General features: G+C 36.8%; 46 protein-coding genes and 1 riboswitch (2 of these 47 cut by a window edge). Of the genes, 22 read left to right on the forward strand and 24 right to left on the reverse strand.

Going from position 1 to position 57,671, the window contains the following annotated elements; translation table 11 throughout:
• The 4 genes from H6W52_RS04690 to H6W52_RS04705 all read right to left on the reverse strand — a co-directional run.
• Positions 1 to 325: the 5' portion of a hypothetical protein gene (locus H6W52_RS04690; protein ID WP_116095954.1), read on the reverse strand. It extends 254 nt beyond the left edge of the window; the window shows 325 of its 579 coding nt (coding positions 1–325); it begins with the start codon at positions 323 to 325; the stop codon falls past the left edge of the window.
• A complete protein-coding gene (locus H6W52_RS04695; RefSeq protein WP_076395114.1) occupies positions 325 to 1,023 on the reverse strand; it encodes a hypothetical protein in 699 nt (232 codons plus the stop codon). Before H6W52_RS04695 ends, H6W52_RS04690 begins: the two co-directional genes overlap by 1 nt.
• 16 nt (positions 1,024 to 1,039) lie before the next feature.
• A complete protein-coding gene (locus H6W52_RS04700) occupies positions 1,040 to 1,912 on the reverse strand; it encodes a DUF2589 domain-containing protein (protein ID WP_206608136.1) in 873 nt (290 codons plus the stop codon).
• A gap of 485 nt (positions 1,913 to 2,397) precedes the next feature.
• The gene (locus H6W52_RS04705) at positions 2,398 to 3,279 is read right to left on the reverse strand and encodes an SDR family oxidoreductase (protein WP_116095952.1); all 882 of its coding nucleotides are present in this window, start codon (positions 3,277 to 3,279) and stop codon (positions 2,398 to 2,400) included.
• A 230-nt stretch (positions 3,280 to 3,509) separates the two neighbouring features.
• Between H6W52_RS04705 and H6W52_RS04710 the strand changes: the two genes are divergently transcribed.
• Together H6W52_RS04710 and H6W52_RS04715 are read left to right on the forward strand one after the other, a co-directional pair.
• The gene (locus H6W52_RS04710) at positions 3,510 to 5,144 is read left to right on the forward strand and encodes a DUF1800 family protein (protein WP_116095950.1); all 1,635 of its coding nucleotides are present in this window, start codon (positions 3,510 to 3,512) and stop codon (positions 5,142 to 5,144) included.
• 4 nt (positions 5,145 to 5,148) lie between these two features.
• Positions 5,149 to 6,765 (forward strand): DUF1501 domain-containing protein, encoded by a 1,617-nt coding sequence (locus H6W52_RS04715; protein ID WP_116095948.1) that lies wholly within the window; start codon positions 5,149 to 5,151, stop codon positions 6,763 to 6,765.
• A gap of 294 nt (positions 6,766 to 7,059) precedes the next feature.
• Here the strand turns inward: H6W52_RS04715 and H6W52_RS04720 are convergent, their stop codons facing one another.
• Positions 7,060 to 7,470: a DUF1573 domain-containing protein gene (locus H6W52_RS04720; protein ID WP_076395107.1), complete on the reverse strand. Its 411-nt coding sequence runs from the start codon at positions 7,468 to 7,470 to the stop codon at positions 7,060 to 7,062.
• Positions 7,471 to 7,632: 162 nt separating this feature from the next.
• Here H6W52_RS04720 and H6W52_RS04725 point away from each other — a divergent pair, with 162 nt between their 5' ends.
• The gene (locus H6W52_RS04725; protein ID WP_116095946.1) at positions 7,633 to 8,880 is read left to right on the forward strand and encodes a sensor histidine kinase; all 1,248 of its coding nucleotides are present in this window, start codon (positions 7,633 to 7,635) and stop codon (positions 8,878 to 8,880) included.
• Positions 8,881 to 8,895: 15 nt separating this feature from the next.
• On the forward strand, positions 8,896 to 9,576 hold the full coding sequence (locus tag H6W52_RS04730) for a response regulator transcription factor (RefSeq protein ID WP_116095944.1): 681 nt from the start codon (positions 8,896 to 8,898) through the stop codon (positions 9,574 to 9,576).
• 166 nt (positions 9,577 to 9,742) lie between these two features.
• On the opposite strand, the gene H6W52_RS04735 is transcribed toward H6W52_RS04730, so the two are convergent.
• On the reverse strand, positions 9,743 to 11,080 hold the full coding sequence (locus H6W52_RS04735) for a dihydroorotase (protein ID WP_116095942.1): 1,338 nt from the start codon (positions 11,078 to 11,080) through the stop codon (positions 9,743 to 9,745).
• Between the two features lie 161 nt (positions 11,081 to 11,241).
• Here H6W52_RS04735 and H6W52_RS04740 point away from each other — a divergent pair, with 161 nt between their 5' ends.
• The 8 genes from H6W52_RS04740 (at position 11,242) to ribA (ending at position 18,275) form a co-directional block, all read left to right on the forward strand.
• Complete coding sequence (locus H6W52_RS04740) at positions 11,242 to 12,666, forward strand: oligosaccharide flippase family protein (protein WP_116095940.1); 1,425 nt, start codon at positions 11,242 to 11,244, stop codon at positions 12,664 to 12,666.
• 144 nt (positions 12,667 to 12,810) lie between these two features.
• Positions 12,811 to 13,827, forward strand: a complete 1,017-nt coding sequence (locus tag H6W52_RS04745) for a sugar phosphate nucleotidyltransferase (protein WP_076395095.1) — start codon at positions 12,811 to 12,813, stop codon at positions 13,825 to 13,827.
• A gap of 107 nt (positions 13,828 to 13,934) precedes the next feature.
• Positions 13,935 to 14,774 (forward strand): DUF4292 domain-containing protein, encoded by an 840-nt coding sequence (locus H6W52_RS04750; RefSeq protein ID WP_116095938.1) that lies wholly within the window; start codon positions 13,935 to 13,937, stop codon positions 14,772 to 14,774.
• Positions 14,771 to 16,336 (forward strand): peptidoglycan DD-metalloendopeptidase family protein, encoded by a 1,566-nt coding sequence (locus tag H6W52_RS04755; protein WP_087707866.1) that lies wholly within the window; start codon positions 14,771 to 14,773, stop codon positions 16,334 to 16,336. The genes H6W52_RS04750 and H6W52_RS04755 overlap by 4 nt, the downstream gene beginning before the upstream one ends.
• Before the next feature lie 30 nt (positions 16,337 to 16,366).
• The gene (locus H6W52_RS04760; RefSeq protein WP_042721620.1) at positions 16,367 to 16,573 is read left to right on the forward strand and encodes a twin-arginine translocase TatA/TatE family subunit; all 207 of its coding nucleotides are present in this window, start codon (positions 16,367 to 16,369) and stop codon (positions 16,571 to 16,573) included.
• A gap of 17 nt (positions 16,574 to 16,590) precedes the next feature.
• A complete protein-coding gene (locus H6W52_RS04765) occupies positions 16,591 to 17,205 on the forward strand; it encodes a DUF4254 domain-containing protein (RefSeq protein WP_116095936.1) in 615 nt (204 codons plus the stop codon).
• Positions 17,202 to 17,660 carry a hypothetical protein gene (locus H6W52_RS04770; protein WP_116095934.1) on the forward strand — a complete coding sequence of 153 codons (459 nt, stop codon included), beginning with the start codon at positions 17,202 to 17,204 and terminating at the stop codon, positions 17,658 to 17,660. The genes H6W52_RS04765 and H6W52_RS04770 overlap by 4 nt, the downstream gene beginning before the upstream one ends.
• Before the next feature lie 18 nt (positions 17,661 to 17,678).
• Positions 17,679 to 18,275, forward strand: coding sequence for a GTP cyclohydrolase II (gene ribA / locus H6W52_RS04775; protein WP_076395085.1), 597 nt, complete (start codon positions 17,679 to 17,681; stop codon positions 18,273 to 18,275).
• A 68-nt stretch (positions 18,276 to 18,343) separates the two neighbouring features.
• Here the strand turns inward: ribA and H6W52_RS04780 are convergent, their stop codons facing one another.
• A complete protein-coding gene (locus H6W52_RS04780; RefSeq protein ID WP_116095932.1) occupies positions 18,344 to 18,856 on the reverse strand; it encodes a hypothetical protein in 513 nt (170 codons plus the stop codon).
• A 118-nt stretch (positions 18,857 to 18,974) separates the two neighbouring features.
• On the opposite strand from H6W52_RS04780, the gene H6W52_RS04785 reads away from it, so the two are divergent.
• From H6W52_RS04785 to H6W52_RS04805, 5 genes are all read left to right on the forward strand, one after another.
• Positions 18,975 to 20,669 (forward strand): glycoside hydrolase family 3 protein, encoded by a 1,695-nt coding sequence (locus H6W52_RS04785; RefSeq protein WP_116095930.1) that lies wholly within the window; start codon positions 18,975 to 18,977, stop codon positions 20,667 to 20,669.
• A gap of 46 nt (positions 20,670 to 20,715) precedes the next feature.
• Positions 20,716 to 21,864, forward strand: coding sequence for an N-acetyl-alpha-D-glucosaminyl L-malate synthase BshA (gene bshA / locus H6W52_RS04790; protein WP_116095928.1), 1,149 nt, complete (start codon positions 20,716 to 20,718; stop codon positions 21,862 to 21,864).
• A 281-nt stretch (positions 21,865 to 22,145) separates the two neighbouring features.
• Complete coding sequence (locus tag H6W52_RS04795) at positions 22,146 to 23,420, forward strand: DUF2851 family protein (RefSeq protein WP_116095926.1); 1,275 nt, start codon at positions 22,146 to 22,148, stop codon at positions 23,418 to 23,420.
• Positions 23,413 to 23,634, forward strand: a complete 222-nt coding sequence (locus tag H6W52_RS04800) for a PspC family transcriptional regulator (RefSeq protein ID WP_029297636.1) — start codon at positions 23,413 to 23,415, stop codon at positions 23,632 to 23,634. The genes H6W52_RS04795 and H6W52_RS04800 overlap by 8 nt, the downstream gene beginning before the upstream one ends.
• Positions 23,635 to 23,636: 2 nt before the next feature.
• The gene (locus tag H6W52_RS04805; protein WP_116095924.1) at positions 23,637 to 24,149 is read left to right on the forward strand and encodes a GNAT family N-acetyltransferase; all 513 of its coding nucleotides are present in this window, start codon (positions 23,637 to 23,639) and stop codon (positions 24,147 to 24,149) included.
• A 41-nt stretch (positions 24,150 to 24,190) separates the two neighbouring features.
• Here the strand turns inward: H6W52_RS04805 and H6W52_RS04810 are convergent, their stop codons facing one another.
• Together H6W52_RS04810 and H6W52_RS04815 are read right to left on the reverse strand one after the other, a co-directional pair.
• Positions 24,191 to 24,970 (reverse strand): carboxypeptidase-like regulatory domain-containing protein, encoded by a 780-nt coding sequence (locus H6W52_RS04810; RefSeq protein WP_116095922.1) that lies wholly within the window; start codon positions 24,968 to 24,970, stop codon positions 24,191 to 24,193.
• Between the two features lie 4 nt (positions 24,971 to 24,974).
• Positions 24,975 to 25,727, reverse strand: coding sequence for a carboxypeptidase-like regulatory domain-containing protein (locus H6W52_RS04815; protein ID WP_116095920.1), 753 nt, complete (start codon positions 25,725 to 25,727; stop codon positions 24,975 to 24,977).
• A gap of 180 nt (positions 25,728 to 25,907) precedes the next feature.
• Between H6W52_RS04815 and H6W52_RS04820 the strand changes: the two genes are divergently transcribed.
• Positions 25,908 to 29,048 carry a UvrD-helicase domain-containing protein gene (locus H6W52_RS04820; RefSeq protein ID WP_185216486.1) on the forward strand — a complete coding sequence of 1,047 codons (3,141 nt, stop codon included), beginning with the start codon at positions 25,908 to 25,910 and terminating at the stop codon, positions 29,046 to 29,048.
• Between the two features lie 332 nt (positions 29,049 to 29,380).
• The gene (locus tag H6W52_RS04825; protein ID WP_116095916.1) at positions 29,381 to 32,377 is read left to right on the forward strand and encodes a S8 family serine peptidase; all 2,997 of its coding nucleotides are present in this window, start codon (positions 29,381 to 29,383) and stop codon (positions 32,375 to 32,377) included.
• Positions 32,378 to 32,451: 74 nt separating this feature from the next.
• On the opposite strand, the gene H6W52_RS04830 is transcribed toward H6W52_RS04825, so the two are convergent.
• From H6W52_RS04830 to folE, 8 genes are all read right to left on the reverse strand, one after another.
• On the reverse strand, positions 32,452 to 32,961 hold the full coding sequence (locus H6W52_RS04830) for a ferritin (protein WP_116095914.1): 510 nt from the start codon (positions 32,959 to 32,961) through the stop codon (positions 32,452 to 32,454).
• A gap of 128 nt (positions 32,962 to 33,089) precedes the next feature.
• The gene (locus tag H6W52_RS04835; protein WP_087707892.1) at positions 33,090 to 33,533 is read right to left on the reverse strand and encodes a hypothetical protein; all 444 of its coding nucleotides are present in this window, start codon (positions 33,531 to 33,533) and stop codon (positions 33,090 to 33,092) included.
• Between the two features lie 178 nt (positions 33,534 to 33,711).
• Positions 33,712 to 34,722: a hypothetical protein gene (locus tag H6W52_RS04840; protein ID WP_116095912.1), complete on the reverse strand. Its 1,011-nt coding sequence runs from the start codon at positions 34,720 to 34,722 to the stop codon at positions 33,712 to 33,714.
• 136 nt (positions 34,723 to 34,858) lie between these two features.
• The gene (locus tag H6W52_RS04845) at positions 34,859 to 37,510 is read right to left on the reverse strand and encodes a 4-alpha-glucanotransferase (RefSeq protein WP_116095910.1); all 2,652 of its coding nucleotides are present in this window, start codon (positions 37,508 to 37,510) and stop codon (positions 34,859 to 34,861) included.
• A gap of 125 nt (positions 37,511 to 37,635) precedes the next feature.
• Entirely contained in the window at positions 37,636 to 38,802 is a 1,167-nt protein-coding gene (locus H6W52_RS04850; RefSeq protein WP_116095908.1) for a T9SS type A sorting domain-containing protein, read from the reverse strand.
• 253 nt (positions 38,803 to 39,055) lie between these two features.
• Positions 39,056 to 40,522, reverse strand: a complete 1,467-nt coding sequence (cysS, locus tag H6W52_RS04855) for a cysteine--tRNA ligase (protein ID WP_116095906.1) — start codon at positions 40,520 to 40,522, stop codon at positions 39,056 to 39,058.
• A gap of 127 nt (positions 40,523 to 40,649) precedes the next feature.
• A complete protein-coding gene (locus H6W52_RS04860) occupies positions 40,650 to 41,081 on the reverse strand; it encodes a DinB family protein (protein ID WP_116095904.1) in 432 nt (143 codons plus the stop codon).
• Positions 41,082 to 41,094: 13 nt separating this feature from the next.
• Positions 41,095 to 41,760, reverse strand: coding sequence for a GTP cyclohydrolase I FolE (gene folE, locus H6W52_RS04865; protein WP_076395046.1), 666 nt, complete (start codon positions 41,758 to 41,760; stop codon positions 41,095 to 41,097).
• Between the two features lie 97 nt (positions 41,761 to 41,857).
• On the opposite strand from folE, the gene H6W52_RS04870 reads away from it, so the two are divergent.
• Entirely contained in the window at positions 41,858 to 43,012 is a 1,155-nt protein-coding gene (locus H6W52_RS04870; protein WP_116095902.1) for a hypothetical protein, read from the forward strand.
• Positions 43,013 to 43,101: 89 nt separating this feature from the next.
• Here the strand turns inward: H6W52_RS04870 and metF are convergent, their stop codons facing one another.
• The 7 genes from metF to H6W52_RS04905 form a co-directional block, all read right to left on the reverse strand.
• Positions 43,102 to 44,061 (reverse strand): methylenetetrahydrofolate reductase [NAD(P)H], encoded by a 960-nt coding sequence (gene metF / locus H6W52_RS04875; RefSeq protein ID WP_059137971.1) that lies wholly within the window; start codon positions 44,059 to 44,061, stop codon positions 43,102 to 43,104.
• 149 nt (positions 44,062 to 44,210) lie between these two features.
• Complete coding sequence (gene metH, locus H6W52_RS04880) at positions 44,211 to 46,877, reverse strand: methionine synthase (RefSeq protein ID WP_116095900.1); 2,667 nt, start codon at positions 46,875 to 46,877, stop codon at positions 44,211 to 44,213.
• Between the two features lie 4 nt (positions 46,878 to 46,881).
• Positions 46,882 to 47,973, reverse strand: coding sequence for a fatty acid desaturase family protein (locus H6W52_RS04885; RefSeq protein ID WP_116095898.1), 1,092 nt, complete (start codon positions 47,971 to 47,973; stop codon positions 46,882 to 46,884).
• 83 nt (positions 47,974 to 48,056) lie between these two features.
• On the reverse strand, positions 48,057 to 49,067 hold the full coding sequence (locus H6W52_RS04890; RefSeq protein WP_116095896.1) for a homocysteine S-methyltransferase family protein: 1,011 nt from the start codon (positions 49,065 to 49,067) through the stop codon (positions 48,057 to 48,059).
• A 64-nt stretch (positions 49,068 to 49,131) separates the two neighbouring features.
• The gene (locus H6W52_RS04895) at positions 49,132 to 50,298 is read right to left on the reverse strand and encodes an O-succinylhomoserine sulfhydrylase (protein ID WP_116095894.1); all 1,167 of its coding nucleotides are present in this window, start codon (positions 50,296 to 50,298) and stop codon (positions 49,132 to 49,134) included.
• 236 nt (positions 50,299 to 50,534) lie between these two features.
• A complete protein-coding gene (locus H6W52_RS04900; RefSeq protein ID WP_116095892.1) occupies positions 50,535 to 52,079 on the reverse strand; it encodes an ACT domain-containing protein in 1,545 nt (514 codons plus the stop codon).
• Entirely contained in the window at positions 52,072 to 53,019 is a 948-nt protein-coding gene (locus H6W52_RS04905; protein ID WP_116095890.1) for an alpha/beta fold hydrolase, read from the reverse strand. Before H6W52_RS04905 ends, H6W52_RS04900 begins: the two co-directional genes overlap by 8 nt.
• Before the next feature lie 57 nt (positions 53,020 to 53,076).
• A riboswitch (SAM riboswitch) is annotated at positions 53,077 to 53,184 on the reverse strand.
• A 187-nt stretch (positions 53,185 to 53,371) separates the two neighbouring features.
• Between H6W52_RS04905 and H6W52_RS04910 the strand changes: the two genes are divergently transcribed.
• Both H6W52_RS04910 and H6W52_RS04915 read left to right on the forward strand, forming a co-directional pair.
• Positions 53,372 to 55,987 (forward strand): MGH1-like glycoside hydrolase domain-containing protein, encoded by a 2,616-nt coding sequence (locus tag H6W52_RS04910; RefSeq protein ID WP_116095888.1) that lies wholly within the window; start codon positions 53,372 to 53,374, stop codon positions 55,985 to 55,987.
• 244 nt (positions 55,988 to 56,231) lie between these two features.
• Positions 56,232 to 57,671: the 5' portion of a T9SS type A sorting domain-containing protein gene (locus H6W52_RS04915; RefSeq protein WP_116095886.1), read on the forward strand. Its footprint extends 237 nt past the window's final position; 1,440 of the gene's 1,677 nt are visible here — the first part of the coding sequence; the start codon lies at positions 56,232 to 56,234; its stop codon lies off the right edge, out of view.

Here is a 57,671-nt window from a genome sequence, read left to right on the forward strand (position 1 = left end):
ACATTTCCATTAAAAACTTGTGTACACTTTCCATTGCGCTGAACGAAAATCCCCAAGTCAGCTCACGTTTTCCCGAAGCTATTTTTTCCATCTGAACAGGATTAAACCCTCTTTTTACAGTGGAAATCATGTTCATAACTTTTAAAACTTCGGATTCGTACGTGGTATTTCCTTTGGTTTTCAGGTAATCTAAAAATTCGTAGAGAAATTCCTCAAACTGCGCATCAAAATCGAAAGACTTCGACAGATAAAGCTCCTGAACTTTATTAAAATGCTCAAGCAATCCCTGAATTTTCTGTATCGTGTGATGAACGAGTTCCTGCATTACTCAAAAATTATCTGTTCGACTTCTTTACCGTCTTTGTCTTTAAAAGAGACGATTCTGATTCCTTCGTCTTCCATTTCCACATGAAGATTGACGAAAAGCTTGTCTTTATCTTCCGCAGAGTTGGTATTGGGATCGATGTAGATGTTATTGATTTTAGAATTCACAAGGCTGAATCTGTTCAGCAAAGCATTGCTAAAAATTTCTTTCAGCTCATTCACTTCCTCTTCGCCGTTTCCCTCCTGCACGCGAAAAATTCCGGAATTTAAACTTTTAACATTCTGTCTGAGATCAACTTTAAGCAATTCCACAGAAGGTTTTTTACCAAATTTCTGGTCTCCGGTTTCAAGTGCTTTAAAAAGACTGGTAAATTCTTTGGTCTGAAGCTGTTTTTTGCTGATCTCCGTCATGTTGAGGTTTTTCTCTTTATTGACAAGGCGGATTTTTTTGTTAACATCTTCCACAAGCTGATCTTCGCTGTACTTGAAATTGTACTTCGAATCTGCATCAATATCCGTGATTTTGATGGGAATATCCATTTTTACACTCGGAAGCGAATATCTTGGAACTTTAAAAAACTTTAAATACTCGTGTTTAGCATATTCTTTTGCGATCATTACCGCATTTTCGTCTGCTTTTTTACGAGCCTGAATTATCTCGTTGTTGAGATAATCCAGGTAATCTGATAATTTAATCATTTCTCGTAAAGGGTTTTTATTGTGCAAGTAATCCTAAAACTTTTTCCAATCCTGCAGGCATTTCGTCGTTGGTTGCTCTTACTTTTACGCCCAGAGAATATTCTTTTTCCACTTTAATTCCTGTTGCAGAAGTTCTTTTGTAAGAAACATCCACTTTAAACTTCACCGGTCCGAAACCTCCTGAAGCTCCCGCAGTGATCCCGAATTCATCGCTTACATCTTTGGTGTAAGTAGAATTTAATTTTACATTGAAATCCACTTCGCAGGTTTCAATTCTGAAGCTCGGAACATTTAGTAATGCAATGAAAGGAACTGAAATTTCAACATCGTTCATTGTTTCTTTAGGATTGGTGGAACTTTCGGGTTCTGCCGGATCAAAATCTGGGTTTGGTCCCATTTTTTTGTACTTGAATTCCGCCATACGAAGCTTGCTGTCACTTCCATCCTGTTCGAATCCTACTTCTTTGATGAAATTTACTGTGCTGATTGATGCATTCGACTGTGCTTTTACACACGCATCCAAAGGACCTCCGATGATGGTTGCAAAATCGATGCTTCCCAATTCTGCTGCAAAATCTGCACTTTCGGCTCCTGAAGTTTTGAAAACCTGATCATCTGCCGCCATTCTTCCTGCCATCATTCTCATGATTTCTGAAGAAACGGCTGCGAAAGATTTTTCCCACTTCTCATCGTAATTTTTCTTGAAGTCTTCAATAATGCTTACCAATTCTTTGTTGGAAAGGGAAGAAAGCTCGGAAGTTTCAATACCTGAAACTTTTTCGTAAACTGCGGGACTTAAAGATTTTTCCAGTCCTGTTAACAAATCAATTAATTCACTTTTTGTTTTCTTGGTGTGGTTCGCTTCCAACACCGACTTTAATGTTTCCATGTTTGGTTGTTTAGGTTATTAAAAATTGATACTGCAAATTTATAGTCGTGCGTGATGAGATATCTCAGTAATTCACCTAAATTTCAACCGTAAAATCACCCAAATAAAAAAAGTAGATTCCCCATTGAGAATCTACTTTTTGCTTTATTTAAAGGATTTTTTTCTTTTTAAATTAGAAAACAATTTAAATTTTTCTGATTATCCGCAATATGTTATAATTAAATGTTGCTCACTGTAATCATTATTATTTTTTTACCACAACGTACACTAAGGTTATCCACAAAGCTCACAACTATTGTGTTCCTTATGAAATCTTTAGTGCTCTTCGTGGTTAAAATCCAAGCATGATAAATAAAGTATATCCAAATAAATTTTTATACACATTGTCATTCTGACGAAGGAGAAATCTAAATATTCTTTTTTAGAGATTCTTCACTCCACTTCGTTCCGATCAGAATGACAGTGAAAACATTAAAATCTAAAAATTAATTTGATTTTTTAGCTTTAATCATGGCTTCGAGAGCATCCCACATTTCCTGCGAAATATCTTCCAACATATTAAATTCACCTGCTCCCTGCAACCATTCTCCACCGTCGATGGTTACGACTTCACCATTCATATAAGCTGAATAATCTGAAACTAAGTAAGCCGCAAGGTTTGCCAGTTCCTGATGTTCTCCTACTCTTCTTAAAGGAACTTTTTTTCTCATATCAAATTTTTCCTGCAGATTTCCCGGAAGCAATCTGTCCCATGCTCCTTTTGTAGGAAATGGTCCCGGAGCAATGGCATTGAAACGGATTCCGTATTTTGCCCATTCCACCGCCAAAGATCTCGTCATTGCCAAAACGCCTGCTTTTGCACAAGCCGAAGGAACGACATACGCAGAACCTGTCCATGCATAAGTCGTTACGATATTTAACACCGTTCCCGAAGTTTTGGAATCGATCCAGTGTTTTCCCACGGAAAGGGTACAGTTTTTTGTTCCTTTTAGTACAATATCCAGAACAGCATCAAAAGCAGAATGGGTGAGTCTTTCTGTAGGAGAAATGAAGTTTCCGGCAGCATTGTTAAGCAGGATATCAATTTTTCCGAATTCTTTTAGCGTTGCTTCTTTCATGGCTTCTACCTCATCCCAGTTTCTTACGTCACATGCTACGCAAAGAACTTTTCCGCCTGTTTCTTCTTCCAGTTCTTTTGCAGTTCCCTGTAGTTTTTCGAGGTTTCTGGACGTGATGACTACTTTTGCGCCTAATTCAAGAAAATATTTGGTCATTGCCTTACCGAGACCGCTTCCTCCTCCTGTTACAATAGCTACTTTATCTTTTAAAGCTCCTTCACGAAGCATCGGCTGTGTATAAAGATTCATAATTTAGTTTTAATAGATTACGTTACGTAGTAAATTTACTATAAATATTTGTTTTGGCAGAGTAAAAAGCTATGCAGGATATAGAATAATCAGACAGAATACTGAAGTCTCCCAAACAAAACGAAAAATGAAACTTTTTCAATATATATTAAATTTAATCTTTATAATTGGTTTAAAAAATTACATTTAGTTCATTAAAATTGTACATTTGTTCAAAATAAAGCATAATTATGCCAAGTCTTACTCCTAAAACCACAGTTCTGGGATTTTCGAATGCTTATCATCTTCTCAGACGCACCACTTACAACATTACAAAGGCTAAAGTTCTGGATTTTGCGACCAAAACTCCGCAACAGGCACTTGCAGAATTATTTACGTTCAGTAATCCTGTTCCGCCTTCTCCGCTGAATAATGTGGGTGAAACAATTGTCCCGACGGCAGCAAATCCTACGATTACCGATACCCAAAGTACGGCAAACAGCGTGAGAAACGATCTTTACTGGTGGCTTTACAGTGCTTTGAAGGATCCTTCTGCACAGCACAAAATTGCTTATTTTCTTCATGTTCTTTTTGTAACGGATGATAATGCTTCTTTCTGGACAAATTATGACTATAAAGAGCTTCTCAGGTTTCATGCGAATGGAAGTCTTAAAGAACTGGCTTTCAGAATAACACAGAATCCGAGAATGCTTATTTTCCTGAATAATAATGTGAATCTGAGCACAAGTCCCAATCAAAATTATGCAAGGGAATTTCTGGAATTGTTTACGATTTTAAAAGGACCGCAGATTGCTACGGGAAATTATACCAATTACACGGAAACAGATGTACAACAGGCGGCAAGAGTTTTAACAGGATTCTCCCTGACTTCATCGGTACATCTGGATAAAACAGCAAGACTTAATTCTCTGGATCCGGCAACGAATATTCCGACAGGTCAGGTAAAAGTAAACACACACGATACAGGAACCAAAACGTTTTCGTCAGCTTTCGGAAATCAGGCAATTTCGGGAGGAAATACAGACGCAACGATTAAAGCCGAACTTCAGAATTTCATTAACATGGTTTTTAATCAGGATGAAACGGCAAAAGCGTATTGCAGAAGAATGTACCGTTATTTTGTGGGAAGATTAATTACCACAGAGATAGAAAATGATATTATTGTTCCTTTAGCAGCATCTCTGAAAGCAGACAATTACAATATTATTCCTGCTCTCACCACGCTTCTTAAAAGTAAACATTTTTATGATGAGGAAGACAATATTACGGGAGATCAGACGATTGGAAACATTGTAAGAAATCCGGTTGAGCTTTATCTCCATATGTTTTCTCTGCTGAATCTTCAGATTCCGCTTTACAATACGAATCCTTCGGCAATACACAGTCTGATGAACGTAGTGAATAATTATTCTTCGAATATGGGAATGCCTGTTTTTAATCCGCAGTCGGTAAACGGATATGCAGGATATTACAGCAGCCCAAATTACGATAAAAACTGGATCACAACATCATCTCTGAGAATACGGTATAACAATACGATTGATTATCTCATTAACGGTCTTACCTACAACGGCTTCACATTTAAACTGAATAATGCCTCTTTTGTAAAAGACAGCGGATATTTTTCTAATCCCGCCAATGCAGATACTCTGGTAACAGAATTTCTTCAGATGATGTTTGTGGAAGTTCCGGACGGAACCCGTTATGATTATTTCAAAGGTATTTTTCTGAATAATTTAAGTACCATCAACTGGCAGAATGAATGGAATAACTACCTCAGTACAGGAAATGCCAATAATGTAAAGATTCCGATCGACAGACTGGTAAAAGCCATCATTAAATCTCCAGAATTCCAAATAATTTAAGATCATGAACAGAAAAGATTTTTTAAAATTAATATCTCTTGCGGGAGTCGGAGCTCCGTTTTATCTTAACGGAATGCCTTCGAGGTTTATGAATCAGTTTTTGGATTTTCAACTGAATTGTGATACGGTTAACGATCGCTCTTTGGTTATTCTGAGACTTGCAGGAGCCAATGACGGATTGAATACGGTGATCCCGATCAGCCAATACAGTACCTATGCAGCATTGCGTCCCAATATAAAAATTGAAAGTTCAGGAACAGGAAGTTATATTCCGTTAGACAGTACGGTATCTTCGGGTAAACTTGTAGGTCTTAATCCTTCTATGACAGGTTTTAAAAATCTGTATGATTCCGGAAAACTGCTTTTAATGAACGGAGTTGGCTATCCGAACCCGAATTATTCGCATTTCCGATCAGAAAATTTAATGTTTGCAGGGAAAGACGGAACTACAAACTCAGATCTTCTCGACGGTATTTTCGGAAGATATCTTGGCGGGTTATATCCGGGACTTGCAGGAAATCCTACTACACTGAATCCTGATCCGCTTGCTATACAGATGGGAAATCTCAATCCGTGTCTGTTTTATGAGCATACAACAGAGAAAAATATCGAATACAACATGACCGGATTTCAGTCGAGTGTTTTCAGCAATTTAAATTTAATGAATTCTGAATATAATGATCTTCTAAATTATATAAAAGGAGTTGCCACGAGTATGGATGCGTACTATGACCGTGTGATGCAGGTTTTCAACGCCGGAAACAATTCAACCACAACTTATCCTAATTCGTCTTTGGGAAAACAACTGAAAACAGTGGCAAGAATGATTAAAGGAGGCAGCAAGACCAAGATTTTTCAGGTGAATCTAAGCGGATTTGACACTCACGTGAGCCAGGTACAGACGGGAAGTACGCATTTGGGAACCCATGCGAATCTATTGGCTGATATTTCCAATTCTGTTGCCGCTTTTCAGGCAGATATTCAGCAGTTGGGTATTGCAGATAAAATAATGACGGTTACTTTCAGTGAATTTGGAAGACAGGTTCGCGAAAACGGAAGTGTGGGAACCGATCATGGAGATCTTGCTCCGTTTTTCGTAGTTGGAAACGCCGCAGCCGCAGGAATTTTGGGAGATCATCCTGTGTTTACCAACCAGACAAGTTATTACTACAACCAAAATCAAAGAAGATATGATTACCGACAGATTTTTGCTTCGCTTCTTCAGGATTGGCTTGGCGCGAGTACGAGTCTTATGATTACTTCGGAACTGGATTATTACGTTACGGGAAATCAGAAAGTGGATGTGATTAAAAATTCTCAAAAAGCGAATGCAGTATGCTCAACTTTGGGAACATCGAATGTGGTTTCCGACAAAGGAATTAAGATTTATCCAATTCCGGCAAGCCAGTTTGTGTATGTAGAATTTGAAAGCAGAATATCCGGAAATATAAAGTATCAGTTAATGGATATGAGCGGAAGAGTGATTTACAGTTCGTCAGAAAAACCAATTTCCAACCGTATTGAAATTAATGTTTCGGGAATTCCTGAAGGAAATTATTTGTTGAAAATTAATACAGATTCTGAAGAAATGAGCAGAAAAATTATTGTTTCGCACCGTTAGAAGTTGAGCCTGTTCAAACTTTTTATTTAACCGCAAAAGGTACAAAAGATGACTAAACTTTTATTTAAAGCTGATCATTATAAATGAAAAAGTTCACAATAGTTTTTAAAAATCTTTGATTTTTATTCTTTTGAGCGCTTTGAATATTATTGAAATTAGCTTTAACGCTTTAACATTGTCTTTTGTGCCTTTTGTGGTTAATTCTGAAATTAGTTTAAACAGATTTTAAATCAAAAACAGCCCGACAGAAATTGTCGGGCTGTTTTATATTGAACAAGATTAAATTTATTCAGATTAAGAAGCAACAACTGTACCTTTAAAAGAAAGGGTCTTTGGAGTTTTGCTGTCGCTTGTGGTAACGTTCACTGTTTTCATGAAAGGACCCGCTGCAGCAGCGTTGTAGCTAGCTTCTACAAATCCTTTTTTACCCGGAAGAATAGGCGTTTTTGTATAATCCGCAGTTGTACATCCGCAAGAAGGCGCTACATTTTCGATAATGATAGGCTTCTTTGAAGTATTTGTAAATTCGAATCTGATGGTTTTTGGTTTTCCCTGAGGAATATTTCCAACATCAATAGATTCTGATTTCCATGTAACGTCTGCAAGAATTCTTACAACCGGATTATTGTCAGTCGGAAGTGTATTTGCAAAAAACGGAGAAAATGCCAAAACTGCTAATAATGCTGAAATTTTTAAATTTTTCATGAGTATAAATTTTAATAATTAAAAAAAACCGATTTATTTTTGTTTTCACAAATGTAAGATGAATATTTATATTAATCCTGTTAACCGGTCTCAAACATTTGTTAATAAGTTGTTAATGATCAGAAATTAATAGATATTTTTGGATATTATTGTTCCTGTAAAATGGAAATAAAGAAACTCAATATTATTATAACGCTTGGTTTTGTTGCTATTATCGGAATTCTGATAGCACAGCTTTTGTGGACACGACAAGCTTATAATCTTGAAGACAAGAAATTCAACCAGACGGTAAATATTGCTTTACTGGAAGTGGTTGAAAAACTTTCCGGCGGAAAAACCTCCTTTACCGAAAGTCCTGTTCAGAACATTTCCAATGATTATTATGTGGTAAACATTAACAATGAATTTCACCCTGAAGTTCTGGAACATTACCTGAAAACTGAATTTACACGTTTCCAGATCAATACCGATTATGTCTACGCATTATACAACTGCCACAGCGATCAGATGATCTACGGAAAATTCGTATCCAAACATCAGGAAAGCCCGAATGAAAAAGTGATTAAATTTCCGAAGCATAAAAATCTGGTGTATTATTTTTCCATCCGTTTTCCGGATAAAACCACGTATCTCATCAGTTCGTTACGTTTCTGGTATCTTCTTACTTTTGCCCTGATTATCATTCTTCTGGTGTATGTTTATTCCATTTATACCATTATTCAGCAGAAAAAATTCTCGGAGCTGCAAAGGGATTTCATCAATAATATGACACATGAATTCAAAACGCCTCTTTCGTCGATATTGCTGGCTTCAGAAGCTTTAACCAAGCAGGAACAGATCAAGGAAAACCCTAAATTACAAACGTATACTTCCATCATCACGGATCAGAGCCACAAACTGAATAGTCATATTGAAAAAATACTGAATATTGCCAAAAATGATGCTTCAGGATTGTCTCTGAAACCGCAAAGAATTATTTTAAAGCCTTTCATTCAGGAAATTGCAGAAACCGTGAAACAGAAGAATGAATACATTTCGATTGAATTATCTATTGATGATAATATTTCCGTTATAGCCGACGAATTTCATTTCAGCAATATCATTTACAATATTCTGGACAATTCCATAAAATACTGTGAAACCCAACCACACATTATTATTTCTTCTTTAAATAACACAAAAGGTTTATATTTAAAGTTCAAAGACAACGGAATCGGGATTCCTGCGAAAAACCTTCCTCATATTTTTGATAAATTTTACAGGGTAAACACTTCAAAAAGCGATGCGGTAAACGGTTTCGGACTGGGACTTTTTTATGTAAAAAAGGTTGTACAACAGCATAACTGGAAGATTTCTGTTGAAAACAACAGCCATCAAGGAATTACCACCACTCTGTTTCTGCCTTTGTAAAGAATATTTGTAATCATGGAAAAATCTAAAATTCTCTACGCCGAAGACGACAAAACCATTGCGTTCCTCATTCAGGACAGTCTGGAAAATCATTATGATATTTCCTGCTATTCTGACGGAAAATCGGCTTTGGACGCTTTTAACAGAGGAAGTTTCGACATCTGTCTTCTGGATATCATGATGCCGGAAATGAACGGTTTTGAGGTTGCACAAAATATCAGAGAAAAAGATGCTGAAATTCCTATTATTTTTATTTCTGCCAAAGCATTGAAGGAAGACCGCATCAAAGGACTGAAAATCGGAGCGGATGATTATCTGGTAAAACCTTTCAGCATTGAAGAGCTTATCCTTAAAATTGAAGTCTTCCTGAGAAGATCTAAGAAAAAAGAATCTGCACCAACAAAATACAAGGTCGGAAACTATGATTTCGATCCGAACAATTACACCTTACACAATTCGGAAAGCACAGTAACACTTACTCAAAGAGAATCTGAACTGTTGTTATTTTTTATCCGTAATAAAAATACTGTTCTCAAAAGACAGGACATTCTTAAAGCAGTCTGGGGCGATGATGATTATTTTATGGGAAGAAGCCTTGATGTTTTTATTTCAAGACTGCGAAAAGTTTTTTCCGATGAAGAAAATATTTCCATTGAGAATCTTCATGGAATTGGTTTTCGCTTTTCTGAGAAATGATTTTTTTGTCTCCACTCTTAATCAGCCTGAATTTGATCTAAATATTCATAATAAAAAATTGACTTTATCCGAACTTTGGGATAAGTTTCGGCTAAAGCCAATTCAAGTTATTAATAATGAAAAAGCGGGCTAAAGCCCGCTCCTATTGATATCGGTTATGTCGATCTTATTCCTGAACTTCAAAAAGCAAACGCTCCCCGAATTTCTGTTCATTGATTTTTCCGTTTTCGTAAACCAGATTTCCGTTGACAAAAGTATGGGTGACTTTAGAATGGAAATTCATTCCTTCCAACGGACTCCAAGCGCATTTGTAGAGGATATTTTCTTTTTCGACTGTCCAGTTTTCGTTTAAATCTACCAAAACAAGATCTGCTTTATAGCCTTCTCTTATGAAACCTCTTTTTTCAATTCTGAATAAAATGGCAGGATTATGAGCCATTTTCTCAACAATTCTCTCTAAAGAAATTTTTCCGTTCTTATAATTTTCAAGCATCACCACCAAAGAATGCTGAACCAAAGGCGCTCCTGAAGGACATTTTGTATACAGATTCTGTTTTTCTTCCCAAGTGTGAGGTGCATGATCCGTTGCAATCACATCAATTCTGTCGTCCAGTAATGCTTCCCAAAGTCCGTCTTTGTCTTTTTGGGTTTTTACGGCAGGATTCCATTTGATCAATCCGCCTCTGGTTTCATAATCTTCATTGGTAAATGTTAAATGATGAACACAAACTTCTGCGGTAATTTTTTTATCTTTTAAAGGAATATCGTTCCTGAAAAGCTCCGTTTCTATTGCCGTTGACAAATGAAAAACGTGAAGCCTTGCTCCTGTTTTTTTTGCTAATTCAATGGCTTTGGATGAAGATTTATAACAGGCTTCTTCACTTCTTATCAAATGATGAAATTCTACAGGAATATCTTCCCCATATTCATCCAGATATTTTTGCGTATTTGCTTTGATCGTTGCTTCATCTTCGCAGTGAACCGCAATGAGCATTTTTGTATTGCTGAAGATTTTTTCTAAAGTTTCAGGATTATCAACCAGCATATTTCCGGTGGAGGAACCTAGAAACAATTTAATTCCAGGAACATTTCTGGGATTCGTTTTTAAAACTTCCTCCAGATTATCGTTGGTTCCGCCCATCATGAAACCGTAATTAGCGTAAGATTTCTGAGAGGCAATTTCATATTTATCAGCCAACAACTCCTGTGTTACCGCATTCGGAACAGTATTGGGCTGTTCGATAAAACTGGTTGTTCCTCCTGCAATGGCTGCTCTGGATTCTGTCTCAATATCTCCTTTGTGCGTTAAACCCGGTTCACGGAAATGAACCTGATCGTCGATAACACCCGGTAAAAGATATTTTCCACCGCCATCAATAATCCGGTCTGCTTCTTCGGAAATCTGGGAATCTATTTTGGAAATTAAATCATTTTCAATTAAAATATCACCTTCAACGATCTTTCCTTCGTTGACGATTTTTACATTTTTGATTAAGGTTTTCATTTTTACTTTTTTTACAAATTAGAGATGGAGCCATGCTTCCAACTTTGTCAAAGTTTAAAACTTTGACAAAGTTCTTCAAAATTAAGGTTTATGAATGAATTTTAATGCGGCTGATAAAAAATCAATTTCTAAATATTTACATTTGCATAAAATTTCACACGTTGTATAAGAAATTATTAGGACAGACAATTATCTATGGAATTGGAGCTATAGCGCCAAGAATTATTTTATTCATCCTAAATCCACTTTTGATTTATAAAATTCCCAACGAAGGTTTTGCAATTTTCACACAGCTTTATGCATGGATTTCTTTTGTGAATATCATCCTTTCTTTTGGCTTTGAAACTGCTTATTTTCGATTTTCTGCTGAAGAGGATAATGAGAAGAAAACATTTAATACCTCATTTTGGTTTTTATTTTCAACCTCCAGTCTTTTTTTGGCTTTATGTTATTTATTCAATCAGCCGATTGCAGATTATGCTGGTTATCATAATAATCCGGAATACATAAAATGGTTTGCAATGATTGCTTTTTTTGACAATCTTCTGGTAATTCCTTTTGCATGGCTTCGTTTTCATAATAAACCGATAAAATACTCTGCAGTAAGAATTGTACAATCTGTGTTTCAGGCAATTTTTACAGCAGCACTATTCTTCTGGATCCCCGAAAATGTATCTAAAAGCTTTGGATTGGATCAAAACGTAGATTTCCCTTTCTTCAGTAACTTAGCAGGAAGTGCCTTAGGATTTTTATTACTGTTTCCTATTATATTAAAGGTAAGATTTCAGTTTGTGACTTCTTTATTTAGCAGAATGATTAAATATTCATTTCCGTTGATGCTGGCTGGTCTTGCTTTCATGGTGAATGAAAATTTTGATAAATCTATTCAAAGAGGTCTTATTTCCGATGAAGAAGCAGGAGCTTATGGAGGATGCTACAAATTAGCTGTACTAATGACATTATTTGTAACCGCTTACAGAATGGGAATCGAGCCTTTCTTTTTTAAACAAATGGATAAAGGAGACGCTAAAAAAACCTATGCTAAAGTAGCCGAATATTTTGCATTTTTTGCCTGTGTGGTTGCTTTAGGAATTATTGCCAACATTTCCTGGCTGAAAAGTGTATTTATCCCCAATCAGTCTTATTGGATTGCAATAGATATCATCCCGATTATTGTTGTAGCAAACCTTTGCTTTGGAATTTATTATAATTTTTCGACATGGTATAAAGTAACGGACAAAACCAGTGTAGGAACCTTTATTTCATGGTTCGGAGCCGGAATAAATATTGCCCTGAATCTTTTGGCATTAAAGTATTATCACAGTATGTTGGGCTCTGCTTGGGCAACTTTCGGGGCTTATGCTATTATGATGATCGTCTCTTATTTACTTGGTCAAAAATATTATCCTATCCCTTACAGAATGAAAAAAATGTCATTCTTTCTGATATTATTGGGAGCTTTCAGCTTCATTATTGTTAAATATTTCAATTATGATATTTTATTCAGTAATGCTTTATTTATAACTTTTACCGGCATTCTAATCTATTCCGAAAAAGACATGCTTCTTTCTAAAATAAAAAGATAAATCTGGCTCTTAATTTGCTTATACCGGATTCTGCGTTGCACCAGACAAAACTTTAAAACTCTTAGCGATACTATTCCACTCAAAGGTTTTATTGCTATATTTATAAAAAATTAGAACTAACAAAAAAACATATTTATATAATTTATGAAAATTATTGTTCCTATGGCTGGACGCGGTTCCAGATTACGTCCACATACACTGACTGTACCAAAACCTCTTATTCCGATCGCGGGAAAACCGATCGTACAAAGATTGGTGGAAGATATTGCTAAAGTTGCGGGGGAAACTATTGAAGAAGTAGCTTTTATCATTGGAGATTTTGGTCCTGAGATTGAAAAATCTCTTATTCAGATTGCCGAAAAACTGGGAGCAAAAGGAAGTATTTACTATCAGAATGATCCGCTTGGAACGGCTCATGCCATTAAATGTGCAGAACAATCCATGACAGGAGATGTAGTAATTGCTTTTGCAGATACATTATTCCGTGCAGATTTTGTTTTAGATAAAAACTCAGATGGGGTAATCTGGGTAAAAAGTGTAGAAGATCCTTCTGCTTTCGGAGTGGTAAAACTGGATAACTACGGTTTCATTACAGATTTTGTGGAAAAACCTCAGACTTTCGTTTCGGATCTTGCGATTATCGGTATTTATTATTTCAACAGTGCCGAAAAACTGATGGATGAAATTAATTATATCATGGACAATGATATTAAAAACGGAGGTGAATACCAATTGACCACTGCACTGGAAAACCTGAGAACAAAAGGCGCAAAATTCACGCTTGGAAAAGTAAACGACTGGATGGATTGCGGAAACAAAAACGCAACCGTAGAAACCAACAGCAAAATTCTGGAATACGAAAGAGATGCAATGTCTCATTTTCCCGCTTCTGCGCAGATCGAAAATTCTTTGATTATTCAGCCTTGTTTTATCGGGGAAAACGTGAAAATTTCAAACTCAAAAGTGGGTCCCGGAGTTTCTTTAGGGAACAATACCATCATCGTTAATTCAAATATAGAAAACTCTCTCATTCAGGAAAATACAAGAATCAACCATGGAAACCTATCCAATTCAATGATTGGTAATTCTGCACAGTATTTTGGCGTTGCAAGGGAAATTTCTCTGGGAGATTATTCCGTTCTGGATTTTTTGTCTAAATAATTTTTTGAAAGTATTAAATATTACCATAAATAAATTATCTTCAGGCCACACAAAAGATTTTGTGTGGTTTGGCGTTAATATTGCAACAATTTATCAAATTTTCCGGCATGAAAAAGTGGATTCCATTACTTATTTTAACTGTATTTCTTTTTAACTGTAAATCCAGAAAAACAGCCATGCAACAAACTCAGAATGTTGACAGTCTCGTTGTGAATGATATGAAGGATCCTGACAAAAAAGAAAATCATGTTGGAGACAGAATGGATTTTTATCAGAAAATTTATCTTCATCCACAGTTTGAATATCTTAAAATCACCAGTAAAATAACCGCAGACAACATTAAAGTAAGTCCGCTTGATGCCATCATTTATATTGAAACCGATAAAAAAATATGGTCAAGAATAGACTTTCTGTTCTTTAATGCAGCAAGAGCATTAATTACTCCTGAAGGAATTAAAGCGATGGATAAATACAACAAAAACTATATCGATTCGGATTTCGATTATTTGAATAATCTTCTGAACGTTAATTTTATTGATTATAAAAATCTCGAAAAACTTTTGGAAGGAAGAACGTTTTTCACTTTAAGCGATAAAAATGCAAAAATCGTAAAAAATACTGACGGCTATCTTGTAGAATCTATTTCCAACATCAAAATTTCTACCGAAAATATTGAAAGGGAATATAAAATCATGATGCAATATTCGGAGGATTTTGATCTTACAACAGTAAATTTGAGGGATGCTAAATCCAACGATGCCATGCAGATCGTATATAGTGATTGGGAGCTTCAACCAAATAATGTAAAGTTGCCAAAAAATGTTAAAATAATTATAAAAGGAAGTAAAAACAGCCAGATTTTAATAGAAAATACGAAATTTGATTTTTCGAGGATGGAAACACCTTATTCTGTTCCATCTAGTTATAAGAAAATTGAGATTCAATGATTAAAAAATTTAGCTTTTTAATAGGTATTTTACTGTTCGGATTCCACCAAGGGCAGAATCAGAAAAAAGAGCAGCTGCAAAAGCAAAATGCTGAACTTAAAAAACAAATTGCACAAATAAATACAGACCTTGCAAAGACAAGAACAGAATCTAAACTTTCTGTTGCTTATCTTGATAATGTTAATAAAAAACTGGCTTTAAGAGAAAAAGTTTATACCAATACCCAAAAGGAAAAAAGATTTATTGAAGACGATATCTATCTGCGTCAGTTAGAAATTAACCGTCAGAATAAAGATCTTAAAGTTTTAAGAGACAATTATGCCAAGGTTTTGGTAAATGCCTACAAAAATAAAGGAGTACAGAACAAGGTAACGTTTATCCTTTCGGCTAAAAATTTAGGAGAAGCGATAAGAAGAGTTCAGTATTTAAAGCAATATTCAGATTATCAGGATAAAAAAGCGGCTGAAATTACCAATGCTGCAGAAAAAATAAAGCAGACGATTGCAAGAAGACAAAACTCTGTAAAAGAAAAAGCCAATTTATTGGTTAGTCAGCAAAAAGATTTAACAACGATAAATGCAGAAAGAGCTCAAAAAGAGCAGCTTGTTGCAGAATTTAAGAAAAATGAATCTAAACTTACTGCTGAACTAAGACAGAAGCAGACTCAGTCTAAAGCTTTGGAAGGACAGATCAGAAGCATTATTGCAGAAGAAATCCGCATAGCCAAAGCAGAAGAGGAAGCAAGAAAAAAAGCAGAAGCAGAAAAAATACGTCTGGCAAAAATAGCGGCTGAAAGAGAAAAAGCAAGAATTGAGGCAGAAGCTAAAGCAAGAGCAGAAGCTTTGGAAAAAGAAAGACTGGCAGCCGAAGTGGAAGCAAGAAAAGCCAGAGAATTAGCCGATAAAAGAGCGGAAGAAGAGAGAAAACGTAATGAGGAAGCAGCCCGTTCCGAAGCAACAGCAAGAGATGAGGCAAGAAAAGTAGCCGCGAAGAAAGCATCAGACGAAGCAGCAGCAAAAGCGAAAGAAGCATCTGATAAACTAACTGCCGCAAGAGCCGCAGAAGCTGCTTTAGCAAAGAAAAAAGAGGATGACAAAAAAGCTGCAGAAAGCAAAGCAATGACCAATTATGGCGTTACTACTGTTGCGGGAAGTAATTTTGCAGACAATAAAGGAAGATTAGGATATCCTGCAGACAGAATCGGGCAGATTACGCACCGTTTCGGGAGACATCCTCATCCTGTATTTAAAAATATTGATGAAGAAAATAACGGGATAAAAATCTCCGTACCTTCCGGAACCAGAGCAAAATCTGTATTTCCGGGAACTGTATCTTCAGTATTGGCAAACAGCGACGGAACAAAAACCGTTATGCTGAGACACGGAAATTATTTTACCATCTATTCCAATCTTTCCGGCGTAAGTGTTTCCAAAGGACAGCAGGTTTCTGCAGGAACACCGGTCGGAGTAGTAGGACAGGATTTTGACGGAACCTATACCCTTGATTTTCAGGTATGGAACGGAAGTACTCCTGTAGATCCATTAGGTTGGGTTTCTTATTAAAAAAAGACTAACTTTGTAAAAATTTTAGAAATGAATACATTAACAATACTGTCATTATCTTGGCAACACATTTTGATCGTAGCGATCATTCTGCTTTTACTTTTCGGAGGTAAAAAAATTCCTGAACTGATGAGAGGTGTAGGTTCGGGTATCAAAGAATTTAAAGATGCTGTAAAAGAAGAGGACAAACCGGGTTCTGAAAATAAGACAACAAACAATAACTCTTCGAGCAACTAAACAATTCTTCACACTCAATGAATTTTACTGAGACTGCATGGAAAGTCTTCAATCAGGCTATTGAAGACTATCACGTGTCTGATGACGTTAACACTCTAATTAATAACCCGTTCGAAAAGGATACTTTGGAACGGATTTTGTATGCTAAAAACTGGATTGACACCGTTCAATGGCATTTGGAAGATATAATTAGAGATGAAAATATAGATCCCACTGAAGCTCTTCAACTGAAAAGAACTATTGATGCTTCCAATCAGAAAAGAACTGATCTGGTAGAATTCATCGACAGCTGGTTTCTGAAAAAGTTTGAAAATATTACTCCTAAACCTGATGCAAAAATTAATACTGAAACAATCGCATGGGCGGTAGACAGGTTATCAATTCTGGCATTAAAGGTTTATCATATGTCGCAGGAAGCCTATAGAGAATCTGCTACAGAAGAGCACAGAGCAGCTTGTAAAGCCAAACTGGATGTTCTTCTTACCCAGCATGAAGATCTTTCCACTTCTATAAATCAGTTGCTTACTGATATCGAGAACGGAGATGTTAAGATGAAAGTGTACAAACAAATGAAAATGTACAATGATGAAAGTCTTAACCCAATCCTTTATCAAAAGGGGCAGCAAAAATGAAACGAATAATTTTTTTTGGAGTACTAATAATTATAATATCTTCCTGCGCAACGGAAAAACCCAATTTTTCTCCGTTGTCCAATAGTTTTTATAGCGAAACCAAAGGATCAGATTCTGATAAAGGAGCCAAAAATAACATCGAAGTTAATGTAGGTGACAATGTAAATGCTTCAGAAATATCCAATCTTATTGCTACTTTTCCACAGTTTAAAAACAATGCTTTAAATACCGAAATCACTACTTTAAAGTACAGCCTGCAAAATTATCTTTACGCTATAGATGCAGGAAATCTTCAAGGAAAAAACAGAGCAATAAAAGACTTTGAAAAATCCTATAAAAAAATTCAAAAGCTAAGACAGAATCTTAAAGGGGACGACAATGAAGTTCTGAACAGATATCTGGTAAGATTAAAAACCAACATTTCTGCGATAGAAGATTCTGTAAAAAGAAATTAAAAAATCAATTAGGAATTAATGATTAAAATTCAGGCGGAATCCAACGTTCCTACGGAATACGGCACGTTCCGAATGATCGCGCTCTCTGAAAACGAAAACGACTGGATGCCTCACATGGCAATCGTTGCAGAAAATACAGATTTTTCCAAACCTGTAAACGTGCGTTTTCACTCAGAATGTATTACCGGGGAAGTTTTCCATTCCAAAAAATGTGAATGCGGACAGCAATTAGATGCTGCGATGAAATACATCCATGAAAATGGAGGAATTATCATTTACCTTCGTCAGGAAGGAAGAAACATCGGGATCATCAATAAATTAAAGGCATACTCTTTACAGGAAAAAGGTTTTGATACCGTAGAAGCCAATTTAAAACTTGGACTTCCGGCGGATGACAGAAACTTTGGTGTTGCTATTGAAATACTGAATTTATTGGGAGTAAAAGATATTAATCTTCTTACCAACAATCCTGAAAAAGTAAAATACGTAACCGAAAGCAATATTCATCTTAACTCAAGAGTTCCGTTGCAGATACCGGCAAATGAGATAAGTAAAGGATATTTACAGACAAAGAAAGATTATTTTGGTCATTTACTCGATGACAGCGATAAATAAAAAAGCAAAAGCTCCGAAAGAAATTCCGGAGCTTTTTTGTAATTATAAAAAACTGAAAAGATATATTCTTAATTTGCTTTAACAGTGATTACTTTAGATTCATCTAAGTTATAATATTTAATTACCGCATTGTAATCACTTGTATCTACTGTAGATGAATTTTTAGCAGGACTTGCCGGAACTAAAACAACTCTGAATGTCTGGCTATTCAGGTAAGTACTCATCTCAGAAGATGTCATCGTTTCTTGGTTAAAGTTCGCTTCTGTGTAAATTTCAAGATTCTGAGAACTGAAAAGTGCATTATAATCTAATTCTCTACCTCCTGAAAGATAATAGGTTTTAGGAATTAATTGCCAAGCATTACTTGCAGCCGGGTCTCTTCTGTATACTAAAACCACATCTGTACTTTCTATATTAATAGGAACAGTAAAAGAATATCCGTTTGAACTTGTAAAACTTCCGGAAACATCTCTCATTTTTGGATATGTATCCCCATCACCAACAGTATTATCGTTATTATCGCAGCTAAATATAAATAAGCTTACAAAAGCCATTATTAAGATTGGAAGAAATTTTTTCATTTTATAAAAGTTTAGTTGTTTATTATTTATAATCCGTATTCAAATCATATACCAAAAATTTCAAAAACTTTGTTTTCATCATTTTTTTAATTGTATTTTTGTTCTTATTCAAAAAATTATGAAGAAGCTTATTTACAGTTCACTTTTCATTTTCATATTTTCAAGCTCAAAAATATCTGCTCAATATCAGCCTAAAAACATTTCCAAAGACGATCTGAAAAAGGCAAACCAATGGGTTGACAAAACCTATAAGAACCTTTCTCAGGACGAAAAACTCGGACAGCTTTTCATTGTGGCACTTTACACCAATAGAGGAGAAAGTGAAATTGAAAAAGTAAGAAATATTGTTGCCAATGATAAGATTGGAGGATTAATTCTGATGCAGGATGATGCAGCAAGAGAAATTACACTGGTAAATGAATTTCAGCAGAAATCTAAAGTTCCTTTAATGATCGGGATGGATGCAGAATGGGGATTGTACCAGAGAATCGCTGCGGCGCACAAATTTCCGTGGGCAATGACTTTAGGAGCTATTCAGGATAAGAATTTAATCGAAAAAATGTCGGCTAAAATTGCTGAAGATTGTCACAGAATGGGCATCAACTGGGATTTTGCGCCGGTTGTGGATGTTAACACCAATCCCAACAACCCGATTATCGGAAACAGAAGCTTCGGTTCGGAAGTAAGTAATGTGGTGAATTCTGCATCAGCTTACGCGAACGGACTTCAGAATAACAATATTTTAGCAGCGATTAAGCATTTTCCGGGACATGGAGATACAAGTACAGATTCTCATGCGGATCTTCCTTTAATTGCTCACAATTTAGACCGTCTTAACGCTGTTGAATTAGCACCTTACAAAGCTCTTATCAATCAGGGAATCGGCGGTGTTATGGTGGCTCATTTATATGTTCCTGCATTGGAAACCACCAAAGGAATTCCTGCTTCTGTTTCTAAAAACATCATTACCGGACTGTTGAAAAATAAGCTTGGATATAAAGGGTTAATTATTACCGATGCTCTTAATATGGGCGCTGTTGCGAACAGATACAAACCCGGAGAACTGGACGCAATGGCCTTCAAAGCAGGAAATGATATTATGTTGTTTTCTCAGGGTGTTGCAGAAGGGAAGAAATTAATTCAGAAAGCTATTGAAAGCGGCGAAATTTCACAGTCCAGAGTAGAGGAAAGTGTGAAAAAGATTCTTTTGACCAAATACTTTTTAGGACTTGAAAAATACACTCCTAAGAATCCCGAAAACATCAATTCAGATTTAAATAATGATTCTCATAAAACTTTAGTTCAGAATCTCTATTCAAATGCGATCACTCTCCTGAAGGATGAAAAAAAACTGCTTCCATTAAACGGAAAACAAATCTATTACATCCCGTTGGAAGAAGCTCCTTATCAGACGTTTGCCAATCGATTAGGTTCAAATATTACAATTAAAAACGCTAATGAAATTGCTACTATTCCTGCAAATTCAACAGTGATTGTCGGTTTCCATAAAGATAATTCTACGGCTTACAAACCATATAAAATCTCAGACGCTTCAAAAAAAGTATTATCCGATCTTACGAAAAACCAAAATGTGATTCTAAATGTTTTCGGAAGTGCTTATGCATTGAAGGATATTGATATTTCTAAAGTTTCTACCGTTCTGGTTTCGTATGAAAACAATGAAGACTCCATGAATGCAACAGCCGATGCATTAAATGGAAAAACAAAAATCCAGGGCAGACTTCCTGTTTTGGTAAATGATACTTTGAAGTCAGGAATGGGAATGGATCTCATTCCAGCAATTGTAAAATAAAAGGTGTAAATTCTAAAATTTACAACATCAAAACCAAAAAAAATAAATGAAAATAGGCATACTTTGCTATCCCACCTACGGAGGAAGCGGAATTGTAGCAACAGAACTCGGAATGTCGCTTGCCAACAAAGGCTATGAAGTTCACTTCATCAGCAACGCACTTCCTGCGAGATTAGATATTACCAATCCGAATATTTTCTTTCACAGGGTAAATGTTCAGACTTATCCGCTTTTCCAATATCAGCCGTATGATATTGCGCTGAGCTCGATGATTTACCGTGTGGTGAATCTCTACAAACTGGATCTGCTTCATGCACACTACGCTATTCCTTACGCTTATGCTGCGTTTACAGCCAAACAGATGCTGAAGGAAGATAATAATGATATTCCGTTGGTTACAACGCTTCACGGGACAGACATTACATTGGTCGGGCAGCATCCAAGTTACAAACACGCCGTGGAATTCTCCATCAATCAATCGGATGCGATCACTTCGGTATCGGAAAGTCTGAAAAGAGATACACTCCAGTTCTTTAATATTAAAAAAGAAATTCAGGTGATTACAAATTTTATCGATAATTCTGAATTTGACGAATGCAACGAATGCCAGAGAACACAGTTTGCCAATCCGGACGAAAAAATCCTGATCCACGTATCCAACCTGCGTCCTGTAAAACGTGTGGAAGAAGTATTGCAGATTTTCAAGAATGTTCAGAAAAAGGTAAAATCCAAGCTTATCATCATCGGAGAAGGTCCCGATATGGAGAAAGTAAACCAGTTTCTGGAAGAAAATCCGGATCTGATTTCAAAAATCCGTCTTTTGGGTAAAGTAAATGATCTTTACAGGATCCTTCAGCTTTCGGATGTATTCTTACTGCCTTCTGAACAGGAAAGTTTCGGTCTTGCCGCACTGGAAGCAATGGCAGCCAATACTCCGGTCATCAGCTCGAATGCGGGAGGAATTCCGGAAGTAAACATTCAGGGAGAAACAGGTTTTCTTGCAGAAATCGGAAATGTGGAAGCGATGAGCAATTACACGATTAAACTACTGAGCAACGATGAACTTCTGGCGAAGATGAAAATCAATGCCAAAGAACAGGCGATAAAATTTGACCTTAAAAATATTCTTCCGATCTACGAAGAAATGTACAGAACCACTATTGAGAATTTCAAAAGTGAACTTACCAAAGCATAGTTTTATATTGAAAAAATTTGGAATTGGAATTACAAAACCTCACAGGTTTTTAAAAACCTGTGAGGTTTATGCAATAAAAAACAGTGGCTGCATTCATCAAGATGCAGCCTTTTTTGTGCAGCCAGTTTTTGAAGATTAATATTTTTCATGCAAACAATTATTTTCCATGAAAGAATTTATACGTTTTGAATTACTTGTAAAACAATTTTTATTATTCATATGATTTTCAAACACTTAATATCATTCAAATCATTTTTATTCTATATTTGCAGTAAACACTCATGACCGAAAAACTACTGCAATATCTCTGGAACTATAAAGTGTTCAAGCATTTCGACTTCAAAGATCTTGAAGGCAATCCCGTTGAAATTTCAGACTTCGGGAAATGGAATACAGATTCCGGTCCGGATTTTCTGGCGGCGAAGGTAAAGATCAATGAGATTACTTTTGCAGGGAACATAGAACTTCACGTAAAATCTTCCGACTGGATCTTTCACAACCATTCACACGATCCAAACTATCAGAATATAATTCTTCATGTCGTTTTTCAGAACGATTGCGAGATTGAGGAACTGAAAAACAGAAATATTCCTACCATAGAATTAAAAGATCATATCGATGAAAATATCCTGTGGAAATATGAAAAACTGATCGGCGGAACGCAGTTTATTCCCTGCGAAAATATTTTTAATCCCAATAAAATTCCGCTTCACTTTCACGAAGAAAATGTTCTGAAAAAGCTGGCAGAAAAATCTTTAGAATTTGAGATGAACTTGGCTCAGTTTAAAAATAATTTTGAAGCCGTCTTATTTCATTCTTTAGCCTATTCTTTCGGATTAAAGGTGAATGCATTTATTTTCAGGCAAATTGCGGAAAGCATAGATTTCACCGTCATTAATAAGATCCGGCAAAACGAAACCCAACTGGAAGCTTTATTTTTTGGTGTTTCCGGCTGGCTGGAAAATCCGGAGGATGAAACGATGAAAATCTGGAAGCGGGAATTTGATTTTATCAAGGCAAAATTCAACATTTCCAATCTTAAATTTCATCCTAAATTTCTGAGATTACGACCACCCAATTTTCCTACGCTCCGTTTGTCGCAGTTGGCAAATCTCTATTTCACATATCAGAACTTATTTTCGAAAATCATCCATGTTAAAAATACAGAAGAGCTTTTCGAAATTTTTAAGAATGTAAAAGCTTCCAAATACTGGAACAATCATTATAATTTCGGGAAAATATCATCGGTAAATCAGACCAAAGTTGTATCGCGCGATTTTATCGAATTGATTATTTTGAACACAATTTTACCTCTAAAATATACCTATCATCAATATCATAACGAAGAAATTGCAGACGAAATTCTGCTTTTTTACAAAAACCTTCCCTCCGAAAAAAATTCAGTTATTACGGATTGGAAAAAGCTGGGCTTGAAGTGTAAAACGGCACTGGAATCGCAAAGCCTGATTTATCATTTTAAAAATTCCTGTGAAGAAAAAAATTGCTTAAATTGCGGTATTGGATTTAAAATTTTAAAAGAATCTTCAAATGCTTGACAATATCCGCCATAAAATGGAAAGAGAATGGTTTGGCGTTCTTACAAGAACGGGCGCAAAACTCGGAATTCCTGTTTCTAAACTGAGAGTTTTTTTCATCTACTCTACTTTTGCAACGGCAGGATTTTTCTTTTTAATTTATCTGGGACTGGCATTCACACTTTGGGTAAAGGATATTTTTATCACCAGAAGACCCAATGTTTTTGATTTATAATTATGGAATTTCTGCAGATTACATCAACGGAAGATTACAGAGTTCAGGAGATTTTTGAGGCATACTGCAAAACGTTTCCCGAAGATGAAAGAAGAGACTGGAACAAGCTTTCTCCCCTATTCCAGCATCCTAAAGTAAAGATAATTTCGGTGCTTCACGAAGCTAAAAATATAGGCTACTTAATCATCTGGGAACTCAGCCATTTTGCTTTTGTAGAACATTTTGAAGTGTTTGAAGAATTCAGAAGCCAGAAACTGGGATCTCACATTACCCGTTATCTTTTTGAAAATTATCCAAGAATTGTTCTGGAGATAGAACACGGGCATTTAACAGAAGATACGAAAAGACGCTATTCTTTCTACCAGAAAAACGGTTTCAGCCTGATTGATGAAATGTACGTTCAGCCAAGTTACGGCGAAGGAAAAAACTCTTTGAATTTATGGCTGCTTGCCAATTATCAACCCGAAAATCTAAAGGAAATTAAAGACGAAATCTACGATATTGTTTATCATTAAAATATAAAATCCGAAGAAAGTTCTTCGGATTTTTCACTGTTTTATTTTTTGTTTTTACTCTCCTCAATTCTCTTTACAAAAACGGGAAAAGCCTCGTCCATTCTGGATAATGCGCCTGTCAGGTTTTTTGCCCTAACAAAAGTTCTGGTCTGAGGTTTATTCACAAAAGAAAATTCTATAAACTCTGAAATTCTTTCAGCAGGAATGCCTTCTTTTGTAAAATATTCGTCTTCTACCCTGTTTCTTATCCACGCAATGTCTTCCTGAAGATCATCATATCTGTATTGGCGCTTCATCCTTCTTGCATCGCCGCTTACAAGATCATACAATCCCTGAACATTTAGGCTTCCCAAAAGGATCGGAATTAAAACCTGCTTTACTTCTGCCGGTTTTTCTCGCATTTTTCCTACGGGTTGCGGCAATCCTACCGCATCTTCTACAATTTGTCCTTTATCAGTTTTTGCCACCGCTTTCGAATCTTTATCGAGATCTCCGGTAATTTTAGCCACTTGCACTTCTTCAATGTCTTCCGCAATTCTCGTAAGCTTAATATTCAGTTCTTTGTTTAAACCATACATTGCTTTTATGGAAGATCTTTCAAAACCATTTCTTACAAAACGGATTTCGTCATCGGGAGAAGCAATCTCAATAGAAAACGTTCCGTCGTTTCCTGTATATGTTTTTTTATCCGCAGAAATATTCATTACCGTAACGGAGGGTAAACTGATTCCGTCCTCATCGGTAATTTTTCCGGAAATTTTTTGCTGTGAAAAACCATTCACAAACAGAAAAAGTAGAATCATAACTAATCTGAAATTCATAAGATTATTTATTTTGAGGCTGCGGCGATTTGTAGGCTGAAATTCTGCCCAAAACTGCATTTTTAAACCGATTCATATCTGCTTCTGTACAATAGCCGTATTTCAGGATATTTTTCCTTTCAAAACCTGTTCTTAAAATATAGAGAATGAAATGCTGGATCTGTGGTTTAGGAATTTGAAGTTCTTCAAAGAAGGTGTCTCCCAAAGCATTTTGAAGATAATTCATCAGATCTACATCGTCCCATTTGTTTTTAACTTTTCCGAAACTGTAAATTCCTTTGGTTACAGGCTGTACAAATTCTCCCGGTCTGGCTGCCAAAACTCCCGGAGCCGACTTTTGCGACATATATTTTGCCAGATCGTTCTTCAGTTTTTCAACTTTTCTTGGCGGATTTAGATTTTTAGCATCGATCTTAATATCTCCCGTTATGTTTTTTTTAATTTCAACTTCCGCAATCAGTTCTGCCGCTCTTATCATTGTTACATTTACAGGAGCCGTGATGTTTTCCTGGGTAATTTTACGATTTGTACGCTCATAACCCGATTTTACAAAGCGAAGTTCGTCTCCCGCTCTTCCCGAAATCATGAAATGACCGTCGCGGTTTGTAAGAACCCTTTCATCTGTCCGGATATTGATTACCGTTGCTTCAGGCATCTCATTATTATCCTCGGAAGTTACTTTCCCGAAAATATAATTCTGAGCATTACAGTTGATGAAAAAAAGAGAAGCTAAGACAAAGAATAGTTTTATTTTCACAGGTTATTTTTTATAAAGCAAAACTAAAGTTATTTTTAAACTAAACTACAAGTTTAACCACAGTTAACGTGTTTTAGGATTTCTTTTAGAATTTTATTTTTAAAACTGTTAAATAGCAGCAGAAAATTGTTAAAATTTCACTTAAAAATTAGCTAACTTGCACTTTGAATTCCACTAAAAATGCAAAATTCTTATACGGTAATTAATGCTTCGGCAGGTTCTGGGAAAACCTATGCTTTGGTGCAGAGGCTTTTAATGATCTGTCTCCGGTATCCTAATCAGCAGCAGTCGATCAGGAATATTCTGGCATTGACTTTTACCAACAAGGCTGCCAATGAGATGAAGGAAAGAATTCTGACGTGGCTTGGAAATTTTTCCAATGATAATTTTGCAGAAAATCCGGATTTAAAAAATATTCAAAAGGCATTTGAAGAAGAAGGACTGAAAATAACGATTGATGAGCTGCATCACCGTGCAAAAAAAATGCTCGATTACGTGCTTCATAATTATTCTACTCTAAATATCGGAACAATCGACCGTTTTAATTCGCGACTGGTAAGAAGCTTTTCTTATGAACTGGGACTTGCCAAAAACTTCAATCTGGAAATTGAAGCGGAACCTTTTCTAATCGAAGCGGTTGATAAAATGCTCGATCAGATTGGCGAAAACGAAGTGATCTCCAACTCTTTCATGGATTATGTGGATTACAGTCTCGAAAATAACGAAAGAATCAACCTGAATAAAAGTCTTTATGGTTCGGCAAAAGAATTTGTGAAAGACATTCATTACGAACACCTTAAGAACAATAAGGATTTCGACAGCACGAATTATGAGAACATCAAAGACACGCTTCGAAAAGAAATTGCCCAGAACAAAAAACAGGCAATTGAACTCGCTACACGATCCATCGAATTATTCAGGTCCAGGAATATTGAAATCGAAGATTTTGCACAGGGAAAAAACGGAATCGGAGGATTTTTTACGAAAGTATTAGACTTTTATCATCAGAAAAGACCGGGTTTTCCTTTTCCAACGACTGCGGAAGAATCTGTTGTGAACAATTACCGGAAAGGAGCTTCGGCAAAATCAAAAAACAAGGAAGCTGAAATTCTTGAAATTCTCGATCAGCTTCTTGATTACAGAATGCAGCTTATTCGGCTGTACATAGAAACCCAGAAAAAAGAGAAAATTTTATCCGCGCTTCTGCCTTTAAAGGTAAATAAAGACATTCAGGATGAGCTGAAAAAAATTGAGGAAGAAAACGACCTTGTTTTGCTTTCTAAATTTAATATTTTAATTAACGAAAACCTTCGGAATGAGCCTTCGGCTTTTATTTATGAAAAAGTAGGCTCCCAGTTTCAGCACTATTTTTTTGATGAATTTCAGGATACTTCAGAATTACAGTGGCAAAATTTCCTTCCTTTGAGAGATCATGCGATTTCATCAGAAAATACTTCTTTTACGTTGGTTGGAGACCCAAAACAGAGTATTTACCGCTTTCGTGGAGGGGAAAGTAAACTGATGCTCGATATCATCAACAAAAAAGAATTTTCTCCCAAACAGGCAGATTTGCTGGTTTTAAAAGACAATTGGCGAAGCGCGAAGAATATTGTTCACTTTAATAATGAACTGTATAAATTTCATTCGGAATCTTTATCGGAAGAGCATAAAAATATTTTCGGAACTGATGCCGAACAAAATCCGAAATCGTCGATCGAAGGACGTGTAAAAGTAAATCTGATAGAAAATCTTACGAATGAGGATTTTTACAACGATACGTCTGAAAGCATGAGGAAAGATATTCAGGAGATTCTGGATAATGGCTTTAAATTTTCAGACATTACGATTCTATGCCGTGGAAATTTTGATATTTTCAGCTATTCTCAAAAACTGGGAAATCTAAAGGTAAATTACAAAGGAGAGGAAACGAATATTAAAACGATTTCCGATAAAGGTCTTACCTTAGAATTATCCAACACGCTTAAAGCCGTTGTTGAATTCCTGCGATGGGAAAGCAATCCTAAGAATAAGCCGAATCTGATCATGATGATGTATTACCTGAACAAACTGGGAAGAATTCAGATGGCAGATTTTACCCTGGAAATGAAGGAAATTTTAGGAATTGAAACGCACGAAGAAACGTTACACTTTATTCAGGAAAAATACGCTCTGAAGCTTAAGCAGGACAATTTCCCGAGATTCAATCTGTACAACTTTGTTGAGTATTACATTAATGAATTTTCTGTTGAAAATAAGGAGACTGATTTCCTGCTGAACTTTCTCGAAATGCTTTTCAATTTTACACAAAATGCAGGAGCGAGTACGAAAGAATTTCTGAAATATTGGGATGAAGAGGCTTCTGCATATACGATTCAGGCTTCGGAAAATATTGATGCGATCCAGATTATGACGATCCACAAAGCAAAAGGGTTGGAGTTCCCGATTGTTTTTATCCCAATGATTAATAAAAATCGTGATGCTGAGTTCACCAATTGGTTTGAAACGAGCAATGACAGTGCTTTAAAGTCGGTTAATATTAATCAGTTCAGTAAAAATCTTGAGGTGTATGACGAGGAAATCCAGTATTTCAATCTCCAGAATTCTTATAAAAACTTTGTAGACAGGCTGTGTCTGCAATACGTTGCGACAACGCGACCGGTAGAGCAATTGTATTTTTATATTCAGAAAGCGAATAAAACGTCTAACAATCTTGAATTGCTGGAGTTTTTACAGTCTAAAAATCCGGAAAATCTAGATGAATTTGATCTGTATGAAGTGAATCCCGAGATGCTGAAAAAACATTCAAGGGACAAAACCTCTCATTTTGAAACGAAGGATATTCAGAATTTAAAAAATATCAACGAAAAAAATACATCGATTAAGATTGCCACTCCGTCAAAAAATTATCAGGTACGGGTTGAAAAAGTAAGAATCGGGCTTTTTGTCCATGAATTATTATCCCAAATCAATACGGCAAAAGACATCAGAAAAGTTCTGGAATGTTACGTTCTGGAAGGACAGATAACTATTGAGGAAAGCACAGAAATTGAGAGAAATTTAGAAGAAATTATAGAAAATAACGCCGAATTTTTTGATGAAAAATGGCAGGTTATCAATGAAAAAGATATCATGATTTCCGAAAACGGTGAAAGCAGCGTGTATCGTCCAGACAGAATTTTAAAGAGTCCTGAAGGCTACGTCATTGTAGATTTTAAAACAGGTGAAGAATCTGAGAAAAATGACAGACAGATTGCCCATTATAAAAATATTCTGGAAAAGCTGGGTAGAAAGGTTTTGAAAACGCAGCTTATTTATTTGTAATCTCAAATATTGTATTAAGAAACGTCTACGGCGGCACCAAAGGTGCCGCCGTAGACGTTTTACGATCTATTTTTCTTAAGTATAAATTAACACTTATTCTGTTTTTCATTACACTTAATCAATATGTGATGACAGTTAATTACTATAACTGGCAATTTAAACCCAATTCATTTACCTTTAATAAGATATAATTTAAAACACTGACTATTAGTATTTTAAAAATAAAATTCTATTAATCTTAAATACATGAATTATGCCAGAAATTCTATTCAAACCACCTTAGATTAAAAATCAGATCATTAAAAAAAATTTTAACCATTAAACAAAGTATTATGAAAATTAGAATATTTACATTCATCTTATCGCTCTTCATGATCCTGAGCATAAGCGCACAAACAGCTTCTAAGTATTTTTATTACTACAAAGGGAAAAAATATTTCCTTCAGTTAGACAAATCATCAATTGCCATTTCGTCTGCCAATACAGATGTTGCAAGAAATTTTAAAACAACCACCCCGATTGTTGAAAATTTTACCAAAAATTCTCTTTTGAATGACGGGAAAAAAGTGGCAAGCGATAAAAAAAGCTATTATGTAGAAATTGAATCCGACGCCCATATTTCAGACGAACAATACATTGCCAATATCGCTGAAAAAAACAAAAATCCCAATGTACTGGTTGCATCCCCTTGTTTTATAAGCGGTGAAAAACAAAAAATGGGAATGTCTAATAATTTCTATGTAAAACTGAAATCAAAAAATGACCTCAAACTTCTGAATGAATTAGCACAGAAAAACAATGTGGAAGTATTAGGCTATAACGAATATATGCCTCTTTGGTTTACGATTTCATGTTCTAAAAATTCCACTCTTCCTACGGCAATAGAAATGTCCGCTTTATTTTACGAAACAGGATCTTTTGAAGCTTCAGAACCGGAATTTATGTATCACAATCTGGAAGCTACGGCAGATCCTTCTTATCCCAATCAGTGGTCACTGAAAAATACAGGACAGTTTGGGGCTTCTTATGCGGGAATTGATATAAAAGCTGAATCGGCATGGACTTTATCCACCGGAGCCAACGTGAAAACAGCCATCTTTGATCATGGTTTCGAAATGAATCATCCGGATCTTTCAGCGAATGTTTTCGGATCAGGATATGATGCGCAGACCAATACTTCACCTTCTGTGGTAAGAGGAAGTCACGGTACCGCCTGTGCAGGAATTGCCGGAGCCGTTCAAAACAACAATTTAGGAATCAGCGGTGTGGCTCCCAATACAAAATTAATTTCTATCAGTATCAATCTTACTTTTTCCGATACTCCTCAACAATTGGCTAATGGTTTCAACTGGGCTACAGCAAATGGTGTAGATGTAATCAGCAATTCATGGGGAGGATATGCACCTTCCACCATCATCGAAAACGGAATTACCAACGCTTTGGTAAACGGCAGGGGCGGAAAAGGGATGGTTGTAGTTTTTGCTGCAGGTAATGAAAACAATACCACGATCAGATATCCAGGAAGCTGGAATCCACAAATATTAGTGGTTGGAGCATTAAGTCCTTGTGGTGAAAGAAAAAATCCGGGCTCATGTGACGGAGAAAACTGGTGGGGAAGCTGCTACGGAAGTCAGCTCGACATTATGGCTCCCGGTGTGAAAATGCCTACCACAGACAGACAGGGAGGCAATGGATATAATGCCTCAGACTATACCCCTGATTTTAACGGAACATCTTCTGCATGTCCTGTTATTGCCGGTGTAGCTGCCTTAATTTTATCTGCAAACCCTTGTTTAACCGCTCAACAGGTAAGAGATATTATAGAACAGACTGCTCAAAAGGTAAGAACAGATCTTTATGCTTATGCCTCCACTTCAGGAAGACCAAACGGAACATGGAATAGCCAGATGGGATATGGATTGGTAAATGCTTATGCAGCAGTTCAAAGAGCTAAATCAACATTCAGTCTTGCTGCATTCGACAGTTCTGCGGATATCGGTCTGGAACCTAATCCTTCTGCAACGACATGGGCAAATATTTATCAGAGTCCTGATATCTGGAACAGACGTACCAACAGTTCTCTATTAAACTTTACCCATCAGGATCCGGGATATCTTGGACCGGGATTTAATGTGATGAGATTCAGAGTTCGCAATATCGGCTGTACAACTTCTGCCCCAAGTTTTGCAAGATTATACTGGACAATGGGATCTACCGGCGAAACATGGCCAAACTCATGGAACGGAATACAGTTAATTAACGGTTTTTCGGCAGGTGGAGAACTTACTACTCCGTATACAGGATTTAATGCTTCGAATGCATATGCAACAGGTCAGGGATTCAAAATTCCGGCTCTGGCTCCGGGACAAACTTATATTATTGATGCCAAATGGAATCCGGTAGATCCTGCAATTTATGGAGGGCTTACCGATAATCAGGTTTGTTTCTTAGGCAGAATTGTATCTCCGGGAGATCCTATGTACAACGAAAATCCGGGTCCGAATGCTCCTATTCAGCCTAATGTTACCAATAATAATAACGTTGTAACCCGAAATACAAGATTAGTAAGTTTAAGCGGAACTTTCCCTAAAAAATCAGGATTCTTCTTCGGAAATTATTTTGATTTTGAAAAGAATTTTGATGTTAAATTCAATTTGGTAAAAGATTCTAACGTGCCTTTCAAAAGCGTAGGAAATATTGTAGTAAAACTAAATGATATAGCCTGGGAAAGATGGGAAAACGGAGGAAAAGTAATGGAAGGAATGCAGGTGCTGAATTACAATGAACATGAATTTATCATCACAGATCTTCAGAACGCTTCCCTTAAAAATATCAGGCTGAAAGCAGGCGAATATTTCCCTGTTGCGCTTAGTTTCCAACAGGAAAACACAAGTATTACCTCACCGGAAAGCTATGATTTTGCCGCTACTCAAACCATTACAGGAAGTCCTGATGAGTTGTACGGAAGTGTTTGTCATTTCCTGATTACCATCAACCAGAAAGAACCTTCAGACGGAGAGCAGTTCTGCGACGACAAATGCAGACAGGCAAAAGCTCAGTCTGCCATTTTACAGGATGTGAAATTATCTCCAAATCCGGCTTCTTCCAATGCTACTTTAGAATTTAATCTGGCTGAAGATGCAAAAGTAAATATCGTATTGGCAGATTATAACGGAAAAACACTTAAAACGATTTCAGAATCCGAATCTTTAAGAAAAGGAATCAGCAGAAAAGTATTTTCTATTAACGATCTTCCGAATGGAGTTTACGTAGTAAGTATTCTCGCTAATTCTGAGAAAAAATCTATCCATCTGATAGTAAAACATTAAGAATTAAATATAATTATCAACAAAAAAGAGCAGAAATTTCTGCTCTTTTCGTTTTTTATGCTGTAAAATAAATATTAAGCTGTTGTATCCGGTGCAAAAACTCTTTGCGCCAATTCCTGATCAAACAGATATAAAGCGGATGGATTATCGCTTACCATTTTAATTTTCGTAACCAACTGAGATGCGCTTGCTTCTTCTTCTACCTGTTCGTTGATGAACCACTGCAGAAAAGAAGTTGTTGCAAAATCACCTTCGTCATTTGCATTTTTCACGATATTGAAGATACTTTTGGTCACTTTTTTCTCGTGTTCCAAAGCTTTTTCAAAAATGTCGATTGCGTTTGCAAATTCGTGGGGTGGCTTTGCGATTTCACCAATGATGATTTCTCCGCCTACATCATTTAAATAGTCGAACATCTTATCAGCATGCATTAATTCTTCTTTGCTCTGTACACGGAAATAATTGGCGATCCCGTCCAGATCTTTACCGGAAAACCATGCAGACATAGAAAGATAATATTGTGCAGCGTATTGTTCGTGAGCTATTTGTTCGTTAATTAATTTTGCAATTTTTTCGCTAACCATAATTCGTAAATTTTCAGTCAAAATTAGGGAATAAAACCCCGAAATCAAAAGTTTTAATAGAATTTAATGAAAAAGGACGGAATAAATCCCGTCCTCTCACACATTAAAAAATCAAAATTATAAACTACTTAATTTGCATCCGGAGCCGCCGTATTCATTGGTTTGTGCATTCTTCCGCCTTTCATTCCTCTTTCTTTCATTGCCACTTTTCTCTGCTCCATTTTTGCTTTTCTGTCTGCCTGCCATTTATCATATTGCTGAGGAGTAAGAATCTGTTTCATATCGGCATCCATCTGTGCTCTTTTTGCCTGTCTCTGATCTTTGTTTTTCTCAAAATCAGCTTTCATTTCAGCTTTTCTTTTTTCGTGAAGTGCTTTAATTTTATCTACCTGAGCCTGATTTAAATTTAAATCTTTCTGCATCTGCGCCATATGTTCCTGTTCTCTCTGCTGAAATTTTTCTTTCATTTCCGCTCTTTTTGCCTGTCTGTCCTGAGGTGTCGGAGTTGTCTGCTGTGCCATTGCAAAACTTCCCATTCCGATAAATGCTATTGCTAAAACTAACTTTTTCATTTTTTTAAATCTTTAATTAATTGTTATACATCTTTTTGATTATTAGTTAAAAAGAAAGTTAAAAGACAAACCTCATAAAAAATGTTAAATTTTAACACGAATTTTTCAATCATAAAATAAAAAAAAGAGCAGATCATAAATATCTGCCCTCACACCACTTAAATATAATATATGAAAATTAATTCTTTGCAAATCCGGTTCGGAATCCGCTGTTTCCTCTGCTTTCTCCTCCTCCTCTGTTCTGTTCTCTTGGAGCAGCATTTTCACTTCTTCTGAAACCACCGTTATTCCTGAAACCGCCTCCGTTATTTTCCTGTCTCGGAGCTTCTTCTCTTCTTACTTCTCCTCCTCTGAAACCGCCACCTCTGGTTCCGCTGTTGTTCTCCGCTCTTTCATTTCTGAAACTTCCGTTATTTCTTGTACCTCCTGTTTCATTTCCGCCACGGAAGCCTCCATTATTTCTTACTCCGTTATCATTTCTGAAAACCGGATTATTGTTTCTGTTTTCTGCCTGATTACGGAAACCACCGTTATTACCGTCTCTTACACCTCCACGGAAACCGTTGTTCGGTCTGTCGCTTCCTCTTACAATATTAAAGGTCGGATTATCATATCTACGGAATTTGTTTCTGTCTACTCTGTAGATATTGATGTTTATATTTCTGTAACGCGGTATCGGTCTGCAAATTCCTGCATAATGCGTTCTTCGGTAATTCTGAAAATAAACTACAGGACTGTATCCTCTGTAATAATTATTCTGGAATACCACGAAAACTCTCGGTCCCAAAATTCTTTCCAACGCGTAGAATCTGTCATAATACCATCTGTCCGGATTGTATCTGTAGAAATTATTCCATGTGGAGAAACTTACATACAGATTATTCAGTCTTAAGATCTGGTCTATCTGCCAACGATTCAGCCTGTTTTGGGCAAAAAAGCCATTCCAGTTGATGCTTATAATGCTGTTCCTGTAATCATTGTAATTGGTCTGGTAATAATCCTGTGGATAATAATCCTGCGGATAATTGTAGTAATAGTCGTCCGGGAAATAATTCTGATCGTCTTCATCACTGTAATATCCTCCGTCATTCTGATAATAGCCGTCATCTTCCCAACCATTATTCGGATACTGCTGAGCAAACGATAAAGTCGCCATGCCCAAAGCAAAACTGATTAATATTTTTTTCATTTCTATAGTCGTTAATTGGTTAATATAGTCGAATTTTCTCTTCTATCTTTTGGATATAAATAAAAAAAAGAAGTTAAATCTTCCGATCCAACTTCTTTTAATTTATTATTAACTAATTGATAATCAAATGTTAAATTTATATTCTTCCGCTATCTTTAATCCAGTAGGCTATTTTCTGATTGAAATCTTTCTGCTGTTTCAGATCTTCCAGATTAAGATGCATTCTGTATCTCCAGTAATGTGGAAAAACCGCAGGATTGTTGATTCTTTCATTATCCATTTTAGGATTGCGAAGATTTTTATCGGTTGCTAAAAACTCCTGAATCGGGAAAATTGCCAGCATCGAATCATTATAAAGATGCTGTTTCATTATAATTTCAGCTAAGTGAGGATCCAGTTCTTCCGGAGCTTTTCCATACTGTGTCAACTGCTGATTGAAATATTTCTGTGTAAGCGCAGAATCTTCTTTCCACCACTGTCTCAACGTCGAACTGTCATGTGAGGAAGCCGTAACAACATTCAGATAGCCTGCATCTTTTGGATTATAAAAAGGAATATTATCTGAAGGCATTCTCTGAACTTTTAAAGCAATAATCGCGAGTTCATCCATCACAACAGGAACGCAGTCCGGAACAAGGCCTAAATCTTCTCCGCAGATCAGCATTTCTGTAGCATTAAGAATCATCGGAAGTTTCTCCATTGCTTTTTCATACCAAAGATGATCCTGTCTTTTGAAGAAATAGTCGTGATACAGGTCATAGATCGATTTTTTCTCCCAATCCGAAAGATATTTGTAAGATTCTGTGTTGTACACATTAAATCTCGGATGATAAACAACCTGTCCGTTTCGTTCCTCAATTAAAAATAAAACATTGGCACAAAGAGAAATCAACTGATCTTCAATCGGACCTCGTGGATTTTTCTTAAAAAAGTCGGCTAATTTACGCTGTGTATTAAATTCTTCTTTAAATGAATAGGTTCCGTTCTGGTTGTTATTGATGAACTCAAGCGCTTTTCCGCTGTTTTCGCCTAAATATTTCCAGAGAATATGATCATTAATAAAAGGTTTGCAATATCTGTCGAAATTAAAAGGAATATGTCTCGCATTGAATTCTTCCAGCGTAATAGGAACGGCAGGATAAAAATACCCTAAAATTCCCTGAGTTGCAGAAACCGGCATTCTCCAGATTCTGAAAAACCCTAAAATATGGTCGATTCTCATCGCATCAAAATACTGTTCCAATGCTTTGAACCTGTTTTTCCACCACTTGTAATCATCAGCTTTCATGGCCTCCCAATTGTAGGTAGGGAATTCCCAATTCTGCCCCAATTCGGTGAACTGATCCGGCGGTGCTCCTGCCTGAAAATCCATTCCGAAAAGTTCAGGTTCTGTCCATGCTTCCACAGAATGTCTGTAGATTCCGATCGGCAGATCTCCTTTCACGGAAATTCCGAGGTTATGCGTATAATCAATCGCATCCTTTAATTGTTTATGAAGCTGATACTGAACCCATGCATGAAGCATAGAAGCATCATAATCTTTACTTTTTGCTGAAAAAAATGTAGAAACCTTTCCTGCAATATATTTTTTATGCGTTTTCCATTCGTTGAAATTCGGAGTCTTGTATTTGTCCCTCAGTACACAGAATGCTGCATAAGGAAGAAGCCAGCTCTCGTTATCTTTGATGAATTTCTTGAAGTTTCTGTCCTTGTAAATCTTTTCTTTATCTTCATTGAAAACGGCTTTCAGATACTTCCACTTTCCAAACATCATCTTTTCGTAATTGATTAATTCTAATGAATTTAGTTCTGACTTTTCAGCCTGATAATCTTCAATTAAATCTTTAGGTAACGCAAAATCAAGATTTTCAAGGGAAATATACTGCGGATGAAGCGCATATACGGAAACTGCCGCATAAGGATAAGAATCTGTCCATGAATAATTTGCCGTTGTATCGTTAATCGGCAGAATCTGGATAATTCCGAGATTGGTTTCTTTTGCCCAGTCCGCGAGTTTTTTCATATCAGAAAATTCACCGACACCGAAGCCGTCTTCCGTTCTCAGAGAGAAGACAGGAACAGCAACTCCTGCATCGTGATACATCTGATACAGTTTGAATTTAAAATAATGATCCGAAACAATCTGTAAAACGTCCTTCGACTGATTGGGAAGAGCAAATCTATTTTCGCCTGTTTCCACATCGACTACTTTGCCTTTAGCAGCACTGTAAAGACAGTATTTATATTGAATAAATTCGTTTTCAGGAATTTCCAGAGAAGTTTCCCAAATGCCGAAATCGGTCTGAGACAGATGAATCGCTTTTTCGTAGTCCCAATTTCCTAATGAAGCCGTACTTCCGAATACAACAATCTTCCAGTCCGGATTATAAATCGGAGCCTCTATTCTGAATAAATGCGTATGCTTTTTCAGCACAGAAACTTTTTCCGGCTTGAATGTATTCAGCTTGTTATAGAGAATTTTGTTATTGAGGTAGTTTTCAGGAAAATTTTTATTATTCCATTCGTCAAAAACCACAAATTCCTTGTAATTGTGCGGAAAAGTAAGATGATGCGGAACAAACTCCTCGCGAAGAATATTTCCTCTTTCATCGATAAGCTGATAATGATATGATATGGTTTTGGAAAAGTAATCCACCTCACACTTCCACAATCCGTTTTCTCCGTAAAACATAGCATGAGTCTGATGTACAGAGCCTTCATCTTTGATCATCAATTGCAGATTCTCTCCGACTTTCGCACTGTAACCTACATTAAAGTATAGCTTCATTTATATTTTTTTATAAAAATACATTATAATCCTGAAAAATAAAACTTATTGAATATCAAATATTCATTAAAAAAACCTTTTCAAAATGTCTGAAAAGGTTTCTAAGCTTTATACAAAGTTAAAGATTATTCTGTAACTAAAATTTTCTTGTTTAATAATACTTTTCCGGATTCGTCGGTAATGTTTACCAGATAAGCTCCGCTGATCAGATTTTTAAGATAAACCTGTTGATTTAAAGAACCGTCTTTTACAGATAAATTCTGTTTCATCACATTTTTTCCTGAGAGATCGAAGACATTCAGTTTAATATTTCCTTTTACAGCTTTATCATTTACATTAACGTTAATGTACTTTTCATCCACTCTTGTCGGATAAATATCCAGATTGGCATAAGCATTATTAGAAACGGCTTTATCATTCGCAAAATATTTACTTGCCAAATCATAAATATGCAGATTCTGCTCTCCTCCAAGCGGTTTTGCCTGTAAAGTAGTAAGATCCACTTCATAAAGAGAAGCTCCTTTTGCACTTGCAATCACCACTTTCCCTTTTGAATTTACGGCAGATCCGTTTACTGAATAATTTTCAGGAATTCCGGCAATTTTTCCTATGAATTTTGCTTTCATTTCTTTAGGTGAAACCTTGAAAACATTTCCCGAAGCTGAAAAAACATAGAAATTATTTTCTGCATCGGCAATCATATCTCCTCCGAAACCTGTTTCAATAGTGGTAAAAGAATTTTTTCCGTTGGAAGCGTCATCTTTGATGATTCCCAAATCGTTAACCACATATTGATTTCCTTTTCTGCTGATCTGCAAAAACTGTGTTCCGGAATTGTTGATCGCGTAAATATTTCCGTCATAACCTGTTGTCATTCTCGTTACATGAGAATTGATGTCACACGAAGTAACTCTTGCCACACTGTTTTCCACCAATGTAATTTCCTTTGTTTTGGCATTTAAAACATAAATATTGGAAGAAAACATCGGCATATACACCAGATTATCATTGTAAGAATCATAAGCCAGCGTTGCCATATTTACAGCCTGAGCGTTATTGTAGGTATTTTTATCCTCGGTTACAGCGCCGTTTCTGCTCTGTGAGAAAACTCTTGCAGAAGAATCTGCATTAAAAATCTGTTCTCCGGAAGTTCCGCTTGTTCCGTCGATGGAACGGAAATCATTAAACACAATACTCTGTGTGTCTTTTCCGACTAACGCAAAAAAATCCTGCTGTGCCGAAGCGTTTGCGCCTATTAAAAGCAGGAATAAAGGGAATAAATGTTTTTTCATAGTCTATCCATTTAAATTTTTAATCATTTTATTATGACTAAGTTACGTAATTTTTGGATTGGATTTTAATTTTTTTAGTTTGAAAATAAGGTTTAGGCTAAGTTTTGAAAATAGATTTCTCCTTCGTCGAAATGACAGTATTATGTATAAAAAAACTCCCGCAGATTTGGCTGATTTAGCAGATAAATTGGTTTAAAATCTGCGTAATCTGTACAATCTGCGGGAGATATATTAAAAGCCGTAAAGCTTTATTTTAATTCAAAACATAAGAAGTTCCGTCTCTTCCGTCTTTCAGTTCGATACCTTCTGCAAGAAGTTTATCGCGGATCTGATCGGAAAGCTCGAAATTTTTTGATTTTCTTGCCTGATTTCTCAACTCGATTAAAACTTTCAGGGTCTGATCCAGTTTTTCATTATTGTTTTCCTCAATCGTCTGAAGTCCCAAAACGTCGAAAACCCAAGCATTTAAAGTAGATTTTAAATCATCTAAATCTTTCGTTGAAACAGTTTCCTTTCCATCATTTAAAGCAAAGATATATTTTACCGCTTCAAATAAATGCGCAATTAAAACCGGAGAATTAAAATCGTCCGTTAATGCATCATACGCTTTATTTTTCCATTCTTCAAGACTGAAATCGGATTGTTTTTCATCATTAGGAGTGATGCTGTTCAACACTTTAATGGCTTCCATCAATCTCGTGTATCCTTTTTCACTCGCAATCATGGCATCATTTGAAATGTCTAAAACACTTCTGTAATGCGCCTGCAAAAAGCAGAAACGAACGATGGAAGGATGGAATGGTTTTTCGAAGAAATCATTTTCCCCTGTCACCAACTGCATCGGCAAAATATAATTTCCGGTGGATTTGCTCATACGCTGAGAATTCATCGTTAACATATTGGCGTGCATCCAGTAATTTACAGGAGAAGCATCATTGCACGCTTTTCCCTGTGCAATTTCACATTCATGGTGCGGAAATTTAAGATCCATTCCGCCTCCGTGAATATCGAAAGTTTCTCCCAAATATTTTGTACTCATCGCAGTACATTCCAGATGCCATCCCGGAAAACCTTCTCCCCAAGGCGAATTCCATCTCATGATGTGTGCCGGAGAAGCCTTTTTCCACAATGCGAAATCCTGCGGATTTTTCTTTTCGCCCTGTCCGTCGAGATCACGGGTATTGGCAAAAAGTTCTTCTATATTTCTTTTTGAAAGCTCACCATAGTTTAAGCCTCTTCTGTTGTATTCCAACACATCGAAATACACAGAACCGTTGCTTTCGTAAGCGAATCCTCTTTCTATTAATTTTTGAGTAAGTTCGATCTGCTCTACGATATGACCTGTTGCAGTCGGTTCAATATTCGGAGGAAGCAAATTGAACATATCCAACACTTTATGAAAATCGACCGTGTATTTCTGTACAATTTCCATTGGTTCTAACTTTTCGAGACGAGTCTGTTTAACGAATCTGTCGTTGTTCACGTCGCCGTCGTCGGTAAGGTGACCTGCATCGGTAATGTTTCTTACATAACGAACTTTATAACCCAAATGCATCAAGCTTCTGTAGATGAAGTCGAATGAAAGGAAGGTTCTTACATTTCCCAAGTGTACATTGCTGTAAACGGTCGGTCCGCAGACGTACATTCCTACATTTCCTTCTAAAATCGGCTTGAATATTTCTTTTTCTCCCGCAAGCGAGTTGTATATTTTTAGTTGCATGATTTCTTATGAATGATAATTGATGATTAATAAATGATTTTTTTAATTTAATTCAGGATAAGTCTTTCACAACAAATAATTGTTGTAATAAAAATTTTATCTGAAACTTTTTTAAATTTTATCATTATTAAATAGCTTTTAAATGATGTTGTAAATGACTAATATAATCATTAATGATGAATTCCAAAGTAAAAATCTGAGGTTCTGTCTTCGTCATATCACAGGTTTTCTGTAGATCTTCATCCTTTATATTCTCAACCACATTTACCATCTGAAGGTTCAGAAATTTCCAAAGACTGATGATATCCGACGTTGGAATATTCTGATAATTCTGGGCTTTTACCCAAAAATCCTGATCATAGACAATATTCTCATTTTCTTTATATTGGGTGACTACAAATCTTCTGATATTTGATAATGCACTATCACAAAGATGCCCTAAAATTTCTTTTTTCGACCATTTTTCAGGTGAAATTTTATATGCCCAGTCTTCTTCATAGATCTCTGCAAATCTAAGAAGTTCTTCCTCTACAATATTTTTAAGAATCTGATAGTCCATTCATTCAATTACTTTAATCCAATTTTGCATGGCTTCCTACATAATGAAGAAATTCCTGTCTTGTGATAGGATTGGTTCTGAAAATGCCGCTTAATTCTGCGGTAATCGTAGAACTTGCGGTATCTTTTATTCCTCTGCAATTAACGCAAAGGTGTTTTGCATCAATGATACAGGCAACGTCTTTTGTTCCTAAAGCTTCTTTTAAAGCGTTTACAATCTGCATGGTGAGTCTTTCCTGAACCTGCGGTCTTTTTGCGTAATAATCCACAATCCTGTTGATTTTTGAAAGACCGATTACTTCACCATTCGAAATGTAAGCAACATGAGCTCTTCCGATAATTGGCAGGAAATGATGCTCACAAAATGAATAAACAGTGATATCTTTTTCCACCAACATCTGGCGGTATTTGTATTTATTTGAAAATGTGGAAATTCCCGGTTTGTTTTCTGGAAGAAGTCCTCCGAAAATTTCATTCACATACATTTTGGCAACACGTTTCGGAGAGTCTTTTAAAGAATCGTCGGTCATGTCCAAACCCAGCGTTTCCATGATCTCCCCAAAAAGTTCGGTAATTTTTTCTATCTTTTCTTCCGGTGATTTATCAAAAGCATCTTCCCTTATAGGCGTATGTTCTTTTCCTGTGAAAATATCATCGTCGTTATCCGTAAAATCAACCATTTTTATTTAATTTGCACAAAAATACGGATAAAATCTGTTCGTCATATTTAATTTGGGCGAAAAACATTATCTTTTACCCCCACTATCATTTTACACCATGATTACTGCTGAAAAAGTACAAAACCAATCTCAGAGAAAGAAATTTTTAGAATTTCCGGCAAGGCTTTATCAAAAAGACAAAAACTATATAAGACCCCGAAATATTGATATCGAAGATATTTTTAACCCTCAAAAAAACAGATTTTTTAAAAACGGCGAATGTGCAAGATTTTTGTTCAAAAATAAAGAAAATAAAATCGTAGGCAAAGTTGCGGTTTTCATTAACGAAACGTATCAGCAAAAACAGCCAACCGGCGGAATTGGGTTTTTCGACTGTGTAAACGATCAGGAAACTGCAAATTTTATTTTTGATTATTGCAAAAGCTGGCTTCAGGAAAGGGGAATGGAAGCAATGGACGGACCGATTAATTTCGGGGAACGTGACAAATTCTGGGGATTGGTAATTGAAGGTTTTATCGAACCTTTGTACGGAATGAATTATAATTTCCCTTATTACAAAGAGCTTTTTGAGAACTACGGATTTAAAATTTATTTTGAGCAGCTTTGTTTTTCAAGACCTATTTTCGCTGAAGTTTCGAGACTTTTTACGGTTATGCACGCCAAACACAGTAAAAATTCTGATCTTTCCGCAAAACCGATGACGAAAAATAATCTGGAGAAATTCGCCAGAGATTTTACGGAAATTTATAATAAAGCGTGGGCTGCACACGGCGAAGGAAAATGTATGCAGGAATCTAAAGTGCTGAAAATGTTTAAAACGATGAAACCGATCATCAATGAACATATTTCATGGTTTGTTTACGAAAATGAAAAACCGATCGCGATGTGGATGAATCTTCCGGATACGAATCAGTGGTTTAAATATCTGAACGGAAAATTCGGGATGTGGGAAAAGCTGAAGTTTCTCTGGATCAAACAGTTTAAGAAGAACGAAAAAATGGTCGGTCTGGTTTTCGGCGTTGTTCCTGAATGGCAGAGGAAAGGTCTTGAAGGCTACATGATCTGGGAAGGAACGCAACATTTAAGAAAACATACAGATTTTAAAATCACTGAAATGCAGTGGATCGGGGATTTTAATCCTAAGATGATTAAAATTGCGGAAAATCTTGACACCACGATCACACGAAAATTAGCGACGTACCGCTATCTTTTTGACAGGAATAAGGAGTTTGAAAGGCATCCTGTTTTGTGATTCAATAGATTTCGGCGGCTTCGCCGCCGAAACCCTATAAAAAAGTTCTGCATTTCTGCAGAACTCTCAAATATTCATTTTTCACTTTATTAGAATAGCGCTCCGGCTACTTTTTTAATATTATCACTTTTCCCCATGGAATAGAAATGTAGAACCGGAACTCCGAATTCCAGCAATTCTCTGCATTGTGCGATTGCCCATTCGATTCCGATTTGTTTTACGGCTTCGTTATTTTTGGCATTCTCCACTTCGTTTATTAAATCTTCCGGAAGATCAATTTTAAAAATCTGAGGTAAAATCTTTAAATGCTTTTTCGTGGCAATTGGTTTAATTCCCGGGATAATAGGAACCGTGATTCCCATTTCTCTGGCTTTCTGAACAAATTCAATGAATTTTTTATTATCGAAAAACATTTGAGTCACGATATAATCTGCTCCCGCATCCACTTTTTGTTTCAGCCATTTCAGATCATAATTCATGGATGGCGCTTCCATATGCTTTTCGGGATAACCTGCAACACCGATGCAGAATTTATTATGCTCATCACAAATTTCATCCTGATTATGCAGATATTTTCCTCTTCCCAGATCATTAATCTGGTGAACCAATTCCATTGCACTTCCGTGACCTCCCTGAGTCGGTTCAAAATACTGATGTCCTTTCATCGCATCACCTCTGAGAGCCATTACGTTATCAATTCCGAGATACATACAGTCTACCAGAAGATATTCTGTTTCTTCTTTGGTAAAACCTCCGCAAAGCAGATGCGGAACGGTATCTACATTATATTTATGTTGAATGGAAGCACAGATTCCTAAAGTTCCGGGACGCATTCGGGTAATTCTGCGTTCCATTAATCCGTTTCCCTTGTCGATGTAAATATACTCTTCTCTGGAAGTCGTAACGTCGATGAATGGTGGCTTAAATTCCATTAAAGGATCAATATTTTTATAAAGATCTTCAATCCCGATTCCTTTTTGCGGCGGAACAACTTCAAGAGAGAATAACGTTTTTCCGTTTGCGTTTTTTATATGGTCTGTGATTTTCATTTTTTTGTTGCTTGTTGAAAGTTTTTTGTTGATGGTTATACTGAAAAATCAAACAACCAATAACTATCATCAATAAAATAATTTTTAAATTCTGTTTTAATTTTGAAGTTTCAGTTTCGGCGGCGGCTTTGCCGCCGCCGAAACTGAAACTAAATTCCGTCTGCCAAATTAGGATTCAACCACTTTCTCGCATCCTGCAAAGAAATTCCTTTTCTTACCGAATAATCTTTCAACTGGTCTTCTGCGATTTTTCCCAATCCAAAATATTTGGCGTGTGGACTTCCGAAATAGTATCCGGAAACCGAAGCAGTCGGGAACATTGCTAAACTTTCCGTCAGATAAACTCCGATATTTTCTTCCACTTTCAGTAGATCCCAGATTGCGTGTTTTTCCAAATGATCCGGACACGCAGGATAACCCGGAGCGGGACGAATTCCTTTATACTTTTCGGCAATTAATTCTTCGTTGGTTAAATTTTCCTGATTGGCGTACCCCCAATATTCTGTTCTCACTTTTTTATGTAAAAATTCTGCATAAGCTTCTGCAAAACGGTCTGCCAAAGCTTTTACCATGATCGCGTTGTAGTCGTCATTCGCTTTTTCGTATTCCTGCGCCAGTTCATCCGTTCCGAAACCTGTCGTTACACAGAAAGCACCCATGTAATCGGTTTTTCCTGAACTTTCAGGGGCAATAAAATCGCTTAACGCCAGATAATCTTTCCCTTTTGAACGTTGAGCCTGTTGTCTCAAAGTAATGAACTTCGTTATCTGATAGCTGTTTTCATCAAAAATTAAAATATCATCCGTTTCGTTGGAATTGGCTTTGAAAATTCCGAAAATAGCTTTTGCCGTTAATAACTTTTCATCCAAAATTCTTTTTAAAATTACCTGCGCATCTTTGAACAATTCTTTTGCCTGAACTCCTACAACCTCATCTTCTAAAATTTGCGGATATTTGCCGTGAAGATCCCAGCTTCTGAAAAAAGGTGACCAGTCGATGAAAGGCAATAATTCTTTCAGATCCTGATTTTCAACAACGGTAATTCCTAACTGATTGGGTGTAAAAATTTGTTCGTTTTCCCAGTCGATTTTAAATTTATTCTGTCTTGCTTCTTCAATAGAAACGTAGTCTTTTTCTACCTGTCTGTTCAGGAACTTTTCACGGAATTCGGAATATTCACTTTTCAGATCATCAACGTATTCTTTATTTCTATCACCCAATAATGAACTTACCACGTTTACCGCTCTGGAAGCATCATTGACGTGAACTACTGCATTTTTATATTTTAAATCGATTTTTACAGCAGTATGCGCTTTTGAGGTTGTTGCACCACCAATTAGTAAAGGGAAATTTAAATTCTGTCTTTCCAGTTCCTGCGCGATGTACACCATTTCGTCCAGACTTGGTGTAATCAGTCCGCTAAGTCCGATCACATCTACTTTTTCTTCAATCGCAGTCTGAATAATTTTTTCAGCAGGAACCATTACGCCAAGATCTACAATTTCGTAGTTGTTACAGCCTAACACAACGCTTACAATATTTTTACCGATATCATGAACATCTCCTTTTACCGTTGCCATCAAAATTTTTCCGTTGGCAGGTTTTGTTCCGTCTTTTTCCGCTTCGATGAATGGCTGTAAATACGCCACTGCTTTTTTCATGACCCGCGCCGATTTTACAACCTGTGGCAAGAACATTTTTCCGCTTCCGAACAGATCTCCCACAACGCCCATTCCGGTCATTAAATTAATTTCAATAACATGAAGCGGTTTTTCTGCCTGTAATCTTGCTTCCTCCACATCTTCCTCGATAAAACGGTCGATTCCTTTTACCAAAGCATGGGTGATTCTTTCCTGCAAAGGATGATTTCTCAATTCTAAATCTTCAACCTTTTCTTTTTTGACTGATTTATGTTTTTCAGAATAATCAAGAAGCCTTTCTGTAGCATCTTCTCTTTTATCGAGAATCACATCTTCAACAAGCTCCAGAAGTTCTTTATTGATTTCATCATATACTTCCAGCATGGCAGGATTTACGATTCCCATATTCATTCCTGCCTGAATAGCGTGATATAGGAAAACCGAGTGCATCGCTTCTCTCACCGTATCATTTCCACGGAACGAGAACGAGACATTGGAAACTCCTCCGCTCACGGATGCATACGGAAGATTCTGACGAACCCATCTTGTTGCTTCAATAAAATCGATGGCATTTCTGCGGTGTTCATCCATTCCCGTTGCCACAGGAAAAATATTTAAATCGAAAATAATGTCTTCTGCAGGGAAATTTAAACGATTCACTAAAATATCATAGGAACGTTTTGATATTTCGATTCTGCGTTCGTAGGTATCGGCTTGTCCCACCTCATCAAAAGCCATGACAATAACGGCTGCTCCATATCTTTTAATCGCTTTCGCCTGTTTGATAAATTCTTCTTCACCTCCTTTTAAGCTGATGGAATTAACCACGCATTTTCCCTGTGCAACCTGCAATCCTGCTTCCAGAATTTCCCACTTTGAAGAATCGATCATGAGAGGAATCCTTGCGATGTCCGGTTCTGAGGCAATCAGGTTTAAAAATTTTATCATGGAAGCCTTTCCGTCGATCAGTCCATCGTCAAAATTAACGTCGAGAATCTGTGCACCTCCTTCAACCTGATGACGTGCAATATCGAGCGCTTCCCCGAACTTTTCTTCTTTTATTAATCTTAAAAATTTCTTTGAACCGGCAACATTGGTTCTTTCCCCAACGTTGATAAAGTTACTTTCCGGTGTAATAATCAAAGGCTCAAGCCCCGATAATCTTAAATATTTCATCAATTTATTCTTCTAAAATAAAATATGCATTATTCGCATTTTGCTTCAGCAAATCCACATGTTTGCCCAAAGCGGTGGTCAGTGGAAATCTTTTGTATGCTAAGCCGTGTTCTTTGGCAAACTGCTCGATTTCTTCTGTAATTTCATTATAATAAGCATAACTGTAATTCGGAAAAAGATGGTGGGCAACGTGAAAGTTGAAATTCCCCAAAATATTCCGCACAAACCAGTTATTTTCTTTTAAATCGTTGGTGACTTCAAACTGATGGTGAAGCCAGCTAAAAGGAAGTCCGTTTTTCTCATCAAGTTTCGGGAAGGCATTATCGGGAAGCGGATGCAGTGGCAACAAAACAAAAAGCGCAAAAATACTCGCTGCAATTACCTGTAAAAACCATGCTCCCAAAGCCAAGCCTAAAGACACTTTAAAAAACAGAACGGGAACGGCGATCTGATAGAAAAAATAAAACAGTTTATACGCCACCATTTTAATTTTTTCTTTTACCGGAATCGCTCCCTGCGTTTTCAGGATCACTCTTTCGTTATCGAAAAAATCTCTGAAATCACGGATAAACATCCAGTTGAACAGATATAAAGGATAGACCAGAAAGAAAAAGTGATGCTGATATTTCTGAATTCCTTTTGCTTTGATCCACGGAACGATTAACAGCAATCCGCTCTGCTCAATGTCTGTGTCCCAACCGTCTACATTGGGATAGGCGTGATGGCTTGCGATGTGTCTTTTCTTCCAGATGTAGGAGTTGGCTCCCACAAAATCGAAAATCTGTAAAACCAGACTGTTCAGTCTTTTACTTTTAAAAATATTATTGTGAGCCGCTTCGTGAATTAAATTCAGATAAATTAAAACAAGAGAAAGTCCCATCAGAATGAAACTCAGGATATAAATTCCAGACTGATCTGCATGTAGAAGTGCAAAGACATATAAACCGAAATAGACCAAAGGCAGAATAACTGCTTTGATCTGAATGTAAATGTCCCTGTTTTCAGGAATAGATTCTACTCTTTGGTTCACTTTTTTTCTGAGTTCATTAAATAATCTGGCATCTTCCGGATCTTTAAAGTAAATAGGTTTTTCCATTATATTTAATTTTGTGTGATAATTAAAGATAATATTAAAAACTGTTCCTTTTTCTTATGATTTAATTAAAAAATTCTATTATTTCAGACCAATTCTTTCAATTTTCTTGGCGGATATTGCGAAACCAGATCTGCAATTGCCTTGATGTGTTCCGGCGTTGTTCCGCAGCAGCCTCCGATAATATTAATTAATCCTTTCTCCACATATTCTTTAATCTGACTCGCCATATCTTCCGGTGTCTCATCATACTTTCCGAAAGCGTTCGGTAAACCTGCATTCGGATAAGCTGAGACAGCAAATTCTGAATTATGAGCCAGTGTTTCCAGATAAGGCGTTAATTGGTTTGCTCCTAAAGCACAGTTAAAACCTACACTTAAAAGATTTAAATGGGAAACTGAGATCAAAAACGCTTCTGCTGTCTGTCCGCTCAATGTTCTTCCTGAAGCATCCGTGATTGTTCCTGAAACCATGATCGGAATATTAATTCCTCTTTCTTCATTAATCTCATCAATGGCGAAAAGTGCCGCTTTTGCATTCAATGTATCGAAAATGGTTTCTACCAAAAGAATATCTGATCCTCCATCCAATAAAGCTTCGCACTGCTGTTTGTAAGCGATTCTCAGTTCATCAAAAGTAATCGCTCTGTATCCGGGATCGTTTACATCGGGGCTTAAACTTGCGGTTCTGTTGGTTGGACCTATGGAACCTGCCACAAATCTTGGTTTATCCGGATTTTTTGCAGTGTACTCGTCGCAGGCTTTTCTTGCAATTTTTGCAGATTCGTAATTCAGTTCGTAAACGAGATCTTCCATGTAATAATCTGCCATGGCAATGGTTGTTCCTGAAAATGTATTGGTTTCGATGATGTCTGCTCCCGCTTCAAGGTATTTTTTGTGAACTTCTTCTATTGCATGGGGCTGCGTTAAAGACAACAAATCATTGTTTCCTTTTACCGGATGTTCCCAGTTTTTGAAACGTTCGCCACGGTAATCTTCTTCTTCGAATTTATACCGCTGAAGCATGGTTCCCATCGCTCCGTCGAGAATTAAAATTCTTTCGGATAATGCTTTGTATAATTGTTCTGAATTTTTCATTTATTATATTTTTTTCCATAGGTTGCACCTACGGTTATTATTGTTGAACCCTTCGGGTTCGTTGTTAATCCAACGCCTGTTTTAAATCTGCAATGATATCTTCCACATTTTCCAGACCTACCGAACAACGAACCAAACCTGCAGTAATTCCGACTTCGTTTCTTTCTTCATCGGATAATTTGGAGTGCGTTGTAGAAGCAGGATGCGTTACTATGGTTCTCGTATCGCCTAAGTTTGCGGAAAGGGAACACATTTTTATTTTATCTAAAAAATTTCTTCCGCCTTCAATTCCGCCTTTGATTTCGAAGGCTACGATGTTTCCACCTAGCTTCATCTGTCTTTTTGCAATTTCGTAGCTTGGATGAGATTTTAAGAACGGATATTTTACCAATTCTACATTGGGATTGTTTTCTAAAAATTCAGCAACTTTTAAGGCATTCTCGCAATGTTTTTCTACACGAATTGCCAATGTTTCGAGACTTTTAGACAAAACCCAGGCGTTGAAAGGCGACATTGCAGGCCCTGTATTTCTCGCGAAAAGATAGATTTCACGGATCAGGTCGTCTCTTCCGACCGCTACTCCGCCTAAAACACGACCTTGCCCGTCAATTAATTTGGTTGCCGAATGCACCACAATGTCTGCTCCGTATTTTATCGGCTGTTGCAGGTAAGGTGTTGCAAAGCAGTTATCCACAACGAAAATTAAGTTATGCTTTTTTGCAATCTGCCCGAAAAATTCTAAATCCAAAACTTCAATCGCAGGATTGGTCGGTGTTTCCAGATATAAAATTTTTGTATTGGGCTGAATATATTTTTCTACATTTTCGGCGTCTTCTGCTTTAAAATAGGTTGTTTCGATATTCCATTTCGGGAAATATTTTGTGAACAAAGTATGCGTAGAACCGAAAACGGACTGACAGCTTACAATATGATCTCCGGCATTTAATAAAGTCGCAAATGTGGAGTAAATCGCAGCCATTCCTGTGGCAAAGGCATACCCTGCTTCTGCGCCTTCCATTTTGGCAATTTTATCGGTAAATTCTGTTACGTTCGGATTTGAAAAACGGCTGTATAAATTTTTTGGTTTTTCTTCCGCAAAGCTCGCCCTCATGTCTTCCGCATCCTGAAAAATAAAGCTGGATGTAAGATACAAAGGTGTTGAATGCTCATCAAACTGGGTTCTTTCAGTCTGGGTTCTTATGGCAAAGGTTTCAAAATTTTCGTTTTCCATTTCTATATTTTCCGTAGGTTTTATTTACGGTTGTTTGTTATTATTTCATTCCATAGGTTTCACCTACGGCTATTAATATTGAACCCTTCGGGTTTAAACGTTGTTTTATTTTTTTCCATAGGTTTTCACCTACGGCTACTAATATTGAACCCTTCGGGTTTAAACGCTGTTTTATTTCGTTCCATAGGTTCTACCTACGGCTATTAATATTGAACCCTTCGGGTTCATAGGTTCTTCTATTTTGTTTCACTTACTCTTAAAATGTCTCCGAATACGCCTCTTGCTGTAACTATTGCGCCGGCGCCGGCTCCCATGATGACGATTGGGTTTTCTCCGTAACTTTCGGTATAGATTTCGAAGATTGAATCTGAGCCTTTCAGTTGTCCTAACGCGGAAGTTGCCGGAACGGAAATTAACTTCACATCAAGTTCACCTTTTTCTTTCTGCAAATCTCCGTGAAGATCTCCCACATATCTTAAAACGTGTCCCTCCTCCTGATTTTCTTTGATTTTCTGATATTCCGCATCTAATTCTTCCAGTCTTGAAAGGAATTCTGACTTAGAAACAGAAAGCAAACTTTCCGGAACCAGATTCTGAATTTTAATATCTTCAAATTCGTTGATTAAGTCTAATTCTCTTGCCAAAATCAGTAATTTTCTTGCCACATCGTTTCCTGACAGGTCTTCTCTCGGATCGGGTTCTGTATATCCTTTTTCCAACGCTTCATTGATGATGGTGGAAAACTTATCGTCTCTTAAAGAAAAATTATTGAAAACATAGCTTAATGTTCCTGAGAAAACGCCTTTAATTCTGGTAATATTTTCTCCTGAAAGATGTAGAAGTTTAATGGTGTCGATCAATGGTAAACCTGCTCCCACATTGGTTTCGTAGAGATAGCGTCTGTTGTTTTTGTTCAACGTATATCTTAGTTGACGGTATTCTGAAATCGGAAGGGTGTTGAAAATTTTGTTGGAAGAAACGAGATCGAAGCCGTTTTCCGCCAAAGTGTGGTAATTTTTTACGAAGTCTTTGCTTGCGGTGTTATCCACAACGATTAAATTTTCAAGCTGATTTTCTTTGGAGAAATTAATCAGTTCCTGAACATCGGAAGGTTTTTCTGCCGTTAAAACCTCATCATTCCAATTGCTGTCGAATCCTTTTTTGTTGAATGCTATTTTCCTGGAATTGGCAACTGCAACTACTTTCAGATCTATTTTTTTTCGTCTTTTAATTTCTTCCGAAGATTCCAAAACCTGCTGTATCAAAGTTTTCCCTACGTTTCCGTGACCGATAATTGCCAGATGAACGGTTTTCGGTTTTTTAGAAATTTCAGATTCGATGATATTTTTTGCTTTTTCGTCCTGTGAAGATGTCACAACGATATTTACTCGTTTTTCGGCTGCAATTTGGTTTAAAAGCAACGGAAAAACATTATTTCTTGCGAGTTCCGCTAAAACTTTGTTGAAGTCTTCTGCAACAAATCCTAACACCGACACATTATTGATGCTGTATATCTGGGAAACTTTCCCCGATTTTCTTTCTGGTTCAAATTCGTCAATCAGACAATTGACTGCTTTTTCGGAATCGTTTTCATGAACTAAAATGGAGATTCCGTTTTCAATTGCCTGCTGGGAAATTACTCCCACACTGATTCGCGCCAAAGTAAGCGCTTTAAAAATTCGTCCGTCGATCCCGATTTCACCTAAGAAATCTTCTCCTTCAAATTTGATGATGGATCTGTTTTTTAAAAATTTTATTTCTTTAACATTAATCTTACTCATTTTTCAAAATATTTTTAATGATCGTATTTAATTGTTTATATTCCATTAAGAAGGCATCGTGCCCATGAACTGAGGTGATCTCGTGATAGAAAACATCTTTGTTTTTCTCTTTCAGCTTTTCAAAACACATTCGGATTTCTGAAGCGGGGAAAAATAAGTCTGTATCTACAGAGATCATGTGCATTCGCGCCTGAATTTTTTCCAAATGTTCTTCATTGGCATTGATGTTCATCAGCAAATGATTCATGAGCTTGTATGATTTTAAACTAAATCTTTCGTTTAAAGCTTTTCCGTGATAAACAAGCCAGTCTTCCGACTCTAACATCTGCTTTTCCTGATTATATCTGTTTTGAAATCTGTTATTTAACGATTCAGGAGTCCTGTAACACAACATTGCATGAATTCTGGCTTTCTGTAAAGGTTCATCGTTTTGGTTTAATAAAAATTTCTGAACCAGACACTGTGCATGCAGCCAGTCGTGGGTTTTAAAATCGCAGGCTACAGGGATGAAAATTTCGGTAAGCTTTGGATTTTTCACCAGCATTTCCCAACCGATTCCGCCTCCCAAAGAACCTCCAATAATGGCGTGTAAACTTTTGATATTTAAAATTTCAAGGCCTTTCAAAAATATGTTTGCTATATCTGAAGGCGTAAAATCTTCACATTTATCAATAAAAAAATCATCAAATCCGTTTCCGGGAATATTGAAGCACAGAACTGTATATTGGTCGGTATCGATTACCTGATGTTCTCCAATCAGCTGTTTCCACCATCCTTTTTCTCCGGAAACATTGGAATTTCCGGTTAAAGCATGATTCACTAAAATGATCGGGGCAGAAAACAGGTCTTTCCCGAAAAGCTGATAGCTCAACGGGATATTGTATTCCTTTTGGGAATCGGTATGATACGAAAAATTAATATGTTTAAGTTCTGTTTTCAATTCTATTATTTTAATACAATTGAAAATGCCACAGGAAATGGCTGAAAGAACTTCAGTGAGTTATCTGTCCAAAATAATTCTGGTAGAACGTAGCACCTTCATTGCTTGCGCAAAGGGTTGCTAAGGTTTCATAGGGTCTAATCCCTCAACCTTTCTTGATAACATTTTCAATATTTGAATGAACGAATGGTGCAAAGATAAAACTTTTCTTTTAAATATTTATAAAAATTTAATTTAATCTTACAAACCCCGATAAACAGAAGGCTTTCAGGGAAATATTAATAATAATTCAAATTTCGTGAGTTGGAATTTTTTCGCAAAAAAACTAACTTCGTAATGAAAATGATGAGATATGATTGCTGAAAAACAAAGATTACAAGACACAAACTGGAAAAACTGGGGACCTTACGTGAGTAACCGGCAATGGGGAAATGTACGCGAAGACTACAGCCCAAACGGCGATGCATGGAATTTCGCCAATCACAATAACGCAGAAAGCTATGCCTACCGTTGGGGAGAGGAAGGAATAGCGGGAATTTCTGATGCAAAGCAGCTTTTCTGTTTTGCGCTTTCGTTCTGGAACAAAAAAGATAAGATGGTGAAAGAGCGCTTCTTTGGACTGAGCAATCCACAGGGAAATCACGGAGAAGACATTAAAGAACTATTTTATTATCTGGATAATACACCTACTCACAGCTATATGAAAATGGTGTACAAATATCCGATTAATGCGTTTCCGTATGATGAACTGCTTTCTGAAAATGGAAAAAGAAGTAAAAAGGAAGCGGAATATGAAATTTTCGACACCGGAATTTTTGATCAGGATGAATATTTCGATATTTTTATAGAATACGCTAAAGCAGAATACAACGATATTTTAGTAAGGGTAACGGTCTGCAACAGAAGCAATATAGTGGCTCCGATTGTATTGGCTCCCACGGTGTGGTTCAGAAATAACTGGAAATGGGGTTACAATACATATAAAGGGCAAATCAATGCTTCTCATGAAGGCTGCATCACCATCAACCACAACAGTGTTCCGATAAAAAAGTTTTATTCAAGAAATATTGCTGCGGAAAGTGTTTTCTGTGATAATGAAACCAACAGTCCGAAATTATACGGAACGCCCTATCCGGGAAATACCTATTACAAGGATGGCATCAACGATTATATTACTTACGGAAGCAACACCGTAAATCCTGAAAAGAGAGGAACCAAAGCTTCTTTTTTAATTGATGAAGTGATTGAAGCCGGACAATCGAAAACATTTGATTTCAGATTGTCTCCCAATGAACTGGAGAATCCGTTTTATGAATTTGATGAGATCTTTAGCAGCAGAGTTGCTGAAGCGGATGAATTTTATGCCGAAATTCAGAATGATGTTTCTGATGACGATGAAAAAAACGTGCAAAGACAGGCTTTTGCGGGACTTCTCTGGAACAAGCAGTTTTATCACTATAATGTCGGAAAATGGCTGAAAGGCGATCCGAATTTTGAAGCTCCGAGAAATTTCAACCATTATGTCCGAAACACGGAATGGAATCATATGCACAATAAAGACATCATCTCGATGCCTGATAAATGGGAATATCCCTGGTATGCAACTTGGGATCTTGCCTTCCATTGTGTTCCGTTTGCGATTATTGATGCGGAATTTGCGAAAGGACAGCTTCTTTTATTAACAAAAGAATGGTATATGCATCCGAACGGACAGCTTCCTGCCTACGAATGGAATCTGAGCGATGTAAACCCGCCCGTTCATGCGTGGTCGTGCTTCCGAGTATTTAAAATTGATGAAAAGCAAAACGGCAAACCGGATCTTTTATTTTTAGAAAAGGTTTTTCAGAAATTACTGCTGAATTTCACCTGGTGGGTAAACCGAAAAGATAAAAACGGAAAGAATATTTTCGGGGGAGGTTTTCTCGGGCTTGATAATATCGGGGCTTTTGACCGGAATATGGTGCTAAAAGACGGACAGCATCTGGAGCAGGCCGACGGAACGAGCTGGATGGCAATGTACGCTCTGAATATGATGCGAATTGCCATGGAACTGGCTCAGTATTATCAGGTGTATGAAGATATGGCGATTAAATTCTTTGAGCATTATCTTTATATCGCCGAAGCCATGGAAAATCTGGGTGAAGGCACAAAAGGACTCTGGAACGAAGAAGACGGCTTTTTCTACGATGTGCTTCAGCTTGGGAACGGCGACAGTGTTTCTCTCAAACTGAGAAGTATTGTTGGATTGATTCCTATGTTTGCCGTAGAAATCATCGATCATCATCTGTTGGATAAAATGCCCAACTTTACCACGAGAATGGATTGGATTCTGAAAAACAAACCTGAACTCACGAAACTTGTTTCGCACTGGGAAGAGGAAGGTCATGGAAGAAAGCATCTGATGAGTATTCTGAGGAAAAACCGTCTGACAAAAGTTTTGACCAGAATGCTTGATGAGAAAGAATTTTTAAGCCAATACGGAATTCGGGCAATGTCTAAGGTATATGAAGAAAAACCGTTCAAATTTTCTGTTCACGGTACTGAAAATGTAGTTTATTATACGCCTGCAGAAAGTGACAGCCGAATGTTCGGAGGAAACAGCAACTGGCGCGGCCCGATCTGGTTCCCGATCAACTTCCTGATTGTAGAAAGTTTGCAGAGATTTCATTTCTATTATGGAAACAGTCTGAAAGTAGAATTGCCAACCGGAAGCGGAGAGAAGAAAAATCTGGATGAAGTCGCTCACGATATCAGCAACAGACTTTGTTCTATATTCCTAAAAGATGAAAATGGGGAACGTGCTTTCAACGGAGGAAATGCGAAGTTTAATTACGATGAAAATTTTAAAGATTACATTACCTTCTTCGAATATTTTCACGGAGACAACGGACGCGGCGTAGGAGCTTCCCACCAGACGGGATGGACTGCTACGGTTGCAAAGCTGATGAAACCAAGATTGTTGATGTAATATTAACTAAACATAAATTTTAACAGGATATTTCAATTTTGAGATATCCTTTTTTTATTATTCACCACATAACATAAATACCGTCAATTGATATGTTAAAGGTTATAGCTAAAATCTATTTTCTCATTAGTATAAAATAAATTTTTATGCATTTTATATAAAAAATCAATATTTATAAGTAAAAATAATTATTAATTTAATACCTAATAACTATATTAGCAGAATAAAATCTAATAATTATTTCATGAAAGTAAAACTACTACCTATTGCAACTTTTTTAGTTTCATCGTTATTCACAACCCATTTAAAAGCGCAGAATTATCAGCCTTTATTTATTCAGAGCGGATATAATGCAGATGTAGTCGCCAACGGTGTGGGGTCATCGGCTTCTTCCACCAATAATGATGTCGATGGAGTAAGCTATGCCTTTGTCTCAAGAGATTTTCAGTTAACGGCTTCAAGTTCGCAACTTACTTACGGACTGCCTGTGAATGGAATTATCAATTCTGTAGTTTCTTCGACTCCGGGACTTTCCTATCAACTGGCATCTTACAGTTCCAACAATGTTTTAAGACTGCAAAACAGTGGCGATAACGGAACTTTACAATTTTCCAACCCCCTTTCAGCAAACACCTTATATATGTTGGCAACTGGAGGAAGCGGATCCTGTACCGTAGATGTGGATGTAAATTTTACAGACAATACTTCTCAGACGTTTACCGGCATCAATATTTCCGACTGGTATTACGGGAGCAATTTTGCCATTCAGGGAATCGGAAGGATCAACATCAGCAATAACAATCTTGAATCCGGTTCCGGAACAGATCCCAGACTTTACCAGATTCCTTTATCAATAAATCCCACAAATTTATCCAGAGTTATTAAAAGTGTTACGGTAACCAAATCCGGATCGGGAGGTATTCCGAATATTTTTGCTTTTGCAGCAGATTCTTATAATCCCTGCGAAGCGCCTACCAACATTACCGCGGTTACTACCATGAACGGAGCGACGTTAAGCTGGACAGCTCCTTCCAGTACACCTTCTTCGGGATATCAATATTATTACAGTACTTCTTCTACTCCACCAACAGCCAGTACAACGCCTACAGGAAGTGTACCTTCGGGAACTTCAGTTACTCTGAACAGTTTGTCAACAGGACAAACCTATTATTTCTGGGTAAGATCCTATTGCGGGGGTTCATCGTATGGATTCTGGAAAATGAAGCAGTTTGCACCGGGACAAATTTCTGCGACTTACACAGGCGGAGATATCAGTACGGAATTCAACTGGGGACCGGATAATACAACAACAACTAACTGTGCGGGAAGTGTATCTATCAATATTCCGAATGGGTATAAAGTTGTATCCACAGATGTGAGTTATACGATGACAACGGCAAGCGACGGATGGATGTCTGAACAGAAAAGTTTATTGGTATGTTCTTCCAACGGAACAGCAGAATCATCTGTAAGTTCAGGATCGGGATCAAACGGAGGAACGTTTTCTTATAACAGAACGGGAATCAATATTGCCAATGATCTTACAGGAACTGTAAATTTTGATCTGAGAGCATGGAGAACTTACGGAGGCTCCGGATGCAGCGTAGATTATAACAAAGTAGACAATGGAACTTTTACAGTAACCGTAACGGTTCAGCCCATCGTTTTGGCAACAAGCGAGGTG

It is taken from the genome of Chryseobacterium sp. C2(2020) (assembly GCF_014218915.1).
GTDB lineage: Bacteria > Bacteroidota > Bacteroidia > Flavobacteriales > Weeksellaceae > Chryseobacterium > Chryseobacterium mucoviscidosis.

What these genes read in the sequence shown, in the direction of transcription:
- H6W52_RS04695 (WP_076395114.1), bottom strand. Translation starts at nt 1,023, where the DNA reads ATGATTAAATTATCAGATTACCTGGATTATCTCAACAACGAGATAATT.
- H6W52_RS04700 (WP_206608136.1), bottom strand. Translation starts at nt 1,912, where the DNA reads ATGGAAACATTAAAGTCGGTGTTGGAAGCGAACCACACCAAGAAAACA.
- H6W52_RS04705 (WP_116095952.1), bottom strand. Translation starts at nt 3,279, where the DNA reads ATGAATCTTTATACACAGCCGATGCTTCGTGAAGGAGCTTTAAAAGAT.
- H6W52_RS04710 (WP_116095950.1), top strand. Translation starts at nt 3,510, where the DNA reads ATGCCAAGTCTTACTCCTAAAACCACAGTTCTGGGATTTTCGAATGCT.
- H6W52_RS04715 (WP_116095948.1), top strand. Translation starts at nt 5,149, where the DNA reads ATGAACAGAAAAGATTTTTTAAAATTAATATCTCTTGCGGGAGTCGGA.
- H6W52_RS04720 (WP_076395107.1), bottom strand. Translation starts at nt 7,470, where the DNA reads ATGAAAAATTTAAAAATTTCAGCATTATTAGCAGTTTTGGCATTTTCT.
- H6W52_RS04725 (WP_116095946.1), top strand. Translation starts at nt 7,633, where the DNA reads ATGGAAATAAAGAAACTCAATATTATTATAACGCTTGGTTTTGTTGCT.
- H6W52_RS04730 (WP_116095944.1), top strand. Translation starts at nt 8,896, where the DNA reads ATGGAAAAATCTAAAATTCTCTACGCCGAAGACGACAAAACCATTGCG.
- H6W52_RS04735 (WP_116095942.1), bottom strand. Translation starts at nt 11,080, where the DNA reads ATGAAAACCTTAATCAAAAATGTAAAAATCGTCAACGAAGGAAAGATC.
- H6W52_RS04745 (WP_076395095.1), top strand. Translation starts at nt 12,811, where the DNA reads ATGAAAATTATTGTTCCTATGGCTGGACGCGGTTCCAGATTACGTCCA.
- H6W52_RS04750 (WP_116095938.1), top strand. Translation starts at nt 13,935, where the DNA reads ATGAAAAAGTGGATTCCATTACTTATTTTAACTGTATTTCTTTTTAAC.
- H6W52_RS04755 (WP_087707866.1), top strand. Translation starts at nt 14,771, where the DNA reads ATGATTAAAAAATTTAGCTTTTTAATAGGTATTTTACTGTTCGGATTC.
- H6W52_RS04760 (WP_042721620.1), top strand. Translation starts at nt 16,367, where the DNA reads ATGAATACATTAACAATACTGTCATTATCTTGGCAACACATTTTGATC.
- H6W52_RS04765 (WP_116095936.1), top strand. Translation starts at nt 16,591, where the DNA reads ATGAATTTTACTGAGACTGCATGGAAAGTCTTCAATCAGGCTATTGAA.
- H6W52_RS04770 (WP_116095934.1), top strand. Translation starts at nt 17,202, where the DNA reads ATGAAACGAATAATTTTTTTTGGAGTACTAATAATTATAATATCTTCC.
- ribA (WP_076395085.1), top strand. Translation starts at nt 17,679, where the DNA reads ATGATTAAAATTCAGGCGGAATCCAACGTTCCTACGGAATACGGCACG.
- H6W52_RS04780 (WP_116095932.1), bottom strand. Translation starts at nt 18,856, where the DNA reads ATGAAAAAATTTCTTCCAATCTTAATAATGGCTTTTGTAAGCTTATTT.
- H6W52_RS04785 (WP_116095930.1), top strand. Translation starts at nt 18,975, where the DNA reads ATGAAGAAGCTTATTTACAGTTCACTTTTCATTTTCATATTTTCAAGC.
- bshA (WP_116095928.1), top strand. Translation starts at nt 20,716, where the DNA reads ATGAAAATAGGCATACTTTGCTATCCCACCTACGGAGGAAGCGGAATT.
- H6W52_RS04795 (WP_116095926.1), top strand. Translation starts at nt 22,146, where the DNA reads ATGACCGAAAAACTACTGCAATATCTCTGGAACTATAAAGTGTTCAAG.
- H6W52_RS04800 (WP_029297636.1), top strand. Translation starts at nt 23,413, where the DNA reads ATGCTTGACAATATCCGCCATAAAATGGAAAGAGAATGGTTTGGCGTT.
- H6W52_RS04805 (WP_116095924.1), top strand. Translation starts at nt 23,637, where the DNA reads ATGGAATTTCTGCAGATTACATCAACGGAAGATTACAGAGTTCAGGAG.
- H6W52_RS04810 (WP_116095922.1), bottom strand. Translation starts at nt 24,970, where the DNA reads ATGAATTTCAGATTAGTTATGATTCTACTTTTTCTGTTTGTGAATGGT.
- H6W52_RS04820 (WP_185216486.1), top strand. Translation starts at nt 25,908, where the DNA reads ATGCAAAATTCTTATACGGTAATTAATGCTTCGGCAGGTTCTGGGAAA.
- H6W52_RS04825 (WP_116095916.1), top strand. Translation starts at nt 29,381, where the DNA reads ATGAAAATTAGAATATTTACATTCATCTTATCGCTCTTCATGATCCTG.
- H6W52_RS04830 (WP_116095914.1), bottom strand. Translation starts at nt 32,961, where the DNA reads ATGGTTAGCGAAAAAATTGCAAAATTAATTAACGAACAAATAGCTCAC.
- H6W52_RS04835 (WP_087707892.1), bottom strand. Translation starts at nt 33,533, where the DNA reads ATGAAAAAGTTAGTTTTAGCAATAGCATTTATCGGAATGGGAAGTTTT.
- H6W52_RS04840 (WP_116095912.1), bottom strand. Translation starts at nt 34,722, where the DNA reads ATGAAAAAAATATTAATCAGTTTTGCTTTGGGCATGGCGACTTTATCG.
- H6W52_RS04845 (WP_116095910.1), bottom strand. Translation starts at nt 37,510, where the DNA reads ATGAAGCTATACTTTAATGTAGGTTACAGTGCGAAAGTCGGAGAGAAT.
- H6W52_RS04850 (WP_116095908.1), bottom strand. Translation starts at nt 38,802, where the DNA reads ATGAAAAAACATTTATTCCCTTTATTCCTGCTTTTAATAGGCGCAAAC.
- cysS (WP_116095906.1), bottom strand. Translation starts at nt 40,522, where the DNA reads ATGCAACTAAAAATATACAACTCGCTTGCGGGAGAAAAAGAAATATTC.
- H6W52_RS04860 (WP_116095904.1), bottom strand. Translation starts at nt 41,081, where the DNA reads ATGGACTATCAGATTCTTAAAAATATTGTAGAGGAAGAACTTCTTAGA.
- folE (WP_076395046.1), bottom strand. Translation starts at nt 41,760, where the DNA reads ATGGTTGATTTTACGGATAACGACGATGATATTTTCACAGGAAAAGAA.
- H6W52_RS04870 (WP_116095902.1), top strand. Translation starts at nt 41,858, where the DNA reads ATGATTACTGCTGAAAAAGTACAAAACCAATCTCAGAGAAAGAAATTT.
- metF (WP_059137971.1), bottom strand. Translation starts at nt 44,061, where the DNA reads ATGAAAATCACAGACCATATAAAAAACGCAAACGGAAAAACGTTATTC.
- metH (WP_116095900.1), bottom strand. Translation starts at nt 46,877, where the DNA reads ATGAAATATTTAAGATTATCGGGGCTTGAGCCTTTGATTATTACACCG.
- H6W52_RS04885 (WP_116095898.1), bottom strand. Translation starts at nt 47,973, where the DNA reads ATGGAAAAACCTATTTACTTTAAAGATCCGGAAGATGCCAGATTATTT.
- H6W52_RS04890 (WP_116095896.1), bottom strand. Translation starts at nt 49,067, where the DNA reads ATGAAAAATTCAGAACAATTATACAAAGCATTATCCGAAAGAATTTTA.
- H6W52_RS04895 (WP_116095894.1), bottom strand. Translation starts at nt 50,298, where the DNA reads ATGGAAAACGAAAATTTTGAAACCTTTGCCATAAGAACCCAGACTGAA.
- H6W52_RS04900 (WP_116095892.1), bottom strand. Translation starts at nt 52,079, where the DNA reads ATGAGTAAGATTAATGTTAAAGAAATAAAATTTTTAAAAAACAGATCC.
- H6W52_RS04910 (WP_116095888.1), top strand. Translation starts at nt 53,372, where the DNA reads ATGATTGCTGAAAAACAAAGATTACAAGACACAAACTGGAAAAACTGG.